Origin of the sequence: Chitinophaga sp. YR627 (assembly GCF_900114995.1) — a bacterium.
Taxonomy (GTDB): Bacteria; Bacteroidota; Bacteroidia; order Chitinophagales; family Chitinophagaceae; genus Chitinophaga.
This window is the reverse complement of sequence record NZ_FOUX01000005.1, coordinates 519043-575606: the sequence shown is the minus strand read 5'-3', so window position 1 is coordinate 575606 and position 56564 is coordinate 519043. Positions and strand designations below refer to the sequence as shown.

Here is a 56564-nt window from a genome sequence, read left to right as displayed (position 1 = left end):
TGTTTTTGGGAAAAACAGGCATCAAAAAGGGAAAATCTGTCATGGTCGTTACGAATGTCTACAGTTATATTTGTTGTAAAATATCCTAAGAGATGATGGTCTTAACAGTGGTTGTTTCAGGTTGGAATATGCCGGCGTCTGTCAGGAGTTATTAAAAAGTTAGCGTCATGTTAAAATTCAGATTAAGCATTCAATTTTTGATCACCAGCGCCTTGTTTCTCGTATTTAATAGTGAGGCATTTGCTCAGGAGATCAACTTCACCAACGGCACCTGGAAGGAGCTGACTGCGCAGGCAGCTAAAAGCGGGAAACTCATTTTTGTAGATGTTAATACCACCTGGTGTGGTCCCTGCAGGTTGCTGAAGTCAACTACATTTAAGGATGAAGGCGTTGCGACCTATTTCAATCAGCATTTTATCAGTTATAGTGTGGATGCGGAGAAAGGGGAGGGTGAGACCCTGGCAGAGCAATGGAAGGTAAGGGCATATCCGACCTTATTGCTGGTCAATGCGGAGGGAAAGATCGTATCCCGGCAGATCGGATATGTGAACGCAGAGCGATTACTGAACTGGGGAAAGGAGAGTGCAGCACAACGACCAGTGGCTGCAAAGTAAAACCGGATGGTCTGGAAATTTTTAGATTTAAAAAGTTAAAAAGATGAAAACATTGATCAGGCAGATGGGTAGTTATTTTTTCCTGTTATTTTTTGCTCCTTTCATGGCATGTGCACAGTCACATACGGATGTCAGCAAAAGCGGGACTTTTAAAGAAATGGAAAAAGCAGGGGCAACAAAGCATACAGGTAGCAAGCTGGATACCGCTACCTTTGCTGCAGGTTGTTTCTGGTGTGTGGAAGAGCAGTTTAAACAGCTGGATGGGGTGGTCAGCGTGGAGTCTGGTTTTACAGGAGGTAAAGTACCTAATCCGAGTTATGAACTGGTATGTACCGGTACGACAGGGCATGCGGAGGCGTGTAATATCGTTTACGATCCATCGAAGATCTCATATGACGAATTACTGGCGGCTTTCTTTGTCGCGCATAATCCGACTACGCTGAACCGTCAGGGAAATGATGAAGGTACACAGTACCGTTCGGCGATCTTCTATCATAATGAGGAACAGCACAAGCTGGCGCAGTACTATATCAAAAGACTGGATGATGAAAAGGCATATGATGATCCGATCGTAACGGAAGTAACACCTTATAAGAAGTTTTATAAGGCAGAGGATTATCACCAGAACTATTACGCATCCAATGCGCAGGCGCCGTATTGTCAGTTCGTGATCAAACCCAAGAGAGACAAGTTCAGAGCGGCTTTCAAGGGGAAGTTAAAACAGGAATGATGTTTGATTAAATCATATAAACATGAAAGCAGGATTTATCATTGTATTCGTTTCCCTGCTGCTATCGGCCTGTCAGGGGAATGCACAAAAGAAGAAAGATATGAACAAGGAAAACAATCCATACTACTCACGTACCGACACAACACATCTGAATGTAAGCAATGCGGAATGGAAGAAGATCTTACCATCTGATCTTTATAACGTATCCCGTGAGCAGGGTACAGAGCGGGCCTTTACCGGTGAATACTGGGACAGCGAAGCGAAGGGTACCTATTACTGTGCAGTATGTGGTAATAAACTGTTCCGGTCTGATGCGAAATTTGCAAGCAGCTGTGGCTGGCCGAGTTTCTTTGAGCCGGTACGGGAGAACAGTGTGATCTATAAGGATGATAATTCGTATGGCATGCATCGTATCGAAGTAGAGTGCGCCAGATGTAACTCTCACCTGGGGCATATCTTTGACGACGGTCCTGCGCCTACTTATAAAAGGTTTTGTATGAACTCTGTGTCACTGGACTTTGATCCGGATGTGAAAAAATAAGGTGACTATTTTTGTAAAAGGCCGGCATGTGAATGCCGGCTTTTTTATTTGCAGGTGATGGCGTTTAACTTTTCAGCTACTGCGGTAGCTGCCAGAACAGCTCCTTCCATATAACCCGGATGTAAGGTGGCCGTTTCCGTACCGCAGAAATAGAATCTGTTGTTCAGGTATGCATCGTGTAAAACCTGATGCCCGTTGTACTGGTGTGGCCGAAGATCAGGTGAATTGCTGTACAGCAGTTCTTCATCAACCCATACTTTATCATGGTAGGCCGTCATACGCAGAATATCATCCCCCAGGAGCTCTTTCAGCTGTTTTACTACATACATTTTTCTCTCTTCCTGGCTGTAGCCGGCAGTAGCACCATTCAGAAAGCCCGTGAATCCAAATTTGCTCTCTTCGGCATTTGTATGATCATACATTTCGGAGATGATGCCGGAATGACTGAACAGCATGCCGGAGAATCCTTTATCCCGCCAGAAAGGAGATTCGAATTCCATCACAAATTTTATAGCGCCTGCCATCCATGTTTGTACGTGATGCAATATCAGCCGAACGTTTTCAGGTAGTGCGGGGGAGAAGCTGACCGATGATACTGCTGTTTTAGGAGGCATACAACTTACGACGATATCAGCTTCCAGTGTAGTCCCATTTGCGGTAGTTATAAGCAGATTTTCCGGCATTTCTTTTATTGATGTGACCATTGTGTTTAACAACAAACGATCTGCCGGTATTTGCGCCTGTAATGCTTTTATAATTTGTTGTGTTCCTCCGGCTATTCTGTAGGAGGGCGCTTCTCCTGCGGGTACAAAGAACTGTTGCGGTGGTTCAAACGATTTGGTTTGAAACAGGGATATGCCTTCGGAGAACTGTGGGAACTTTTGCAGATTCAGTTCTTTTAGTAATGAAATCAGTTTTGGATGCTGATCGGAGAACCAGGTTGCGCCCAGTTCCAGGGGAGTGCCTGCTATACCTGTATGTGTATGTATCCTGCCTCCGGGTCTGTCTGTTGCCTCGAGTATGCTGGCGTTAATTCCTTTCTTCTTTAATGCATAGGCTAAGGTAAGACCGCTTAGTCCTGCTCCGATAATAACAATCCTTTTATCCGTTTTCATCCTGTAAAGATGTGTAATCATAGCTGGCCTGGTATTGTACTTACCGGAGAATTCATGGTAATTACCGGCAAATCATGGTCAGGGTGAGGGATCTTTGTATCTTAGAATTCAATATCTACCATATGGCTAAGGAGAAGGCAAATATTATCAGTGAATATCACCTGCATCAGCATCAACCTCAGAAGCCACAATTTGCCATTCATGACCTGCATGAATATCTTCAGCAGCACCATGGTAATGCCTCCAGGCCACATATCCACAGCTTTTATCAGATCATCTGGTTCCAGTCCGGTAATGGAAAACACTTTGTGGATTTCCAGGAATATGAGGTGTTTGATAATGCCATTTTCTTCATAGCGATGAATCAGGTACATTATTTTGACAGTAATAGTGATTATAAGGGGATACTGATTCATTTCAATGAATCTTTTCTTGTACAGGATAGTAATGAAGTTGCTTATTTTCTGAAGTGTAGTTTGTTCAATAATCCTTATCAGCAGCCTTCCTGTTGTATCGGAAAGGGTATTGAGACCGTGTTGGAAAGCTATATACAGCAAATCCGCCGTGAGCTGGAAGAGGGTGAGGAGTTTGGCCGCGAGGAGTTACTAAAGATCTATCTGAAGGCGTTTCTGGTACAGGTACAGCGCCGGAAGAATGCGTTTGAGCAGACAGAGGGGAAGACACCGTTTATCGTAGATGAGAAAAGAATGCAACTGGTACAGTTTGTGAATTTCATCGATGACAATTACATGAAAGGACTGTCGGTAGCTGAGTATGCTCAGCTCATGTATATATCTTCCAGGACCTTGTCTGATGTTACCAGTCAGCTACTGAATAAAACGCCTTCGTTAATGATCCAGGAGCGGATCATTCTGGAGGCAAAACGTTTGCTGCTCCATTCGAGTCTTAATATCAACCAGATCGGTTACCGGCTGGGTTTTGATGATCCATCCTATTTTGTCAAGTACTTCAAAAAGCATACGACTATTTCTCCGTCAGAGTTCAGGAAGGCTGTTTCCTGAAATTACCATTTGTTTTCCTGTCTGTCCATTTTCAGAAAGTAGTGGAAGTCTGAATTTTGCATTGTAAATATTTACTTTTTACAAGGGCAAAAGCATATTAAACATGAAACAAGCATTAATAGTAGGAGGGACAACAGGTATGGGCAGAGCAACCGCAGAGGTGCTGCTTGAACAAGGTATCAGCGTGGCTATATTGGCGAGAAACAGTCCGCAGCTGGCAACGATTGAAGCCGAGCTTAAAAAGAAAGGAGATGTAAAAGTATATGCCGTGGACCTGCATCTTATGGAGGAGGTACAGCAGTTTGCCGGTTTACTGGCGAAGGAGTTACCTCATCTCAGGTACCTGGTGAATGCGGCAGGCTATTTTAAGCCGAAGTCTTTCCTGGAACATACGGTAGCGGACTATGATGTTTACCATAACTTCAATAAAGCATTTTTCTTTATCACACAGGCGGCTGCTCAGGTGATGTCATCCAATGGCGGCGGATCTATTGTAAATGTGGGTTCCATGTGGGCGAAACAGGCGATCAAGGCTACGCCTTCTTCTGCGTATTCTATGGCTAAAGCGGGGTTGCATAGTTTTACGCAACACCTGGCGATGGAGCTGGCAGATGTAAACATCAGGGTAAACGCGGTATCTCCGGCAGTTGTAGTGACACCTATTTATCAGTCTTTTATTGAGAAGGAGAAAATAGAAGAGACTTTACAGGGCTTTAATGGGTTCCATCCAATTGGCAGAGTGGGTACGGCGACTGATGTTGCGAAGACGATCAGTTTCCTGCTTTCAGATGATGCCGGCTGGATCACCGGGGCTGTATGGGATGTCGATGGCGGCGTAATGGCCGGCAGGAATTAGTAAGACGGAGAAGGAGAGATCTTGTCAGATAGTTGAATCAAAGCGGCTGCTCAACATGTTGAGCAGCCGCTTTGTGTATTATTTGTTGTGTAATCTGAAGAAGGCAAATTGAGCGTTTTCGTTTTTGTTGCCACTGTATTGCAGACCCAGTCGCGGACTTCTGTCCCATTGCGCCAGGGAGCCAGTTGCCAGACCAGTAGCGAGTGGCATCCAGGTAGCCTCGTCTGTCTGATAAAAGAACTCGCAGTTATTACCACCGGACATGGCGATTTTCAGTCCGATAGCGGAGGCAGGTACAGGTGCTGCCTTTATGGTGATACGTTGTTTGTTCTCTGTTTTCCAGACTTTCACACTATCTCCTTCCACACCAATGCCAATGGCTGCGTTTGCATCTCCATATATAACCAGGCCTTTGAGGGCTTTGTTATGATTAGTCACGGTGGTGGACATTTCAAAGTTATCGGCAGTTGGCCGTACTGTCAGTGCGATGCCAGCCGGATTTTCTTTTGTGACTACGCCGGATAAGCGGAGCGTTCCTTTTTGCTGTTGTATAGAAGGAGTGGCGTGGCGGAAGTCCCATTGCCAGTAGTTAGCCGGTTTTTTACCATCAAATGGATCGTAAAGGTCCACAGGTGTTGTAGTGCTGATATCGACTGTTTTCAGTGCGGGCCAGCCAGATGGTGTTTGCCATGATAACTGAGAAAGGAGTGCTTCACGGCCGGTGAACACTGTGCTTTTCTTATTGTAGGCATGGTGGAGGTAGTAAGTCTGATGGTTATCAGCAGCCACGAACGTGCCATGTCCCATACATTTCCAGCTATCGTTCTCACTAAGGATAGGATTGCCTTCAAAGTATTTATAAGGACCTTTGAAGCTGGTGGCACGGGCAACGTTCACGGAGTAGGTGCATCCTCCTCCGCAACAATTGCCGGCGGAGTAAAAGAGATAATAGTAGTTATCTTTTTTCAGGATGCTTTGTCCTTCCATACCTGCACGGTTGTCGTCTTTCAGCAGGGTGAATGGTTCGCCTTCTGTTTTTAGTCCGTCGGCGGACAATTTGTATCCCAATATTTCAATAGGTCTGTTTTCCAGTCCGTATGCCTTAAAGGTGATATACCGTTGACCGTTATCATCGTAGATAAAAGCATCGATGGCTTCTTTTCCATGTTCGATGATCACGCCGTGGTCTGTGAATCCATGGTCGGGGTAGCGGGAGGTGGCAACACCGATAAAGGATTGGTTGTCCGACTTACGTCTCGCGGTATAATAGATGTAGTAAGTGTCGCCTATCTTATAATATTCCGGCGCCCAGAAGGAGCCTACTGTCCACTCCGGTGCCTTGTTGAATACGTAGCCTGTCTGCCGCCAGTCTTTCAGGTTGGAAGACTTATAGACAGGATAATAAGGCGCCCATTCTGAGGAGGTGCCTGTTGCATAGTAGACACTATCTACTTTGATGATGGATGGATCTGCCAGGTCGCCTGCGATTACAGGGCCTGTTGTGGACTGAGCGTGGAGCGTGGCACACATTGACAGACAAACAAACGAAAGTAGTGGAGCAAGATACTTTTTAGTCCGATACATGTGGTTCTGGTTAATGAATATGATATGAAAATAGTGGAATCAGGCTGTTTCCGGCCGATTAAGGGGAATAAAGTTAAAATTTAAAATGAGGAATTTGTGCTGATTTTGCCGGGGATATTGGGGTCAGGGCATCGTGTACCGCATCAGTATCTGCCATACGTCTCCGCTGTCGATAGGATCTCTGTGGCGTTTGAAATATTGTTTTTTGCTTTGTTCCCTGATCTTCAGGTCCACGTTTTTTATATCTCCTGCTTTGGCGTAAACAGGGTTGTTGATCAAGGGGTCATTGGTATTCTGATAGTCAATAACGAAACCACTCCGGTTAATGCTTTTGCTGATCTGAATATCTGCGGCCTGGAAAGAGTTGAAATGAATAACGGCGCCTATGCGGTATCCGTTATCCTGGAGACAGGCGATCATTCCTTCAGCGAAGGCGGCACCCATACTATGTGTGACGAAGGTGAACTGATCGTGCTCTTTTGAAAGGCCGGTGGTCAGTGAGGCGTAATGTTGCCTTGCATACAGGTGTCCTTTTTGAATCCTTTCAGAGACGTTGGATAATACAGGGTGCTGAATATCGGTAAAATGAGGAGAAAGGCCGCATCCGAGGTAATCATGTGCAGCTTTTACAAATGGGCTGCCGGCTCCCTGCCAGTATCCTTCGCCGCCCGGATAGGTGCCGGGGAATAAAAAGCCATTGACAAAGATGATCTTTTGATGCATGGGATGTGATTACGCCGGCAAGATATGCAATAGGCGAGTCTGATGGAGATGAAGGAATTGTAAACAGTGGTGTTGGGCATTTTTTTATTGAAAATCAGATGTTTATATAGGTTGTGCCCTACGTTTTTTTTGTTTATTTTGATACGGTTCTCTATCTTCAGAAAAATCCATTAGAGCGCCTGTGAATATTCACTGTAGCTATGTTATAGCGGTTATATCCGGGAGTAAGTCATTGGGAGCAATATTTTAGTAAGACCTCATTTTAAGCAAAAGATAATTGTACTGGATGACAATGAAGACATCCTTGAAGCCGTGTCATTGGTCTTAAGGAGGAAACAAATGGACGTGATAGCCCTGAGAGATCCCGCGAACTTGAGCAAAATATCCCCTTACATCAGCCAGTTTTACTGCTTATGGATATTTTCCTGGGTGGTTATGATGGCCGTAAAATCTGTCGCCGTTTGAAGGATAGTCATTTATTTGATCAATTATCAGTGGTCTTATTTTCTGCACAGACTTATTCAAAGGAATCGGCAGTGGAGAGTGGTGCGGATGCTGTATTGAATAAGCCGTTTTCCCTAAAAACCTTATACGGCGTCATCGATAATATGTTGAGTAAGCAACATTGAGGTGATAAACCGGACAATAAAAAACCGGAGAGGGACTCTCCGGCTTAAATCACTTTATTGTTCTGTCACCAGGTCTGGTTGTCCGATATTTCTTTTTATGACGTCTGTGGCTATACTGATCAGCAATCTGGCATAATCATAGCCAAAAGGCTGTAAGCCATAGATGAAGCATTTGTTGTCTTTTACTTCCACATTTACGTCTCCTGCAATCAACATGGTGTTAAAGAGGTCCACGCCTATTACCTGTTCTATTGTGCCTGACTCCTCGGATTCCAGTATATATTTGTGATTAAAGGCCGGTACGGTCTTTACTTTAACAGAATTTGGAAAGTACAGGTTAAGGAACTTATCACCCTGTGTATTTGCCCTGATGATAAAATCGGGCATTGGCTGATCGAACTTTATATAGATACCTGCGTATTTCATTGTTGCATCAGCAGGAAACGCCTGATCTGCCAGCATGGGTGTTGTCGTGGTTTTATGTGAATTGCGGTACTTTACAAAGTAAACCCGTTGTAAAAAGCCAGTAAATTTCCAGGCATATGTTACTCTGAAATGTTCACCTCTGTGGAGTGAAGAAAATTGACTTAGATCGATTTCTTTTATAGACTCTTTGGTCAGTGGGAAATCTTTTTTTAATTCAGCTAGTATTTCTTTCTCCTGCTTTGCGTCTTCAGCCATATTAAACCTTATTAACGATATTGATTGTTTTAGATTGTTGCACCTGACAACTGCTGCCTGTAGATGGTTTTTCCTGCATGCATTGTCTTATCCAGGGATACTGGTTATTATTCCTCTGCTGAAAAATGTTGAGCGCCGGTTGCAGATAGCAAGCATTCCGGGTGAGTTGCCCGGGTACCGGTTGGTCGATTTTTAAAGAGTGATGTGTGTTTGATAATTGTAGCTGTTGAGGACAGCCCAGTCATCGCAGCCAGATTACTCATAGTATAGTTCATGGGCATAAATATACTAACTCTTACAGTATTGTTCCAAGAATATGGTACGAATGGGAGATGATTGAGTGAGTAATTGATATGTTTAATTATATGGTTTTTAGTTTATTGTGGCCGTTTTGGATAGTTAGGAGGAGCTTTATTATAAATGTTGGGCAGGGGCTGTTTTCTTCGTACTGGCTTATTTATTTGATTGAATATTAACTTGTTTGTGATGTTTTTTTGTCTGTAGTGGTTTGCTGGGTTTTATGTGGTTTGGGGGTGTAAAGTTGACTGTGTCATGTATGTGAGGTGTATTGATGATGAAAGCCGCTTTAAAGGGTGTATATTTGCGCCCAATTTTACGGGGTTGTATGCATGTGGAGAGATGGTTGAGTGGGTGGATGGAGCGGTTGGTAAAGGGCTGAGGGGCGGGGCGTTGGTTGGGCTTTAGCTTTTTGCAGGGGACGGGCTAAGGTCCGTTTTGCCATCTGAAAGCCTTCGCTTATTCCAGCGTTCAGTGTTAGTAATGGGGTGGTTGAGGTAATGGAGTGTTTAGTGGGGAGTGGATTTGAGCTGGATGGAGTGGGATAGCGTGGAGTAGGATAGAATGGGGTGGAATGGAATGAGGATGAGTAGAGTGGGGGGGCAGGATTGAGGAGGGATGCGGGATTGAGGGTGGCTGCAGGAGATTATTGATAATTATAGTGTTTATTTAATAGTATGATAAGTCCAATTGAGATTACCGCGTCTGTTCAGCAACTGATAGATCGTATCGGGTCAGCATATCTTCATGAGATTATTTCTGTGCAGCCAGATCCGGCTGCAAAAGCGGGGAATAGTTATGTTAATGTGCAGCATAAAGTTGCAAAAGATGGAGGCAACCTGGTGTATGGCTGGGCTGTATGGTTGGGTGATTTTATCTGTGAGGGAGAGCATTATGCGGTGTGGGAAGATGAAGAGGGGAATCTGACAGATGTTACCCCGCATCCGGGAATGCCGGGGCAGCTGTTGTTTATTCCGGATGACAGATATGTCTATGAGGGAAAATATATCAGTAATGTGAGAGTAAGTATAGGTAATAATCCGCTGATCGGGCATTTCATCTTATTATCAGAGATGAAGGATTTTCTGAAGCAGTTTTCTACGCGTGTGGATGATGACAATATTCATTTCAATACCTATACGGGTAATGTGTATAACCATTATAATACTTTGTGTGATAATCTCGAACTTTATATGAGAGAGGGGGGTAAGTCTGGCACACCGTGTTATTGTAAGAGTTCCAAGCCTTATAGTCAGTGTCATGGTAAGAATCTTTTGTCTGCCATGGAAATTGACAGAACGAATGTTACAAAAGTGAATAGCTGATCACATCAATTGTAATCATGAAGCAGACATTTGCCGAACACGTCATTGACTTTAATAGTCATCTGCAGTATACGGGTACGCTGCCGCCGGGTATCCGGATCATGAATCCATTTCGTGAACAGCCGCAGGTGATGGATATTATGCAGCAGTTTTACCGTAAATATTATGGTGATCATCATCGGCGGCGAATGATTATGGGGATTAATCCCGGCAGACTGGGATCTGGTGCGACCGGTATTCCTTTTACTGATACCAAGCGGTTGACAGAAGTACTTGGTATAGGCATTAACGGCATAAAGACACATGAGCCGTCATCTGTGTTTGTGTATGATGTTATCAGTGCTTATGGCGGTCCGGTTGCTTTTTACAAGGATTTTTATTTTGCTTCTGTTTCTCCGCTTGGATTCACTTCAGTGAAAGCGGACGGTTCAGAAATCAATTACAACTATTACGACAGCAAGGCGCTGACAAATGCGGTGTACGACTTTATGGTAAGTAGTATCCGTCAGCAGCTGGAGTTTGGTATCGATACTGATGTGTGTTATTGTTTTGGAACAGGGAAGAATGCGGCCTTTCTGCAACAGCTGAATGCAAAGGAACAGTTTTTCAAAACGATCGTTCCGCTGGAACATCCCCGGTTTATTATGCAGTACAGGCAGAAGCGTAAAGAAGAGTTTATTACCAAATATCTGGAAGCTTTTGCAGCTTACAGCAAATAACGCAATAAATAATACTGTGATATACGGGAAGGGGCCACTGATACATTTGTACCAGTGGCCCCTTCCCCGTATATCTGCATATGATGGTTTGACCATTAAGGTCTTGTGAACAGAATACCCTCACTTTTTCCGGCATCAGAATTAAGGATGATCTGATGTACTTTGGCGCCGTCGTTGATCTGCATGGAAGCGGTGTTGGGTGGAATAGTGCCCAGGTTTTCCGCATGCATGACGAGGTAGTTCTTTTTGTGTATCAGGGGAACGACGATCTTCGCACCCGCTTTTGATACTACCAGGCCTTTCACGATCCATTCACCGTTCAGGTTCAGCGAGATAATGTCGCCATCTTCTGTCTGCGCGTCATTTATAAACACGTCGACGTGATCGCCATTTACCTGTATTGTCTTTGTAAAATCAACTTTTCTGCCCTGGAGTATTGCAGGTTGTGCGTGTTTTTTCCGGAAGCGGATATCGAAGAGGAAGTTATTTTCATCAAAATCGCCTACAAAATGAATCAGGCTGCCCTGCCGTTGCCAGTAACCCTTTTTGTTACAGGTATAAGAGAGGTATTCGTAATCTTCGGGCAGGTACCAGGCATAAGATAAGCGGGTATTGATACTACGGGTGACTTCTTTGTCATCCATAATACGGATGCCGTAAGAACCAGGATATCTGACAGACCTGGCACTATCTGTTTTATAGATGATGGTATCACCTTTAAACGTTAGGTTTTTAGCCAGTTCCTTTTCTTCTATATACGAGAAACCACCAGTAGGGAATTTTATCTGAACTTCTCCATTCTTTGTAATTGTATCAACGGGATCGGGAGAAAAATAAAGGAACTTCCGGGACTTCTCCTGTGGAGTCAGCAACAGGGCTATACTATCAAAACTGGTCACTTTTAACTGACTGAATACGACTGCCTGTTTAAGACCACCGTCTGGTACAAAAATGATACTGTTGAAGTTGCTTTTCGACCATTCGTCCCGCTTCTTTCTTAATATTTTCTCAAAAGTCGCAACGATTGTTTCGTTTGTGGACGGGGTTTGTGCAGACAGTATATCAGGTATAAGCAGGCAAAAAACTAAGAGGCATGCATAGGTAAGGCGCATAATAATTTCAAAGGTTTTAGGGAGTCGCAAAGATAGTTAATGCGCGAAGTTTTTTTGGGGAATCTTATGCGGAAAGCGATCATCCGGTACTATCGATACGGGATGATCGTATTGGTGGCGTTGCTATAAGTTATCTTGTGGATAAAGCAAGCTTATCTACTTTCTCCTGCACATGCTGCACCTGTTTTACTGCCAGCGATTTCTTCCAGTAAGTGACCGCTTTGGCTGAGTCTCCTTTTTCCATATAATAATCGCCCATGCTGTCATAAGTGTTAAAACTTTTTGGGAAGTAGGCTATATTAAGTTCAAAGAACATTTGTGATTTTGCGTAATTCTTTATGGATAGATGGTGATAACCTAACTGATTGAATTCCCACTCGTATGGAAGAACGGGGTATCCCATTTCCTTGCTGAGTGTTTTGTAGTGTGTTGTGATCAGTGTGCGCAGAGAGTCTGTATCACCTGCCTTATCCGAATAGAGGTAAGTAGGAAACCAGTAAGAGCGGAAGAATGTCCGGAGGCCATCATACTGGGCAATTAACGGAATAGAATTGTGATAATCGTTGGGGTAATAGTTATAGGACCAGTTAAGATGATTGTGCGTATGTTGCTTCAGTTTCGCTGCCAGCTGGAGGATGGCACTGGTATGTATGGAGCCCATTGAATTATCTTTTTTTACCTGAATAGTGTCAAGGCTGGCGTTCATTGTATGGGCAATGGCGAGGTAAAGGCGTTTGTTCTTAAAGTCCTGGTGTTCCAGTAAGCTGTCGAGGGACTGAAGCATACGGCTGCTATTCCAGAAAATACTTGGATCGGAGGCGATATAGGCGTTAAACATGTTGGGGTGGTGCAGGAGAGTATTAAGGACCATCAGGCCTCCCAGAGAGTGACCGGAGTAGACTCTAAAAGGAGCAGTGGGGTACTTATTATCAATATAGGGAAAGAGTTCTTTCTCGATGAAGGTGGTAAACTGCTCGCCGCCACCGGAGCAAGGTATATTCGCATCAACAGTAGGTGTCAGGTCATGCATGCGATTGCCGTTCGTACTGGCGATGCCGACGATGATCATCTGTGGCATGGCGGTAACTCCGTTTACACTCATTTGCTGGATCATGGTCTGAAGGTAGCCGAAATGTGAATCCCCATCCAATACATACAATACAGGGTAAGCTGGTTTTACAAAGTAATTGGTGTCGTTATTAGGACAGTAGATCCAAAGCTGTCTTTTTTCTTTGAGAATATCTGAGTAAATACTGTCGGGTTGCCCAAAAGAAACCAGTTGCTGAGGCGTCTGGGCGATTGTTAGTAATGGCAGCAGGAGGATGAGCAGGAGTAGTTTTCTCATGGCGTTTTTTTAAGCGACAATGTCGTCAGATTATCAGATTCCAGGGGGAATATGTGATGTAAGTGCGGATAAATGGGACAGAAGATGACCGTTTAAAAATGACCGTTGGTATAGTATAGTTGGCAGCTCGTCAATCAGGGTTGTCTGGTTGCATGTGAATGAGTAATTTGATGGGCGATAAGTCCTGCTTTTTAAGGTCTGTAAATCACATTTCTGATGACGGAGCATAGACGTCTTTCCCGGAGAACATTCCTGCGCAATACCGGCATGTCCGGCGTTGCTTTAACAATCGGGCTTTGCTGGCCTGTATTGGGAAGAAATGCCAGTAAAATTATTCATGCCCATGAGGTTACCGATGCAGCGACAGAGCTGATGTCCTGGATATCTATTGATAGTGCGGGAATGGTCACCATCTTTAATCACCGTTCGGAGATGGGGCAGGGCACCTGGCAGGCGATACCCCAGATCATTGCGGAGGAACTGGAAGTCAGTATGGATCAGATATCTATCCGGTCAGCGGCTGCTGCTCCAAAGAAATATGGTCCGCAGCCACAGGAGGGTAGTTTTTCCATTCGTGGCTGGTATCAGCAGTTATTACGCGTTGGCGCTTCTGCCAGGGAAATGCTGATCCGGGCGGCTGCACAACAGTGGCAGGTGGATGTAAAGACGTGTTATGCGGAGAATGGACAGGTGATACATCGCGGAACGGGGAGGGTATTGGCGTATGGGAAGCTGGTAAAGGCGGCATCGCAGTTAACACCACCGGCGGATGTTACCTTAAAAGCCCGTAAGGATTATAAAGTCATCGGCAAACCTCTGCACCGGAATGATGCTGTACTAAAAACGAATGGTAGCGCGGTATTCGGTATGGATAAGCAATTGCCGGGGATGCTGTATGCGGTGGTAGAGCGTAATCCGCGTTTCAGGGGAAAAGTAAAAAGTTTTGATGATACAGCTGTAAGGGCAGTACATGGTGTAACGCATGTATTTAAGGTGCAGCGGGATGTGTTCGGGTTATTGTTTGAAGGGGTGGCAGTTGTGGCAAATTCTTCCTGGGCGGCTATGCAGGGTAGGAAAAAGTTGAAGGTGGAGTGGAATGATGAGGGGTTTGAGCATCTTGATTCTGAGCAGCTGTATACAAGGATGCGGGAAGATCTGTATAAGCTGCCGCCATCGGCTGCTTTTGATACCGCATTAAAGGCCACGGATGCCAGTATAGAAGCCATTTATGAAGCACCGTATCAATCGCATAGTTGTATGGAACCTGTGAATTGTACCGCAGATGTAAAGGACAACAGTATAACGATCTGGGGACCGATACAGGAAGCAAACTGGATACAGGGTAATCTGAGTGAGCGGTTGGGTATTCCCATTGAAAATGTTCATGTGCATATGACGTTTTTAGGCGGTGGCTTCGGGCGTAAGGCGTTTACGGATTATCCACTGGAAGCGGCGCTGATTTCAAAGGAGATAAAGGCGCCGGTACAGTTGCTGTGTACGCGGGAAGATGATATGACGATGGGACCTTTTCGTGCCGGTGCGATGTACCGGTGCAGGGGAGGTGTGACGACAGCGAAAAAGATCGGCGCATTACAGATCGTTTCTGCTTCCCAATATATCAGTGTGGGCCAGCTGGAGGATTCGATACCGCAGGCATTGCCCATTAATGGTGGAAATTCTGCTGGTCTGGCGGAAGATTATTATACATCTATCCCACATTATAGTTTTGGCGGTATTTCTACCCGATCTCCGATACCGACCATGTGGTGGCGTGCACCAGGCGCCAATGTAGATCTGTTTGCCAGCGAGAGTTTTATAGATGAGCTGGCGCATCTTGCCAAGGAAGATCCCTTATTATTCAGGAAACGGCATCTAAGTTCTGCACGTTATCAGGCGATGGTCAGTCAACTGGCGGCTTTCAGCAACTGGGATACACGGGAACCGAATACGGGTTGGGGTGTAGCTATTACTGAATGTTTTGGCAGCCGGGTAGGGCAGGTTGTAAAGGTATCCCGGGGCAAAGAGAAAGGCGTTAAGGTCGATAAGGTCTTTGCTGTCATAGATTGTGGCTGGTATGTCAATCCGGATATTATCCGCGCACAGGTAGAAGGAAGTATTATTATGGGCCTGGGGGCGGCCGTGCATCATGCTACTCATTTTAAGGAAGGTAAAGCTGTTGAAGAGAATTTCAATACTTATCCCATGCCGCGCATTCATGAGGTCCCTGAAATAGCTGTGCATATTATGGAGAATAATGAAAGTCCGGGTGGTGTGGGAGAACCGGGCTTACCTGCTTTTGCACCTGCATTGTGTAATGCCATCTTTGATCTTACCGGCAAACGGATACGCAGGTTGCCTTTTGCTCTGGAAGATGTGTAAATGTGTATGTTCTTCATCCATAGCAATTAGTTAACCTGTTGTCAGACGAGAATCAATGCAAATAAATCAACTATGAAGTTTATGACTGCCGGCATTGGCGCACTGCTATGCGCTTTATTGCCTTTTACGAAGAATGGTCCGGATATGCGCATCGAACACGCCTATACAGTGGATTCACTGGGTGCTTGTCAGGGGGTGTCTTACCAGCAAGGTAAATATTTTCTGTATGGAGACCGGGAGGTTGGTATGATCAGAGAATATACGCTGCATGGAGACAGTCTTATTTACGCCAACAAAGAAATGAAACTGACCTTACATGATACGGATGTCATTAATCATCCTACGGGGTTTGCTTATCATGAAGGGTTACCTTTTTTTATCGGGAACAGTATCCGGCTTAATAAAGAAGGCAGCCGCTGGCGTGCAGTGATCTATTCTGTTGACTGGAAGGGTTTACAGCGCACAGGTTCACTGGATGGTAATCTGCTTAATACGATCGAAGACGACGCCTGTATCCAGGGTACAAGGCCGGAGTATGTGCAATACAATAAGAAATGGTATGTTGCTACAGCGGACTATGGTGATAAGGGTAATGAGGTACGGTTATATGATCCTGTTACATTGCGCAACGTAAAAAAGACGTCAGATAAGGGTGTATTGTATAAGAAATTCACCTGTAGCGCGTGGGTGCAGAACCTGCACTGGCTGCCGGAGTATGGCTGGCTGGTATTGATACAGAATCAGGTAGAAGGACGAAAATGGCGGTTTACCTACATTGATCTGGCGGAGAGTATTGCGACCGGTAAACAGAAAGTAGTAAAAGTGGTGGATATTGACGGTCGGGAGGATGAACTGGAAGGATTTACTTTTATACCTGGTGCTGGAAAAGGAAGGGGAATTGCGGTTACTTCTTCAAGGAAAGAGAATGTGAGTATGATGCATATTGACTGGAAGTAATGTAGTAATATGCTTTAATAAAACGGGCTGCGTAAAAGTATTACGCAGCCCGTTTTATTAAAGCATATTAATGGTAAAGCGTTACCTGTTTATTTACGCAGATGTAACAGGAGTTCATCCAGTTTTTCCAGTGTGGCTGCCAGTCCCTGTTCCATGCCCATCTGTATAACGGTTTCCAGGTCTGAGAGCGATTTATAGGTAACGACTGTTTCTACCAGTGCATTTTCTCCTTTGTCAGTGAATGTCACTACCCATTCAGCGCGTGGCAGTGCTTCATTGATTTCACCATCTGCATTACAGAATGCATCCAGAGAGGTGTAATAGTCGATGGGGTGGATCTTCAGGTAGTCAGTATATCCCCAGTATTCTGTGCCATTAGGGTCTATCATGGCGTAGTGCCAGTGACCGCCTTCACGAAAATCAAATGATTTGGTTTTTGTTGATAGCGGTGCAGGGGCAAACCACTGATCAAGCAATTCGCTTTTGGTATAACAATCCCACACCAATTGCCTGTCGGCCAGGAATTCGCGTCTTACTGTCAGGGTATTTTTCTGCTTGTCTGCAATGAAATCGAATTGCAAGTTGTGTTTCATTTATGATTCTTTTATGGATGATGGCGATTGACAGTCTTTTGTTATTCTCTGACCATTGGCAGGTATTTGTGCCAGTTTTCAATAATCACCCAGGTGATAATGGCGATTATCGTCAGCACGATCGGTAAACCAGAAGGGGCCACGGTGATATTGGTCAACAGAATACCAACCAGTACGGGAAGAATAACGATGGCTCCAAGTGCTCTGGTCTTTTTGAAGATTAGCAGTAATCCGCCGATGGCTTCTACAGCACCCACCAGTGGCATGAGCCAGCCGATTTCCATCATTGCCATACCTGATTTTACCATTTTCTCAGGCATGTCCTTAGGGACAGGCATATAGTGGAAGAACTTGTCCAGGCCAGCATTGAGGAACATCAGACCTGTCAGTAAGCATAATACAAAAAGAACTTTCGCTTTCATAGTTATTAGTTTTTTATAGAAACCATTCGGTTGCGAATATACTTGCAACTAATCGGTTTCTCAAAATTATTTTGAATAAAGTTACCGAGTGCTGTTTTTGATACTGTAATATAAGATATAGGGGGCGGAGAAATGTCAGACTGAGCTGAGGATAGGTGTTTAAGGGGCGGTATTACTATTGCTGATGCGGTATCTTTTTCGTCCAAATTCGGTTTCATTTTCTACTTCATGTGGTTCATATTTTCTGATAAGCATTATTTCACCTGCATTTTCCAGGTATTGCAGATCTTCTGTTGATAAATCATTGATGGAGAGTTGAATGGTTTGTGCCGGGGAAACCTCCAGCTGCCAGGGATACCAATTAAGGCCCCATATTTCGAAGTAGTATTCAAACTCATCGCTTTTATATGCCTCACATTGATGTTTTATTTCCTGCAGGATCTGTTTTCTTCTTTCGTCCATTCTTATAGATTGATGCGATTACGCGTATTTATATTATCGTATGAGTGAGACCGCACCCATTTGCTGCATTGCCTGTCCTTTGCTGTCTATATAACGTACTACCCAGCCGTAGGTACCATTATTGACTCCTGCACCGTCCCATCCGAATGCTCCCATCAGGGCGAGTTGAAACCCCAGCTTGTTGTTAATAGGAATAACAGCTACGTCCATTGTCATTAGATAAGTAGTGCCAGGAACCATAGCCGCAGATAACTGCTGGCCAACTGATTCTACCTTTCCTTCATATGTATTGCCTGCAAAAAAAATAGCTTGTACGAGCAACTGGATATACGTCTTTCCGTCTTTTGGCATTAATGGCGGCGGGATAGGTGACACTAAGGGATAAGTATCAGCATCTCCTTCAACAAAAAACCACGGTGCAGGTACCTGTGATATTCCGGGTATTCCTTCGAAAGAAGGGTTCCCCAGCGGACTGCTTTGTGCCTGGCATAAACAGGTAGTAAGTAGTAGAAGGAAATTGATTTTCAGGCAATTGACAATTGCTGTCATAATAACAGGATATAGGAATCCGGCAAAGCTAGTATAAAAAGGATAGATAAAGGTTAACAGGTATGGAAAACTTGCCGGAGGCGGGGAAATCCGGAAGTATACGGACTTGAAATTTAAAGATCGGGTGATGTTTATCAGTTTGGTATTTGACCGGAATCAGTGGTCATGATCAACAGGCGGGATACTTTTGCTCTCCTCATGAAACAGATTGTACGACTCACCAGGATATTCAGATTCGAGATGGCGCATGCGCTTTCAGGACATAAAGGACTTTGTAAACATATTCACGGACATTCCTATCAACTGGAAGTGACTATCAGCGGGCAACCGGATCATACTCCCGGACGAAGCAATGAAGGAATGGTATTGGATTTTGGCGATTTGAAAACCATTGTGCAACGGGAAATTATTGCACCGCTGGATCATGCGCTTATGTTAAAAGAAGGTAGCGTGTTGTCTTTGGGGGACCCGGATAGTGAATTGTTTGCCCGGGTTGTATGGACGCCCTGGCAACCAACCTGTGAGAATATGGTGGTGGATTTTGCGCAGCGTATTATTGCGCAGCTACCGGAAGCAATAAGGCTTTGCAGACTGAAGTTGTACGAGACGCATACTTCGTATGCTGAATGGTATGCCAGTGATAATGCGGAATGATGATAAAAGGACTCTTCAGGGTATAAGAGCTGACTACGGCAATATATTTTGTGGCTGTGTTACTGTATTGGAATAAAGCTGATATTCGCTTCATGGATATTGCGATGCGCAGTTCCTGTTCCTTTCGTACAAGGATATTGAACAGACTACAAAATGAACGAAACAAGTAAACAGCAATTAAGCCTTCTGCGTCAGCGGATCCCTGTTGGTCTGACTGCCGGATTGAAATTGCTTGAAAAGGCAGATGGGGATATCAACGATGCTGTATTATTATTCAGGAAAGAGATTTTACAGACTTTGGTCAGCAAAATTGGTTTACCGGAAGACCTTATTCAGCGGCATCTGATCAACAATAACTATGATATTGATGCTACCATAAAAAGTATTGATGAAGAACGTTTTACTTTGACTGAGCGCATTTTAAAGCGTTATCAAAATAAAGAAGAAGCCCTGGATCAGATAACGTTTGCTGTTCTGGAACGACATAGTATATACAGGGATGGTTGGCTGGATTTTAAACAGCTGGCTGGTTTCCCGACGGAGGTATATTGCCTGGTGGCTATTACTGAATGGCTACTTTATGTGGACTATGAAGCATTAGATGTTGCCTTATCTTTCAGACTGGAGGAAATCAGTGATCAGCTGGAAACAGTATTGCAGCTTTCTTCGTTATCTAACGCGCAGAGACAGGCAGGGGAGCTGGCGGAATTACTGTATACAAAATATGAGGTTCCCGGTAATATTGAAAACTACATAGCTGCCGTTCAGGAGTTGAGAGAAAGTGATATCTACAGGCAGTATGAACATCTTTATAAAGAACAACGGGATCTGGTGATAGAAAAGCTTTACGACCTTGTAAAAGCCAATGTGCAGCTCTTCCCTTAAATATGCCTTTTTATCATTAGCTGAATGGCCGGCCCCGTACATCCAATGTCCTCAAACGGACAGTTTTCCGAAAATTATATCCTTTAATCTGCTGCAAATCAGCTTTTATTGATTTGGCATAGGCATTGACGTGTCCTGGTGTTTCAAGTGTCCTCCTATGTTTAAGAACTATTTCACCATTGCCATCCGTAATCTGGCGCATAATAAAGTGTATTCTTTTATCAATATTGCGGGGTTGACCATTGGTCTGACTTGTGCGATGCTGATCCTGTTGTATGTAAAGGATGAGGTCAGTTTTGACCGGTTCCATGAGAAAAGCGCCAGTATCTACCGGATAACGCTCAGCTCTTTCAATCGGGGAGAAGCGCGCAGGTTTTCAAGTACAGGCCTTTTACAGGGACCCAGGTTCTCACAACAGGTAGCCGGGATCAAGTCATTTGTGCGTGTTCAGGATGGACGGATGGACTTTAAAAAAGACGGAGACATTGAAAGCCGCAATGTATTTTTTGTAGATGCAAATTTCTTCTCACTATTTTCTTTTCCCCTGATCCATGGCGATGCCAGTACCTGTTTAAAACAGCCACATACTGTTGTACTGACAAAGGATGAGGCAGAAAAGCAGTTTGGTACTGCAGATGCTGTCGGTAAAGTGCTGATGCTGGCGGAAGGCAAAACATTTGTGTCTTATGAGGTTACAGCAGTAACGGAGAACTGTCCGCAGAACTCATCTATCCAATATAAGATATTGTTACCTATCCGGCAGACAGACGCTGACATGCGGAACAATGATAACTGGTTTGGTTATTTCCTTAACACCTTTGTTGAACTGGAGGAACATGCCAATCCGCTGGCCGTTTCCGCTCAAATGCAACGCTTTTATGAAAAGGATGCCCGGGAGACGTTTGATGCGATGAACGTGAAATTTGGCGGTGAAAAAGGCGGAGATATGGGGACTTACGCTTTGCAGCCTTTTGCTGATATACATATGAGCACAACGTTTCCGGCGCAGAATGGTCTGGAGAAAGCCAGTAATCCGATCTATGCTTATATTCTTTCAGGAATAGCGCTTTTCGTGCTGCTGATCGCCAGTATCAATTTCGTGAATCTGACGGTGGCCCGTTCTGTAAGAAGAGTGAAGGAAATCGGGATCCGTAAGGCGATTGGCAGTGACAGAGGACAGTTGATCGTACAATTCCTGGGCGAATCATTTATCTTATGTGCCATTGCTTTTGTGCTGGCCATTGCGTTAGCACAGCTGATCCTGCCTGTCTTTAATGAGCTATCCAATAAGAAGCTGGCCATTGGTTATCTGGTGGATACCAAACTGATCACAGGGTATATCATGCTCTTTGTGCTGACTGGTTTACTGGCAGGTTTTTATCCGGCACTGGTATTATCGGGATATAGTCCTGTAGAAACGCTCTATAGCAGGTTCCTTTTAAAAGGCAAAGGATATCTGCAACAATCACTGGTGGTATTACAGTTTACACTTGCTTCGTTCCTGATCATTGCCACCTTTACGATCTATTCCCAGTTTAATTATCTTGTTAAGGCCGATCTGGGTTACAATGATCATGATATCGTTATGCTTGAGAAAGGGAATATGACGCATCAGGAAGCCGGGGTGTTCAAAGAAGAGTTGCTTAAGTATCCGGATATTGTGTCTGTAGCGCCTAAGAATGGTGGTTCCTGGGGAACGATGGCGAAGCTTGACAACGACTCTTCCATCCGGTTTGCATGGGAGACGGTGGATGAATCTTATCTGGAAACCTTAAAGATCCCGCTGGTGAAAGGGCGGAATTTTTCCACTGCACATCCTGGAGATTCGGCGCATGCGGTGCTGGTAAACGAGGCTTTTGTGAAAGAGGCGGGATGGAAGGACCCGATAGGGAAACAGATTGTTTTTAATTTTCACAATAACAAAACTTTTGAAGTTGTCGGTGTGGTAAAGGATTATCACTATGCGGCACTCAACAATAAAATAGCTCCGCAGTTGTTCACAATGAACAATGCGAATCCCTATGGTACTTTCTATATCAGGATCAGACCTGGTTCTGCTACCCGTAGTCTGGCGTATATTCAGCAGCAATTCAGGCAATTCTTTCCTTTCAGTCCTTACGCGCCTGTCTTTAAAAATGAGGTGAATCGGCGGAACTATGAGTCTGAGGCCAGGTGGAAGCAGATTATCTTATTTAGCGCTATACTAACCATTTTTATATCCTGTATCGGTTTGTTTGGTTTGTCTGTATTATCAGCGGAAAAGCGTATTAAGGAAATTGGTATCAGGAAGGTATTGGGAGCATCGGTACAAAGCATTGCGACGATCTTGTCGGTGGAGTTTGTAAAGCTGGTGATGATCGCTTTAGTTATTGCGGTTCCGTTAGCATGGCTGGCAGCCAGTAAGTGGCTGGAAAATTATCCTTACCGTATTTCTCTAAGCTGGTCTCTCTTTGCATGGGGCGGAGGTCTGGTGGTGCTGATCGCGGTATGTACCGTTAGTTATCAGGCGGTTAAAGCTGCACTGGCTAATCCTGTACAGAGCCTTAGAAGAGAATAGCAAGGCGTATTTGTATGGTCAGATCTTCCATTTCACAGCTACCAGCTGCATTTCTTTTTGTTTTCCTCGCAGTTTGATGGAACCTAAAGTCTGCGCAGCAAAATGGCCTGCCAGGCGGAGTGAGTCTGCCAGTTCTCCGGAAACAATGATCTCTTCATTGAACTCTTTACACATATTCTGTATACGGGAAGTCGTATTCAGTACATCGCCGGAGTAGGTGATGTCTCTTTTGATGATACCCACTTCACCAGCCACTACCTTACCACAATGAATACCGGCTTTGAAGGTGGGTGTTAGTCCGTATAGCCGGGTGTACTTGTTGTTTAGCTGTTGCAGGTGATATTTAATATCAAAGAAGCATTTTACGCATTCACTATTTTGTATACCCTCTTCATATTTCCAGGCTACGATCACTTCATCACCTACATACTGATAGATCTCTCCTTTGTTGTCGAGGATAGGGTTGGTAATGTCGGTGAAGATGTCCTTGAGAAATGCGTGGTATTTTTTATCACCCAAAGTTTCTGCAATTGTGGTGGAGGAATTCAGGTCCAGGAACATGAAGATCCTGCGTTCTTCTTTAGGCGTATTGTATTTACCCCGCAGGATATTCCAGAAAACACCCTTTCCGAATTTGTTGTTGATCTGCAGGAATAATTGTGTGATTGCAACAACGACGCCCCATATCATACAGTTCTTCAATATCCGTAGTGGATCAGAAGGAACATCGAAGGCACGCAGTACGATATTTACAATAGCCAGCACAACCAGGAAAGATATCACAACCGTGACGATGGTATAACCATATGATTTGTCCCGGAACTTTACGTTGACGTAAAATACCAGGAGACTACCACCCAGGAGTGCACCGATCAGCGCTGCTCCCATATTAATGATGATGGATGCTGCAATAGTATATTTGGGTATAGGGGCCACTGCGTTGGTGGTAAACAGCGCGACTCGGTCATAGAGCGGAATGAAAAGGCCTATTATCAGCCATATGCCGGTAATGATTCCCAGTTGCTTCAGCTTGTAGGATGTTCTCCTGTTCATGATGTTAAGGGAGATTTTACTTACCTAATATATCCTTTTTTAGGATGAAATGATCGACTTCATTGTCTCAGCGATGATGAGACGGCGTTTATAAAAGGTACACCCGCCACAGGAGCGGGTGTATTGTGTAATTAGTTTTCCGTGGCTATCTTATATTTCCAATAGATTCTCTCCGGCCTTAAGCGGATATTTCTTACTCTTCCATACCAGTGTACCGGTGGTTCGCTCAGGTAAACGGATCTTAATTTTCCACCTGTTCTTATCGAAAGTATATGTAACGGCAAGTTTTCCGTTTGGATGAGGGATCTCTCCGCTGATGTCCTTTAAATCTCCCAGGTGTGGCGTTATTTTTATTTTGCGGAAGCCAGGTCCATCTGTATCAATGCCCAGTACCATCCGGAAGAATTCGATGTTAGGACTGGCGCCCCAGGCGTGACAGTCGGAGCGGCTGTTGGGAAGATCGGATATTTCAGCCCAGGTAGTTAAGCCCATTTTGATATTGTCCCGCCATACATCCAGCCATTTGAGGTAATCATTACCGAGACCTCCTTTAGCCAGCGCCAGGTGCAGGTAATATTTGAAATAGATGGTGCATTGTGTGAGGGACTTGTCTGTCAGGAGTTGCCGGCAGATATCCGGAAGATCCTGTTGATTAACCAGACCCGCTAGTATAGCCAGTGCGTTGGCGTGTTGCGAATAGACATCCTTTTCATCGGTATCTGCAAACAGTTTTCTGGCAGCATTCCAGTATTTATTCCGGATGGTTGTTTTTAGTAAGGCCGCTTTGTTTCTGTACAAATCAGCATATGCCGGCATGCCCATGCCGGCTTCCAGTTCGGCGGCCCATTGGTAAGCCATTAATAGCTGCAGATCAAGGATAGCGGATGCGCCGTCTGTACCTTTAGGCGGCATGGCGAAGTTCCATCCTTTGCCCCCCACCCAGTCTATAAAGTTCCAGTAAGGCAAGCCTCTTAAGGATCCGTCTTTGCCCTGATATCTGCTGAAAAAGTCGAGTACGGCACGTTCTCCGACCAGTTTACTTTGGATGAAATTACTATCGGGTCTGTACATCCAGTAATCGTGCAGCATACCGATATACCATAAGGAGAAGGTGGATATGATCTGTGTGCTGCGGGTAGGCCAGCGGCTTTGTGTGGCGCCTTCAGTGATACGGGAATGGTCCATCAGATCGATGGCATTGCGTGCCAGTCTGTCGTCGCCACTGTTATAGTAGCTGATCAGCGCCTGTATACGTGTATCGCCTATGTACTGTAACTGTTCATAATAAGGGCAGTCGAAATAGGTCTCCATAGCACATAAACGGGCTGTGCGCCATCCGATATCCAGGATCTGTTTCAACTCATTATTCTGTGTATTAAAAGCTGCATTAAATTTAAAAGGGTAGCCGGTAAATACACCAGATATATCATCTATTATCAATGGCTCCTGCTGTGTATGGATGGTTACGAGTATATAACGGAAGGTTCTCCAGTAAAGCGTCGTATAGGATTGTCCTGTATCTCCACAGGAGACCAGGCTATCTTTCCTGCCTTTGAAATCTTTACCATCCACATCATTACGGTTCCCTTTCCGGTCGCCATATTTTGCCGCATCATCGTAGAGGGATTCTGCATAACGCATGGAGATACCGGCATTTTTGCCTTTGCTGAAGTGCAGGTTGATGTAGGCATTGGTCAGGAATGTCTGATCCAGAATAAAAGATACCGTTGTGTCGGCAGGGATGGTAACGGCTGTTTTTGAAGCGGGGAAGGTAGCGGGCAGGTTAATGCCTGTTGTCTTTCTGACAAGCGGCAGTCGTTGCGGGGTCAGTTCCATCTGTGGTAAAGAGGAGGGAACCAGCATCCAGGCCAATCCATCACCATCGCCTTTGAGGTGCCCCTGAAACAGGTGAGCTGCAGCTGGCCAGTTGTTATCATTGAAGTCAAGACGTGTCCAGTCTTTAACAGACTGATTCATGTCTACGAATTCGCCGGTACTCGCAGCAAAGAAGCCGGTAACAGGCTGGTAGCCGTTATCACGTATATATTTCCAGGAGTTATTGGTGTTTAAGATCTCTTCTTCCCGACCACTGCCCTGTAAGATAAACGCTGTTCTTACGGAGATCTGGGCTTCGGGGCGATTTTCGGCCTCATTATAGACCATGGCTGCCACTATATTAGGCCCAGCGGTGAGGTAGGGGGCGAGATCAACGGTTTCATAATTCCAGTAATAGGTATCACCACGGGCCGGGCCCAGAGACACCAGTGTACCGTTTACGTATAACTTATAACGGTTATCAGCTGATACATGGATAATGAAGCTGGAAGGTTTAGCGGGGAGATCAATCCTTTTTCTGAAATAGTAGACCCCATAGTTATTGCCAGACTCATTCTGTGGTGCAATCCAATTGGCATTCCATGGCCTGCTCTGAGAGGCATACACAGCGGATTGTGCATGGCTGGTGTTGGGTAGCAAAAGAAGGCAGAGCGCTACCACACTGAGTAATTTCTTCATCCAATAAACGTGAAATTGATTAAAAGTGTAATATAACTGTTATTGTACATCCTGCATCCTACACTGTCCTGTTTGGGCGTTTGTTGTTTATGCGGGGTTAAAATATTTTCGGCCCCCCAAACTTTTTCTTTACCTGTCGCGTATCTGATATGTCAAAAAATTCCGACATTATGAAAAAATCAACCATCTCTGTAGTGATCGTTGTGTTATTATTGGGGAATGCACGACATATGGAGCGTCCTGCTACTGATCAGTGGCTAAAGATTGATCCCAAAGGACAGCTGTGGCAGAGCAGGGACGGCATCAACTGGACGATGTCCAATGCACAGTCGATCTATCGCCTGGCAGATGGCAGTATGTTGCTGAAACAAAACATTGAACTCTAAACCCTCAAACAGACCGTTATACTGCTTTTGGAATCCGCCTTCACATATACTGAATATGAACTCATACAGGGGCTAAAACACCGTGATACTGTTGTATATGCGTATTTGTATGATAGATATGCAGGAGCGCTTTACAGCATTATACTGGATTTTACAAACGATGAAGGAATGGCGGCAGATGCTTTGCAAGAGACTTTTATCAAGATATGGCGTAATATAGACAGTTATGATACTGCGCGGGGAAGGCTGTTCACCTGGATGCATCGCATTGCGCGGAACACTGTATTAGACAAGCTGCGGAACAGCGAGTATCAACATAGCCGGCTGATGAAACCAGTAGAAGGAGACGTGGCAAATCTGTCAATAGACGATCATAGCTATGTATTCGGATTGCGGGAACTGACCACTAATTTGAAGAAGGAACATCGTGTTTTAATAGATTTATCTTACTTTCAGGGATACACACAAGAAGAAATATCAAAGCAGCTGAATATTCCTCTTGGAACCGTCAAGACAAGATTAAGAGCTGCGTTGGCCGCGTTAAGAAAAATGATTTGAATACAAAATCTCATATAACAGATGGCAGCATAGAGCGCTTTGTGCTTGGGTTCAGTACTCCTGAAGAAGAGGATGAACTGTACCGGATGAAAATTCAGTTCCTGGATGTATGCACTGAAATGGAAGAGGTGGAAAGAAGGATCGAAAGAATTGCATTGAACCGGGCGATCATTCCTCCTATAACAGTAAAATGGGAAATTATTGAAAGTATACGTAGAGAGATAGAAAGAAAGGAAGAAGATGAACCGGTGATATCATCAGATTGGAAAGTTATTGAAAAGGCGCTGAGAGAAGATTTGGAAAAGAAAAATGAACTGTCTTTCTCCCAGACTATAACTATACATAAAGGGTGGCTGGTTTTTTTGATTGGTGAACTGGCAATTGCTGTTTTAGGCTTGCTGGCGATGCTGGTACATCATATCATTCATCGTGGTTAAAAGATAGGTCATAGTCTTTATAAATATACATATGAACAGGATCTGTGGTTTCACTTTATTGGGTTTCATGTTGATGGCAACAGTCAATACAGTTGTTGGTCAGCAGTCACCTGCACTCCGCGTAATTGCGCCAGGCGCCACGTTAAAAAAGGTAGCAGGCACATTTGCTTTTTCTGAAGGTCCGGCTGTTAATAAACGGGGAGATATTTACTTTACTGACCAGCCTAATGACAAGATCTGGAAGTATGATATACGTGGCAAACTGTCTTTATTTATGGATAAGACAGGGCGTTCAAATGGGCTGTATTTTGACCGGAAGGGTAATCTGATCTCCTGTGCGGATGAAAAGGATGAGTTATGGTCTATTGGGCCGGATAAAAAGGTAACGGTATTGCTGAGTCATTTTGAAGGCAAACGTCTGAACGGACCTAATGACCTGTGGATAGACCCTAAAGGGGGGATCTACTTTACTGATCCCTATTACCAACGCGATTATTGGGATCGTAAGCAGCCTGAGATCCCAGGTCAGAAAGTGTATTATCTGCCAAAGGGAAAGACGGAGCCGGTGATCGTTGAAGACAGTGTGGTAAAACCGAATGGTATCGTAGGTACACCAGATGGCAAATATCTGTATGTTGCCGATATTCAGGCAAATAAGACCTATCGTTATGCGATTGAGCAGGATGGTAGTCTGAAGGACCGCCAGGAGTTTGTTCCACAAGGCTCTGATGGTATGACGCTGGATAGCGAAGGCAACCTGTATATTACCGGAAGAGGGGTGACTGTCTACGACAATAAAGGCAGGCAGCTGGGCAATATACCGGTATCTGCTAACTGGACAGGGAATGTATGTTTTGGTGGCAAAGACCGGAAAACCTTGTTTATAACCGCATCAGAGTCTGTATATACGCTGCGGATGCAGGTGAAGGGAGTGGAGTAATCTACATCCCTTTAACTGCGCAGGATCTTTTCCATCTTCCTGCCTTTCGCCAATTCGTCGACTAACTTATCAAGGTATCGGACTTTTTGTGTTAGTGGGTTATCGATCTCCTCTATGCGATATCCGCATATCATTCCGGTGATGAGATGTGCATTGGGGTGGAGTGAAGCGCGTTGGAAGAAGGTCGCAAAAGTTACCTTTTCATCTATCAGTTCCTGCAACTTAGCATTGTCGAAGCCTGTTAACCATGTTATGACCTGGTTTAACTCTTCTTTTGTTCTACCTTTTTTCTCCACCTTGGTAATATACATGGGATAGACGGATGCAAAGGTCATTTTTGCCATACGTTCATTGTGCGTGTTGGATGTTTCCATCATCTATATTTTGGTGGTCTGATTATGTCTACTGCTTTTGTGCTTTGCTATTTCTTCTGCAGCCATTGGAAGGAGACTGTATCTGCTACAAGGACTGCTGGTCCACCCTTTACATCTTTGAAAGACAGTTTCAGCAAACCGGTAGCACGTGGGGATACTTTTTCTTCAGAATGATGTGTATGCAGCACATAGTACATGTTATGCCTGCTGTCAGTGAATACATCTCCATGACCGCTGCCGCTATGTCCGATGTTATGTCTGCTGATGACCGGATTTCCTTCATACTTTTTCCATGGTCCGTAAGGGGATGTGGATGTTGCATATCCTACTGCATAGTCTTTGTTCCGGAAATCATTCGCAGAATAGATCAGATAATAAGTTTTCTTATGTTTTAATACGGTTGGTCCTTCTGTCACCGGCCAGTCTGATCCGGCTGTATTTTCCCATCCTTCGGTACCTGATATACATTCTTTTGCTGTGCCAGCCACTACGTCAGACAGGTCAGGTTTCATCTCTGTTACAAAGATCCGGTTACCATTCTGCAATTTGACATGGTAAAGGTATATTTTTCCATCATCATCAAAGAAAAGGAATGGATCGATCTGCTTGCCTGTCCCGCTGAGCGCTACGGGCTTGTCCTGTTTGAACGGTCCTGCCGGACTGGATGCTTTGGCGATCGCAATGTGTTCGTCGGCTGTGTATGCCATGTAATAAATGCCCTTATAGGTAATGATCTGTGGCGCCCAGAAACCTCCGGTGCCAAATGCATCACCACGCCGCAAGGCCAGGTCATCCGCGACTCCCTTTACTGATTCCCAGGTTTTCAGATCGTCTGATGTATATACAGGAAATCCCTGGTTACTTCCGGTTCCATACAGGTAATATTTTCCTTTATCCTTAAATATCGTGGGATCTGCAAGGAATACGGTGGGTTGTTGTGCCAGGCTTCTGGAAGCTACACCGGCCACAAGTAATGCGATGAAAAAAGATATCTTCAGGTTAGCCATACCTGTTAAAGATAATATTGAGATCGAATATTTTCAGAAAATAATATTGTCGTCCGCCGGTATGATAAGTTCAGTGTGCCTGTGTACGTGTATTCAATAAAATAGCCGCATATATCGTATGATATATGCGGCCTATGCTTTGTAATATATTGGTTACGGAAGATATCATGCATCCGGTATTTCCGGCTCTACTAATTTAGCCAGCTTTTCCAGTGATTCCTGCCAGCCCAGATAACACATCTCTGCGGGGATAGCGGCAGGGATTCCTTCCTGGGTAATCTTTACATCTGTACCTGCGATCGTTTTCTTTAACCAGACAGTCGTAATCATTTCTCCTGGCAGATTAGGATCGTCAAATTTATCCGTGTATTTCAAAAATTCATTGGGTTTGAGTTCTACATATTCTCCACCGAATGAATGACTGTTACCTGTTGTGAAATTCTGAAACGACATTTTAAAAGTGCCGCCGGTTTTTACATTCATTTCATGCACCGTGCAGACAAATCCGTAAGGAGGCAGCCATGAAGCCATTGCAGCGGCTTCTGTGAATGCACGGTATATTTTTTCAGGAGACGTTTTAAGGACTCTGTGTAGTGAAACAGAATTGTTTGACATAAAATGTATTTTTGTTCCTACTCATCTGGCTTTTCGGCTTCGCCCGTTTTTTGAGTGGTCGCTGCTCCACCTGGTTTATTGCTTGACGTTGATAGAACAAAGGTGACAGGAAAATTTGGTTTTGATGGAGGTTGTATGCGACATTATAAGGGGGGATTTTCGACCTGAACAGATGACTTTAACAGACATTTATCTTTTATAAAAACCACAGATATGCCCTGGAATCCTGATGTATATAACCAGTTCAAAGAGAAAAGATCGGCTCCCTTTCATGACCTTATCAGCCATATTCACGCAGCTCCGGGTCTGCGTATGATCGATCTGGGCTGTGGAACCGGCGAATTGACAAAAGTACTTGCTGATAAATTTCCTGAAAGCCAGGTATTAGGTATTGATAGTTCTGCAGAGATGCTGGCGAAGGCGCCACAACAGGATAACATTTCTTTTGCGCAGCGGTCGGTCGAGGCGCAGGTAGCGTTACCTGATAAATGGGATGTGATCGTTGCGAATGCCTCATTGCAGTGGGTGGAAGACCATGCTGTACTTTTTCCGCAAATCATTTCCAAATTATTGCCTGGCGGACAATTAGCGGTACAGATGCCCTCACAGCCGGAAAATGTTCTCAATCAGCTGCTCTATAAACTCGTGCATGAAAGTCCCTATTATGATGTATTGAAGGACGCTATACGTCATTCGCCCGTCCTGTCACTGGATGACTATACGACCTTGTTGTTTGGTAATGGTGCGAGAGAGGTGTTGGTGTATCAGAAGGTATATCCGATCGTTGCTCAGTCTGTTGAGACCTTGTATGAATTTATATCGGGGTCTGCTTTGGTGCCTTATATGGAAAGGCTGGAAGAGCCTTTGCAATCAGATTTTGTGCGTGTGTTTAAGGAACGAATCGCTCAATATTATCCAACATCACCAATGGTATATGCTTTTAAACGAATTATACTGGTAGCCGGTTTTTAATGCTGGTCCTGCAAACAAAGTGAATCAGGGCTTTAAAACAAAGTCGCCTGCTCAGGAGTGCGCTACATTTGTATCAACAAAACAAAAATACAATGATACAGAACAACAATCAGGGCGCACTCCAGCATCCACTCGGTACAGGCTTCAACGCCCAGTCAACCACTTCAGATGTTATCAAAGGTATTGATCTTACAGGTAAGATCGCTATCGTGACAGGCGGTAATGCCGGCATTGGTGTAGAAACCACAAAGACATTGGTTAGTGCAGGTGCTACTGTGATCGTTCCTGCGAGGGATGTTGAAAAGGCAGGAAAGAACCTTGAAGGTATTCCACATGTGGAGATAGAGGCACTGGATTTTATGGAGCCTGCTTCCATTGATGCCTTTGCCGAAAAGTTTCTTCGCTCCGGCAGACCATTACATCTGCTCATTAATAATGCAGGTATTATGTGGGTACCATTACGCAAAGATGCGCGTGGCATAGAATCTCAGTTTGTTACCAATTATATCGGTCAGTTTCATTTGACGGCAAGGCTCTGGCCTGCGCTGAAACAGGCAAATGGCGCACGTGTGGTAAATGTATCTTCTCTTGGGCACCACATGGGGAATATCGATTTTAACGATCCGAATTTTGAGCATCGCGATTATGAGACACTGGTGGCCTATGGTCAATCCAAAACAGCCAGTAATCTGTTTGCGCTGGAGCTGGACAATCGGGGTAAAGACTACCATGTACGGGCATATGCGGTGCATCCCGGTTCTATTGGCGGTACTGAATTAGCGCGTGAGGCGCCTGTGGAACTCTTCCAGCAAATGGGTTTCCTGGATGAAAACGGTCAGTTACGTCCTGAAGTCCTGGCTTCATTAAAAACAATTCCACAGGGGGCTGCAACTACAGTATGGGCAGCTACGAGTCCGCTGCTCAATGATCTTGGCGGTGTATACTGTGAAGATGGCGACGTGGCAGAGTTATTATCTTCTGATCCTGCTGTTACGGGTAATGCTAAATTTCACCAGAGCGGTGTTATGCAGTATTCACTGGATGAGCATAGTGCAAAAAGGCTGTGGGTAATGAGTGAAAAGATGACAGGCATTGCATTTGATGTCAAATAAGTATAACGACGCATGACATCCTAAGGAGGTGAATTGCTCATCCGAAAACATGCAGGACATGGAACATCAGTCGATGTATTTAACGCCGGATATCAAAGTTTCCAGTTACGAGGACAAGTTGTCTAAAACAGAAATAGTGTTTGATCATCATATGCTGGTCTGGTTTATTGCCGGAGAAACAAAGATCATTCAGGCGGATACCTGTTATACATTTAAGCCCGGAGACATTTTTCTGGTTCCCCGTAATCAGCTGGCGACGGTCATCAATTATCCAACCAATAACCAGCCACATAAAGCGGTTGTCATGCATCTTTCAACCGTCAGACTCCGGCAGTTTTATGATGGATTAGATATTGATACTTCCCTTGGCAGAACTGGTAAGATCAGGCGTTTTCGTAATCATCCGCTACTGGAGAGCTGCTTTGCTTCGTTGCTCCCATACTTTGAGCTGAAGGAGCTTCCAGCGGATATTGCTACTATAAAAATTACAGAAGCTATCAGCATATTGCGCCTGATCGATAAGGATATCGATAGTGAGCTGGCCAACTTTGAACAGCCGGGAAGGATTGATCTTGTTGATTTTATGGAGCGAAATTATATGTTCAATATGCCCCTCGAACGCTTTGGTTATCTCACCGGCAGAAGTCTGAGTACCTTTAAGCGTGACTTTAAAAAGGCATTTGATGTATCACCGCAAAGATGGCTCACGCAGAAAAGACTGGAACTCGCGTATGTCCACTTTACGGAGAAAAAACTGCGACCAGCAGAAGTGTACTACCAGGTTGGATTTGAAAACCTATCCCATTTCTCCTACGCTTTTAAAAAGCATTTCGGATATACTCCAAAGGATTTGATTTCCTAGGGCAATAGTGCCGCTATATCATCCGATTTTGTGATTGTATAATGTATTTGAATTGTTACAGTAAAAGGGCGATAATGGCGGTCTGTTATCCGGTATCGTCGTCATTACCAGGAGTAAAAAAGAGGCTGTGGACAAGGCAGCGGCAGCAGTGAGCGTAAATGGCCTGATTGCTGGTCAGGGTAAATAGGGAATGGAGCGCTGCCGCCCTTGTTGTCTTTGTTAAGCGGTTCAGGGAAGTAGCGTTGTGGGATAAAGTAGGGGTTGGGTCAAGGAGAAGGTCTTCCGAACAAAGCAAAGTTGGTCTTATAAACAAAGTTAAATCATGACAGAACCCCTACATTTGTTATGTGCTTCTTCAATATGGAGGGCGGTCAGTATAAACTTTAGCATATGGAATATCAGGCTAAATACATCACGGAAGATATTAAGTTATCCTGCTACCAGGACAAGTTCTTCAAATCGGATATTATATTCGAGCATCACATGCTGATCTGGTTTATATCAGGGGAGACGAAGATCGTACAGGCGGAAGGAACGTATATGTTTCAGAAAGGTGATATTTTTCTGATACCGAGAAACCAGCTGGCTACGATCATCAACTATCCTAAAGATGGTTTGCCGCATCAGACGGTTGTTATGCACCTGACGACAGACTGGCTGCGTAGCTTTTACGATAAGCTTCAGGTAAAACCTAAGACGGTTGCGGCGCAGAAGATCCGTCATTATAACAATCATCCACTGCTGCAAAGTTGTCTGTCCTCGCTCATACCTTACTTTGATATGACGGAGCTGCCTGAAAATATTGCCAATTTAAAGATCATGGAAGCCGTTAGTATATTACGGTCCATTGATCCGGGCCTGGATAATATGCTGGCGAACTTTGAGGAGCCAGGTAAGATCAACCTGACGGATTATATGGAGAAGAACTTTATGTTCAACATGCCGATGGAGCGATTTGGCTATCTTACGGGTAGAAGTCTGACCACCTTTAAACGGGATTTTAAGAAGGCTTTTGATACCACACCACAGAAGTGGCTGACAAGGAAGCGTCTGGAACTGGCCCATTACCATCTGCTGGAGAAAAAAAGGAAACCGATTGATGTTTGTTATGAAGTTGGCTTTGAGAACCTTTCACACTTCTCATTCGCATTTAAAAAACATTTCGGCTATCCGCCAACTGAGCTGCTGGGAGCGAGGAGTTAGCAGGTAAGAGTGTCTGGATAGTGGCATTTAATGCCTGTTATCCAATAAGTGATCTCCCATTATTGCCTGTAGGTATTCGTCAAATCCTTCTTCTTCTTCAACTTCGGAAATATCGATCACAACTTTCTCCAGATCACCTGTTATGCTGGTATCTAAAACGAAAGTTATCTCCTGTTTATCCAGGATGACCTGTTTGCAAACCTTATAGGCGGCATTTTCCTGCCCATTTATTTCAAAATAGTGCCCATCCATAACTGTTTCCTTATCCTGGTCGCTGAAGGTAAATGCTTTCTGCAGCAGGATATAATTTTCGAAGTCGTATTCATCATCTGCCAGGCCTATCATAAAGAACTGGTCTTCTTCATTTTTCTCCGCGGATGCTACAGCTGCCTTAAAACTGATCGTATTCATGGTTTACGTTTGTTGAGATTAGGCGATAGGTCTTCGCCTGCAATAGCCAAAGGTAACTAATTGTAGTTAAGGGGAGGTATGTTTAATGGGGCTGTGTTTGACAGGTGAGATTTGTGGAGGATTGATATTAACAGATAGCCGGGGAGTTGGGCATTTCTATGCATACTCGGCCCGGTAAGAAAATTCCTGAATATGTACCCGGATCATATAGACCAGTTTTTTATGGAACCAGTCAATTGTTGGGAGGTTTCTGTTTATTGCGATATATTCCAGTGCTTTTCCTTCCAGTATCTGCCTGAGCTTATCTGTATATTTTTTTGTCCATAACTGGAAAGTATTCTCGTTTTTTCGTCTATCTACGTCTTTAATGGAGAAGATGAATTCGGTGTAGATGGAGTTTACAAAGAGATTTGCGGCTTCATCAAATTTGTTCAGGAGATTTTCAGCGTGACTAAGCATTAGCGTGTGATTTATTTATAAAATGATAAGTTGTCTTAAATGGTTTAGGATACTTTGTGGGCCGGTGAAGTATCGATATGATTGGGGATTTATTGTTTTAGCGGATAAAAGCTTTACTCAAGTATCCACAATGGATTATCGCTATTGGTGCTGTACAACATGATTTCCTCTTCCGTCATTTCCAGGCGGAACAGGCTTTCGTTTGCAATTTGTTTTGATACCTGCAGATAGAAAACCCCATCTAACATATGGATCGCAATGGGAATAGTGGCGCGGCGGTCCAGCAAAAGTGCGTTGTCTGAAAACCTGAATTTATGTTGTCCGGTCTTTTCGTAATAGGCTCTGCTATATAAACGTGCGTATATATCACTGATGGTCATAGTTAAAACTTTTAATGACAGGAAAAGGAGAAATAATAAGGACGCAGATTAGATATGTGAAATATCGATCTTTAGAAATCTAAACGTTAAGAAACGTTCGATTGAAAAAAGTAGGTAGTAAAAGAAGGTTATAAAGGAAATCTATTACTAATGACGATGAACTCAAACCTTTGATCTTCTTAAAGGTATGGATTATTATTTCGCCTGCCTAATTTAATTCCTGCTGCCTGAGCTGGTACAAAATAACGTTGCAACTTATAAATATCAGGAGTTATGGATATATTGTCATTTGTACATTTCCGGCCTTTAAACAGGTGTTTGTGCTTTTGTATTCGTACCTTTCGGGGCTATGATATTAAGCGAACAGGAAAAAACGGTCATTTTTGATAAATGTGTTGCCTTTCTCAACCATGTAGGTATTCCCACTTTTTTTCGAAGTATTAACCATGACAGTTTTTTACCGGGGTTTCTGATTGAAAATGGTACACTTGTTATAGATAAGGATGCTTTGCAATATCCGGGCGATATTCTGCATGAGGCAGGTCATATAGCGGTTGTACCTGCTGCTGATCGTCCACGTTTGTCAGAGGGAGGTATCATTAAAAGGAGAAACAGGGAAGCAGAAGAGGTTATGGCTATTGCCTGGTCTTATGCTGCCTGTATGCATCTTGAGATAGATCCTGCCTATGTATTCCATGCAGATGGCTACAGAGGTGGCAGTAGTAGTATCATGGAGAGTTGTGATAAGAACGAATATGTGGGCATGTTAATGTTAAAGAGCGTTGGCATGGCGGCGGCTGATAACAGTTTATATCCTCAAATGGCCAAATGGCTACGGGACTGATCCGTAAGAACGGTTTATTTTAATTTCCCCTCTTTCAAGGCATTTTTATAGAAGTCTTCCACCTTCGTTCTTGCCCAGGGTGTTTTCCGCAGAAATTTTAAGCTGGATTGTATAGATGGGTTGCTGATAAAGCAATTGATCCGTATCTGATATCCCAGTTCATCCCATCCGTAGCTGTCTACGAGTTGTGTGATGATTTTTTCGAGTGTTATGCCGTGTAGCGGATCTTTTGATTTATTCCCTGTTTCCATATGCTGTTGTTTCTAGGGCAAAGATACTGTACAGCATACAAAACGGCTGTGAGAAATCTGATAGCCTGTGTTTTTCCGGTTTTGTCTCTCCTGGGGCAGGTCTGGTTTTGCATCAGCTATTGCTTAAAATTGACAGGTTATTCGATGAGAATGATGTATTTATGTTTAATGACATGTACAATTTATTGATAGTTATATTTAAATGAACCTACGGGTATTATTCCCCTGCTGTATACCATTGTCAGATAAAGGAACTGCGCAAGATGCTTTTTTCCCTTCAATTAACGACCTTTGTGCCCGGAAGGCATTGGCCCCCATTTAAAAATAAGAGATCATTGGACCAATCAATCAGTTTAAACAAATTTATTAGTGATACCGGATATTGTTCACGTCGTGAGGCAGACAATCTCATCACCTCCGGGCGGGTATTATTGAATGATCGGCCGGCTGTTTTGGGTAACCGTTACAAACCCGGAGACACGGTAGAAGTGGATGGTAGCCTTATCACAGCTGCCAAAAAAGAGAAACGTGTATACCTGGCACTTAATAAACCGCCTGGTATTACTACGACCACTGAATTGCACATCAAGGATAATATCATCAGTTTTGTAAATTATCCACAGCGAATATTCCCGATCGGCCGTCTTGATAAAGACTCCGAGGGGCTGATTTTCCTCACTAATGATGGGGATATCATCAATAAGATACTAAGGGCTGCTAACAATCACGAGAAAGAATATGTCGTAAGGGTAAACAAGCCCATCGATACTGCTTTTTTGCAACAGATGTCGCAGGGTGTACCGATCCTGGATACCCGTACCCTTCCCTGTAAAGTGCAGATGACGGGCCGTCAGACCTTTCGCATAACGCTTACGCAGGGTCTTAACCGGCAGATCAGGCGGATGTGTGAATATTTAGGTTACACGGTCGTTGGTTTGCAACGTGTGCGTATTATGAATGTGCGGCTCGATAAATTGCCTCTGGGTAAATGGCGCTACCTCAGTGATGCGGAGATCGCATTTATAAAAGAAAGTGTGGCGGATTCCAGTAAGGTCAGTGGTGAAAGCAAGCCATCCAAAGCGCGTAAGAAGGATGCGGGACCTGTCGAAGAGAACGAACATCCACGAACTGGTTTTATTCCGAAAAGCAAGTCATCCGGAGGGCGTAAACAGACTGCATCATCTACTCAACGCAAAGAACAGCAGGAACCTGCTTTTGCGCCTAAAAACAAGCCTTCGGGCGGGCGTAAGCATAAGTCCGCAGACAGGGATAACAAACCTCAAACGGGCAAACCGGCAGAGAAATCGTGGAAGAAAGAAAATCCTGTGCAGAAATCCACTGGTTCCCACAGGGGAAAGCCGGCAGGTGCGGCGAATAACACAGGTAGAGGAAAAGAGAAAAAGGACGGCAGGAGAGGACGGCGGTAAAATCTGTCAAAATGATTTTTTTCCGTAGTTTTGCTCCCCAAAATTTGTAGTATGAGTCAGAGCATAACGTTATACCGTATATCTCAGGAGAGTTTTGAGGTAATGAAGGCAAATCCGGAAGGAACAGTTATCCTGGATATCTCCAAAGAGAATATTGTTTTTCCGCAAACTTTTGAAGGGTTGAAATTTGTTTTATCTAAAGAGCAGGATGACGATACTGTCTCCTTGCTGGAACAGCTATTTTATCCTGAAACTTATGTAGGAAAAGAGATCGATCTGGATGAACTGGAGATGTTGTCAGAGGATATCGATTTTGAAGCTACTGCTATCTATTATAACGATACTGATGATGTTGCAGATATGCATACTGTCTTAAGTAGTATTTCCCTTGAGCAGTTTCACAAGCTGTATGATGCAAATGAGCTCAATGAAAATCAAATTTATCCGAATAACGTCTGGATCGAAGAAGGCGAGGAGGACAGAGCATTTACCCGTGAGCATCTGGCAAGGGAATTTACTGACCTGAAGAGTTTTATGGCAGCAGCGAAGGCAGATAACGATTATGTGCTGTCTTTAGTAAGATAGTTGTCCGGTCAAAGGAGTATTCAGACACTCATCATAAAAGATATATAAGAAGATAAACCCGCACTACGGTGTAACCAGAAGCAGCTGACTTTTGGCCTACTCCATAGGGCGGGTTTCCTGTTTTGTTAAGTGCCTCACTTTCTTCATACTATCTCCATTACTGTTTTAGTGAATATTATAGAATTTTATATTTTATGCATAAGTTGTGTCTACAGTCCAATAGTATTCGATGGAAAAACATAAAAATATTCCTTTAGCTGCCGTCTGGAATGCAGAATGGAAAGAATGGATGCTGGGGGAACAAAACGAACAGGGAGAGAAGATTGGTATATGGCACGCATGGCATATAGATGGGCATCATTGTGCTACAGCAGACTATGGTGATGGTATTCCCCCTTTCTTAAATAAACGTTTTCATCCTGATGGTACGCTTGCGCAGCAGGGGTACTGGCTTGGCGGAAATAAATGGATAGGTTGTTATCGCTGGATTAAAAGTGAGCATGCCACACCTGAATATTTCCCTGGTGGTTATACCAAAGGCAATGCGCTGATATGGGCAATAGAATATGATTATACCGAGGAAGGAACTGCATACAATGCCCGGCGTTATTTTGACAGACAATACCATCCGGTTACAGAAAAAGGTGCTCCTTTGCCTGAGCGTCCTTCAACAGTTCCTACCCGTGCCTGTTTCGTGGATGCAAATAGTTCAAAGCAGCTCCTGTCACATTGGGTAATGAGTGAATTTGATCCCTGGAAGAACAGGTATACCGGTGAATATGCAGAGTGGGATATGGCCGGCAATTTGTTGTTAAAAAGGCATTATAACCGGGATACCGGTATGCCGGAAGAAGCATTCATAGCTGATGTGGTACCTGAAAAGATCAGCTATGATTATTATCAGCATACCGATCCTCCGGTACTCCGACATAGCAGACATTATGCCTACAATGGCAATGATTATAAGCAACTGTACTTTGATGAGGAAGGAAAGCTGCTTTACTTTGTCCGCCAGCAATATATCCCCAACCTGCTGACCCGAAAATATTACAATGACATACTGGTCTATGAAATTGTACACATCCCGGGTGATGCGAAGCAAGTACCAGTGAGCGTAAAGTACTTTTACCCTGATGGCGCTATCCTCATAGACTACCATTCTAACGGTGACGGTACCGGTAACTGGTGCATGTATGATGAAACAGGAGCAGCCTTACTGACGATGCGACTGGATAAAGAAGCATTTGTTAATGAGAAGCACAGATGGGATTATTTTATACCTGGATCGACTTTAGATCCGGTACATACGACTATTGCATCTTATTTAGATGCGATTATCCGAAACTTCGGGAAGGAATATGAGCAGTATCTGATCAGCAACAGTATTAAATCATTGCCTGTACCCGATTACCTTCAAAAAGAGCTGGACAAGATAGACTGGAAGCGTATTGAAACTTCGAATGGAGCAGGAGAGGAGTTGCCGGCGGAAATAAACGGCGTGTTATCCGGAGATGATGAAATTGCGACAGCAGCTGCAAAGTGGATCTGGTGGAAGATCGCATATCAGGGAGATGTTTTTGAAGCGACTTATACGACAGCGACGATACTGGCCCGTATGTTACCTTATTGTATGCATACCCCGGTCGTAGCAGCGCGTTTATTCGGTTTTTTATATGAGATAATGATACAACCGAATATTCGCAGAGATGGATATGAGGAGATGATATCATCCATGGCATTTTTGATCCCACAGCTATTGCAACGGGCCGGAGCTAAAGAACCAATAATCGCCCGTCAGGCCCAATGTATACTGATACATGTCGGTAAGAATCAGCCGGAAACAATGGGTTTCCTGCAAACGGAATGGCAGGATACTAATTATACGATAGCGCGGAGAGCCCATGCGCTGTTTTGTTTAGGAAGGCTGTATGAGTTGACAGACGAAACAGAAAAAATGGAAGCTGATCTGAAGCCTGCATTTGAGGCAGTGACAGATGAGTTGCTACAGCTGATAATAGCCATTATTCTGGTTAGAAACGCAGATAATAATGCAGCTGATAGCTGGGTAATGTGTATAATAAATGCTTTGTCCAGTGGAGGAGAGACCATCACTCAGCTTGCACATATGCAGCCTTTTATAGGGGAAGATGGTGTACCGCAATACCTGATAGATGTATTGTATAACACAAATGGTACTGCATTGGCAAAACATATCAGATCGTTGATGATGGCACTACCTTCATCTGAGTTGTCACATCAGCAGGCATTGATGCAGGCGATCTGTTCAGCCTTATTTTCACCTGGCTATTTTGAAATGAAAGAGGTGCTACCTGAGATCGGGAATGCATTACGTGCATTGACGGAGTTAGCGGAGAAAGTGCCGGCGTTTATTAAAGCGCATAGTGAGGTGTTGAAGTTGTATGATGTGCGCTTAGGTCAAGCCTACTCTTAGAGCAGGCTTGATCGTTTAATATAGTTTAGCCATTCTTGTGCCGGCTATGAACGTTTTTTCGCCCCTGTCGGTATCTGCCCTTGTTTAAAAGCTTTTTGCTGCTCTTTATTAGCCAGGTCCATAGAGAAGTTTTCCCATTTACCATCTGCATTTAATACTGCACAATTCCAGTCGCCGTCAGCGTCATCAGGGAACTGCCATAAAATATGATAGCCTTCTTCATTGGTGAATCCTTCTTCGTCAGCCTGCAGGATCCCCTTCACTTTTTCCCATATGCAGGTCTGCACAGTCGTGATAATATCATAATTATCATCTTCCATGGCTATCGGCAACAACCTGAAGGCATAAATAACCTGTACGCGGTCAAAGAAACTATTCAGCCATTTAGCGGCGCTGGCTGGTTGGAAATCAAGGATGCTTGCCCTGAATTCGTCCAGTTCTTCTTTGCCCATTCCGTCACCTGTAACGGCATCCCGCTCAATTACGGCCAGGAGTTTATTCTTTTCATTCTTTAATTCGATATGCGTCCACTTTTCGGGCTGCTCATTTTTGAGGGCATCCACTTTGGCGCTAAGGCCGTCTTCGTCCAGTGCTTCTAAAATATCATCTAAATGAATATCCGGATTTTCCGTCCCCAGAATGCGTATATAGTAACTCATGTTTGCGAAAGTAGAATGAAAGTTGTTTCCGGCCAAATGTCAGCCAGGTATTGAAGGAGGCCAGATGATAGGTACTGTTAGTCATATTATCTGGTGAGTCTGGCAGATAGTTGATGATCTGTTAATGCAAATACTGTTTATTTTAGTGTAATGGAATCTATTGTTCTTACAAAGCAACAGGCGCGAAAGATCATTCTGGAAGCTGCCGGTCTGGCCCGAAAGGCACAGTTCGGGACTGGCGCTGAGGCTGTTTATCAGGTAATTGATCATTTAGGCTTTGTGCAGCTGGATACGAACTACGTCGTAGAGCGTGCCCATCATCATGTAATGGCGGCACGTATACCTGATTATCAGCTGGAATGGCTGACAGATCTTTGTGAGGATGGCCGTGTCTTTGAATATATGACATCGGACGCCGGCTTTCTGCCCATGCACGACTTCCGTTTCTCATTGCCCGTAAAGGAAGCTTTTAAAGTACATAGCAGACCATTTACCCAGGCGGAACAGAAGCTGATGAGAGAAATTTTGGACCAGGTAGAACGGGATGGGCCGGTTAAGGTAGGCGATTTTGAAAATGATCGTCAGGAGGCCAGTTCTGGCTGGTGGGACTGGCGGCCCGCAAAAGTGGTGCTTGAAAGGTTATATTTCACCGGGAGTCTGATGATCAGCCGGACGAAAGCTTTTCAGAAGATTTATGACCTGCCGATTAATCTGGTGCCGCAGGATACAGATGTAAGTGTACCCACTGACGAAGAATATGCCCGTTTTGTCATCCGGCGTACGTTGGGAGCACTTGGTATTGCATCCGCGAAAGAAATAGCCTGGCGTGCCCGTCGTGTGAAAGGGAACCTGGTTAAAAAGCAACTGGAGATAATGACGTCTTCTAAGGAGTTAAAAAGAGTGACGGTGGACGATCTTAAAGGTCCATTCTATATGCTTCCCGGTCAGAAAACTAACATACAGCTATCCAACGATGTTTTTATCCTGTCTCCATTTGATGTGCTGAATGTGTTCCGTCACCGGTTGAAGGACTTTTTCAATTTTGATTATCAGATCGAATGTTTTGTACCTGCTCCCAAACGCCTGTACGGTTATTTTTCATTACCCATACTTGCAGGTGAGACGTTTATAGCCAGAATGGATGCCAAGGCCGATCGTAAGCAAAAGGAGCTGATCGTGCACAATCTTCATTTTGAAGCGGTTGATCTTGATAAAAGCACGATTGAGAAATTGATCCAGGCCTTAAAAGCATTCGTTCGATTCAATAAATGCCGGACTATCACATTCACTAAGTCTAATAAGAAGACCTATTTGCAGGCCATCCGCAAAGGCTTATCTGAATAGGTGGATAATTGTAATTTTTTGCACATCATGGAAGAAAAAGACCTTAATGTTTTAAGAACGGCTATACAGCGGTTTTTACCAATAACCGATGAAGAATGGGAACTATTAACACCAGATATCCGTTACCGCTCACTGGAAAGAGGGGAGAAATGGATTGATGAAGGGCAACGGGAGCAGGATTTCGGCATCGTGCTTGAAGGAAATATGCGGCATTATTATACCCGTGACGGTGAGGAGAAGACAACCTATTTCTACTTTGAACATCATTTTATCAGTTCTTATTTTAGTGCGATAACAGCTAAACCATCCAGGTTAACTATCGAGGCATTGACAGATTGCAGATTGCTTGCTTTCTCCTATAAACACCTGCAATCTCTTTATGATCAATCCCCGAAATGGGAGCGGTTTGGGCGGCTCGTCGCAGAGTATATTGCTATGGGGTTAGAGGAACGTATGGCAGGACTACTCATGTTGAGTCCGGAAGAGCGCTATCTGGAATTGTTGGAGGGTAATAAACAAAAGATCGTCGAGCGGATTCCCCAACATTATATTGCTAACTATCTGGGCGTCACGCCGGTGAGTCTGAGCCGGATCCGTAGCCGTGTACAAAAAAAATAGCAGCTCCTGTTTTTATTATCTTTTGTTAACGTTTGTAAGGGGACCGGTGTTCGATCTTTGTGTTATCAAAAACATACAACACTATGAAATATCTCTTACAGGCAGAAGCCATCGTTCCTTTTATACTGTCAGTTGTTTTACTGAATCTGCTGCCTGTGCATTTTGCCTGGTGGGCCTGGATATTGCTGTTTTTGGCGCCGGATATGGGGATGATCGGATATGTCATTAATAATAAAGTTGGTGCATTTGTGTATAATCTCTTTCATCATCAGTTGGTGGCTGTTACTGTCTGGGGTATCGGGTTGTTACTTCAGCAGCCATATGTGGAAATGGCGGGGCTTATTTTATTGGGACATAGTAGTCTGGACAGACTATTGGGCTACGGTCTGAAACGCTCAGAAGGATTTAAGTTTACCCATCTCGGCGTCATGGGACAAAAGTAAAAGGTATACCTATTAAAGTATTGTTATCTTCGGTTTGTAATTATCCAATACCTGTACCGGCACAGCATGTGCAGTTTACCGAAGGGACATATGAAAGCATCTACCTACATTCAACACATCCAATTCAACAAGGTCCGGCTGTTTCACAGAAAGTATCAATACCATGAATCATATATCCTTGATAAAGGTGAACGATCTGAATGGGTGAGATCGTCTGATGAAAAGTTGTTGATTAACTCAATACTGGATCATAATGGAGATATTAACCCCTCTTTTGTTGAAATTACAACACCTGTTGATGTACAGCAGATTCAGTCAGTGTTTGACATAGCGTCTGTCAGGTATTTTCCCGGAGGTAAGTATCCCTGTTTTGATGCGGCTATTATTTTCGCGCAGGATAGTCAGGTAGTTGGAGGGATTGATGTAGATTTCCGGAACAGAATAGCCAGAACAACGGAGAATGATATAGTACCTGTTTCACACGAAGAAATGGATGCGCTTCTCAACCTGTACGCATCGCTGGGTGTCAGGAAGTCTGATCACTATTTGCCGCCATCCATCGCAACAAATGGTTATTGGATGCATTATAGGTTCCCTTTTGAATTCTTTTACAATGCGGCATTTAACACATTTGAAGCGGGTATCAATACCACTTTGATGTGTGTTAATTTTAAACTTGCCAGACTGGATGTAGAATCTATAGATAATCGTATCACAAAAGAGCAGATCTCCAGGGTACATGAAATGGAATCGCAAAGTCATAGATTGAATGCTTTGTTAAAAGCGTATTTGTGGGAGCTTTATCAGCTGCATAAACCCGATTATGAGCTTCCTGAGTTAACAGATGCGGAACAGTTATATTTTTTTGTGGAAGTGAGTTCTATTTATGTACCTGATAAAGAAGAAGGTCCTATTAGTATCAGTTTCAGGACCTGGGATGAAGAACACGGTTGTACAGTTCAATACAGGAATGGAGAGCTAAAATTTGAATAATCCGTAATTTCCCAGAATGAGTGTTACCGAATTTTTACCAGGCATCGGCTGGCGTGAGCATATCGCTGCCTATTGGGTGCGAAAGATGGAGCCAGGTACCGGCATTGCCGGCAGGAGGATCTATGCCGATGGTTGCGCCGACCTGATTTGTAATGCGGGAGAAAACACTGTTTATTTTTATCCGCTGGAGGGTGAACAGACAGCAATTCCCTTACACCCCGGACGATTATATCTGGGTGGAACAATGACGGCCTATGGAGTGCTTAAAACTGATGCGCCGTGTTTATTGACAGGTATTCGCTTCTTGCCAGGTGGTTTTTATACGTTATTCTCCCAGGACATGCAACCGGTGGTTGATGCCGTCATGGAATTTCCGGAAGAGGGATTGCGTACATTGATGCAGCATGCAGAACAGCTGGATGTAAGATTAAACCAATGGCTGGGTGACCGGTCAGGTCCTGAGGTGTTGCAAAATGTGGGGAAATATGATTTTCTGTTGTTACGCAGGCGAATGTATGATTCAGGGGGTCAGGTGTCTGTGGATGCATTGGCAGAGGAGATGCATGTAAGTAACAGGACATTGGAACGTATTTTCAAAAAGAATGTGGGTATTCCTCCTAAGGAATTTCTGCGTATTGTTCGCTTTCAGGAGGTATTGAAGCGTTTGCAGCATGAAGCGGAAAAGAATGCGTTAACAAGAGTGCCGGGAGAGAGTCTTCTGCGTATTGCGTTCGAGCTTGGTTACTATGATCACGCACATCTCACCAATGAGTTTAAAAAGTATGCAGGTATTCTTCCTTCTGAATTGTCGCATTTTTACAAAACAGGAATATCCTACGGGCAGTACTTTTGACCTTAAAAAAGATGGTCATTATTATTACAGGGTTGATAGCTGGTAGCCTGGATTTCCTTGCAGCGATATTACTCTTCGTTTCCCGTAGCAAGCAGAAGCCTGCTATATTGCTGAGATATATTACCAGTGCTGCTTTAGGCCCCAGGGCATTCAGCGGCGGTACACAAATGGCGTTGCTCGGACTTTGTTTTCATTATCTTATAGCTTTATGCTGGACAGCATTGTATTTTATTGTTTTCCCGAAATTGTTTCCCTGTGATACGATGGTGCTTACAAATGCGGTCATTTACGGACTCTTTGTATGGGTGATCATGAACCTGGTGATACTTCCGCTTTCGAAAGCCGAACCGCGGCCATTTTCGGCCTTATTTGCACTTGTTAATATTGCTATACTGATCATTGCGATCGGATTGCCTTGTGCCTATGCTGCGAAGCATTATCCTTTGTTCTGATCCGGATGCTAAGTGATTGATGTATGTTCTGCTATATGAGAGATGTTTTTAAATAATAGCAGGGATTATTAATTTTTAACTATAATCGACATTATCCTGGCCTTTTGTTTGTATAGTAGCCAGGCGGAGAATGTACTGTCTATCAGAGCGAACTCAACGAGTGTATTGGAGGTAATTATGTACTCCGTTCGGAAACAAAGATTTAAATTAGTGCGTTCTCCTTATTGTCACTATGTCAAAAAATAAGGTTATGACTACCAGATTACCAGTACAGGCCGTTGCCACCGCTTTGTTCTCTGTATCTCCTGAACGTGTTTTTGATGCATTTCTCAGTACGGAAATGGTGGGAAAGTTTATGTTTGGTCCGCAATTGCGTGATGAAGAGATTGTCAGTCTGAGCAATGAACCGTGGGAGGGAGGTAGTTTCTCTTATCTTGTTCGCCGGGATGGGCAATTGATCAATCATATCGGCAAATATGTGGAGATCGCATATCCGCGGCGCCTGGTATTCACCTGGCAGGTGGAAGAGGAGGGTGCTGACAGCTCAGATGTGATAATAGAAATAGCACCCATCATTGACGGGTGTGAACTTACGCTTACCCATGAGATGTCCCGAAAATGGGGGAGTTTCGTAGAACAATCCAGGATTGCCTGGGGTAAGATGTTGGATAAGCTCACGGAGATACTGTAATAAAGCGGGATTTTACTCATGTGGCGTCTCTTTTTGTCAGGGGCTTGATGTACCTTCGGAGGCGAACATGGCCATCAATGAAGAATTCCCGTAATATTCCTTTGCATACTTTACCGGCATTGCAGTTTCTGGCATCCGATCAAAGTACGGCATTTGGGGAACACTGGCCCAGTCACCGGATCGACTTTTATGCGATTGTCTGGTTTACTGAGGATAGTGGTGTTCATTTTATTGATTTTGAATCTTACCCTATCAGAGAAAATATGGTTTATCTGATAGGAAGAAATCAGGTACATTCCATTCCATCTGAGGTCTTGCCAAAGGCAAAGACGATTGTTTTCTCCACATCGTTCTTTCATCGTATAGAAGAGCCGTTTCTCAGGCAACTATTTTTGCCCTTTGCAAATGATGGGATACTCATTCCCGGTCAAATGAAGGAAGCGTTAACAAATTTGTTTAGTCTGATTGTGCTCGAAAATAAGGGGCAGAATGACCATACGTTGTTGTTGAAGTATACAAGCGCCTTTTTGTGGCAGCTTTACCGTTTTGCTAATCATCAGCGATCCATTACAGCAGGAGAAGATAGCCGCATTATAAAATTGTTTCAGCTGCTGGAAAAACATTATACGGAAGAAAGATCTGCCGGTTTTTATGCACAGCAGATTGGATTAACTCCAAAAAGGATCAATGAAATCCTTCGGGAAAGAACAGGGATGACCATTAGTCAGCTGTTATACCAGCTTTTGCTTATTGAAGCAAAACGTGAATTGTTTCATGGCAGATTACCTATTAAAGAAATTGCCTATCAACTTGGTTTTGGTGACCAGTCTTATTTCGCACGATTCTTTAAAAAGCAAACAGGAATCACCCCCGAGGAATTCAGGGAGAAGGAAAGCCTGTCTTTTCGTGTATAATCACAACAAATCCATCATGTTCAGATTGTGCTAATGCATGTACAGATTGTGCTGCATTTAGAACTGTTTTTCCGGGAACTTAGAGCTACAGGCAGCGGTTCCCCGGGAGCGGGTAATAGCTGATCTGATCAGCCGTATGACGGCTTTGGTTTTCACACATTAAAAACATAGATAGATGGGACGTTTAAAAGATAAGGCGATTGTTATTACAGGAGCGGCTATGGGGCTTGGTTATGCGGCAGCATTAGAGGCAGCAAAGAATGGAGCGAAATTATCTCTTGTGGATTATAATGGGGAATCGCTGGAAAAAGCGAAGGCAGTGATCCAGGAACAGTACCCGGATACAAAAATCATTACGCTGGTGGCAGATGTTTCTGATGAAGCAGCTGTGAAAAAGTATGTAGATGAGACCGTGAAAGCGTTTGGTACGATCGATGGATTTTATAATAATGCGGGTATTGAGGGAAGACAGGCGCCGTTGATTGAGTATGACCTGGAAGTATTCAAAAAAGTCGTGGATATTAACCTGATGGGTGTTTATTATGGCCTGCGGTATGTGATTCCTGTGATGCAGCAACAAGGATATGGGAGGATTGTGAATGTTGCTTCGGTAGGTGGTATCAGAGGTGTGATGAATCAGACACCTTATGTGGCTACTAAACATGCTGTGGCTGGTATTACAAAAAATGCTTCTCTGGAATATGGCAGATACGGGATACTGACGAATGCGATTGCTCCTGGTGCTATTCTAACACCAATGGTAGCAGAGGCCTTTAAGCAGGTAAATCCGGCAGATCCAAAGAAAGCGGAAGCAGAATATGCACAGGCGAATCCAACGAAAAGACTTGGTTTGCCGGAGGAAGTAGGAAAGTTGGTTGTATTCCTGCTGAGTGATGATTGTAGTTATGTTAATGGTCAGACTATCGCAATTGACGGCGGACAGTCCAACAGCTACGGAAATGTTTAGGCAGATAATATTTTTATAGAACAGTGATTTTTTCTGGAGGGAGATGCGATGTGCATCAAAATAAAACCTGCTCATAGAGCAGGTTTTTGTTTTGATACATTTATAAAATCATCCAGGCTGAATGGCTTATTCAACGGTACATTTCACGTTTGTCTTACCGTTGCAGGTTGCACTCATGGTCAGACCGGATACACCAAATTCAAACTGAAACTGGATGTTTGAGTCAGACTGTTCTGCTATCTTTTTATTGATATCGTATATCATTGTTCCAGTACCTGTACCAGCCCCGTTTCCTTTGCTATCGTTCTGTGTGATACTCATGTCCATAGTAATATTCTGTTTCAGATCGAATATTGCTTTATGGTCTTTGATCTCTTTCAGTATATATTTTGTAACGAGCATCATTTTCATTTCCGCCTGTGGAATCGGGAGGTTCATCGGCACTTCCATATCGAAAGAATCGCCGATCTTTAATTCTTCTGCAGGGAACTTAATACTTTGCTGGAGGTTGTTCACCATTTGCCGCATTGATATTTTCAGCGCATCATCCAGTTCTCCTTTGATGGTGTCAATGGAAATTTTTCCATCTCCTATTGTGGTACCTTCAATAACTGCGTTTGCAAAAGGGTTTTCGTTTTGAGCACTTTCCTGACCACTAACAGACTGTGTCATACTCATCTGGTCGAAAGTCATAGTCAATGGTGTTTTTTTATCTGCCCGCTGTTGACCGGTCTTCGTTGTAGTCCCGAAGTGCTGGTCCATATGCATTAAGATAGGGAGCTGCATGCCACTGGCACTTAACTGTTTTATAATAGCTGAATCGCCTTTAACCGTCATTTCCATATCCATGATGGTATTCATATGGGTTTTGTAGGTTTTGCCGGGATCCATTGAAATCTTAAGTAAAACTTTATTCTGAGCGGATGCGAGCTGGGTTATGCTACCAAGGAGTAACAACAAAAGCAATCGATAGTAATTCATTTCTAAATTGGATTTTCCCAAAGATGAAGAATTTTTGAGAAAATCTCTGTTAAGCTATGGATATAGGTGGGAAGCCTTATAAAAAGCTAGTTGTTACAGCTGTTTTTATTATAATGTAGTGTGAAAATTTAATATATTGGCGGCGTTATAACCATCACCTCAAATACAATGGAAAAACCCGTACACATTCCCGAAGGAGCAGTTTACAATGAACAGGACAAAGAATGGCTCCTCGGAGAGACAAATGAAAAAGACCAAAGAATAGGCCTCTGGAGAAGATGGCACCAACAAGGATATCTTTGGGTAACAATTGAATATGGCGATGGCGCTCCGCCATACCACGTACAGCGTTTTCACGCCGACGGTACACTGGCAGAAGAAAGCAACTGGTATGGAGGGGCAAAATTTCTGGGGACCGTTCGTATCATAAAAAGCGATCACCCTACGATTGAACCATTCCCTCCCGGTGGCGCAGATAAAGCCGCAAACGTATGGATAGCAGAGTTTGATTATGTAGATGAAGCTATTTACGAGGCGCAACGATATTTTGACAGACAACGTAATCCCGTTAGTTCTGATGGCGATCCGCTGCCTGAAAGGCCGGCAACTGTGCCAGCACGTGCCCATTTTGTGAGAAATCAATTTGGGGCAGCATATTGGGTAATGGGTACTGTAGATATCCGTAGAGCTGGTTTTATCGGCGAATATTTTGAATGGGACCTGGATGGAAACTATATTACAAAAAGACAGTATAGTACAGCCGGTGCAGTCATTGAAAATCATGAGTATACTGATGGGAAGCTCTATCGTTCTAACGAGTACAATCAACCCGAGCAGCAGGACCTGAATACTACCTATTACTATACAAATGTGGATACGCCGGTAGTGAAAAGCCGTACTGTTTACCGGAAAAATAAGAAAGATGTAGAAGAGATCTTTTTTGATAAGACCGGGCAGCAGCTCTATTCGACACGTAAAGAAGATCTGTCGGAATTTCATAAGCGGAGGTATTACAATGGAGCACTGGTATGTGAAGCGTTTTTATGTGAAGAAGATGACACCTTCCCGGCCAGTGTAAAGTATTATGCAGCAGGAGGTCAGACCCTCATTGACCTTACAGCTATAGACAATGATAATGCTATATGGCGCTTGTATGATGAGACAGGGAAGGAACTGCGGCAGATAACGGTAGCAAAGGACGATGATGAACGCTATAAACTGACAAAGTGGAATGCATTTATGCCTGTATCGGCTGACTACAGCACAAAAACAAACAATACTGACTGGGAGATTATTGTCGCAAAATTCAACCGGTACTATGACCAGTTTAATACCAGTCAGCGGTTACAGGAGCTGGAAGTTCCAGCCTATCTGCAGACTGAACTGGATAAAATAGACTGGGAGACGATCGGTACAGCTATGGGCGGCGGCAGTAAATTACCGCTTGGTATTAAAGGGTTACTCTCCGAAGATGAGGCGATCGTAAAGATGAGTAACAGGATTATCTGGATGGAGATAGAGCATCAGGAAAGTGTATATGAATCTACCTATAAGGTATCGGTTATACTGGCGCGTATGGTGCCGCATTATGACCATTTACCGGAGGTACAGATGCGTTTGTGCAGGCATTTATATGATGTTCTTGATCTGACCTATATCAGTGAGGATGAAGATCTGTATGAAGAGTTGATCCATACCATTAAGCCACTTGAAAGCCGTCTGCTGCAAATGGCAGTTAGCGACGAACAGGATACATCCCGTATGGCCAAGTATATACTGGCTTATACCGGTAGCACAGCAACAGAGGCATTCCTGATGGCTGAATGGCAAAATACTGAACACATCAGTGAGCGAAGAGGATACGCCGTTTATTCATTATCTGATTTTTATGCACTCAGACAGGAAAGTGATAAGTTGATCGATACTTTTGCTACCGCTTTCGCTACTGAACCGAATGCTTTTGTTCGCTTTGTTATGGCGGCGCAACTGACATTGCTGAAAAGAAAGGATGCGCAGGATGTCTGGTTGTCAGAGTTGCTGCAGGCATTGACAAATCATGAAGCTATTGAAGAGGATTATGGTAATATGATTCCTTTCATCGGTGGTATTTATGATATAAAGGAATATATCCTGATCGTATTGCGTAAATCCCGTCCGGAGACCCTGGAAAATAATATAGAACCGATGATTGCTGCCTTGCCTACGTTGAACTGGCAGCAACAGCTCACTTACCTCCGGACAATATTCGCTGTATTGTTTAAGAATGAGGATGCGCTGGAGGACATAACGCCTATAAGAAAGAAAGCCTTGCTGGCAGCAGCAGATGCGGTGGCACAAGATCCTGGTTTTATTAACCGTAAAGAGGTTTTTGACGCTTATGGTGTGCCGCATGATGTGTATAAGCTCAGGCAGCTGGCACAATAGTAGGGTTATTTATTGTTCCTGATAAAGCATTAAAAACAGGCAAACGCCGGAGGTATTATATCTCCGGCGTTTGTATTATGGTTTTCTTAAGATTAATTGGACGCAATAGTGCGGGGGGATTATCTGAAATAGCAGATTGAGGGAAAAACCGAGATATGGAACATAAACTACATGTCTGACAGAAGGATAATTTGGATTCAAATAAAACCTTGTAAATCAATCGGGATGTCTGATTTTACGTTATATTTATAGTATGTCTAAATTCAAAGATGTTGTTGTAACGCTTTCTAAAAAGCACCCCGAAACCGGCGAACCAGCACAAGCCGGACATTCCTTCGTTATTGGAACTTTAGGTAAAAAGACAGGTTTTTACGAGATTGAAACAGCGCAATTGAATAAATTCAAAAACGAGGATCTGCAGCAGGAGCTTTTCAAGTTGTTACACCCGCAGACTCATCACTAACTGATGAAATAAGGTTTTATGGATTACTGCTGCCAATGACCTCATTGGAGTAGGGTTAATGTGCATACGCAGGACTATCTGTGGTGATAATATACTTATGCCGAATGGTTTGCTGTCATGTTAGTTAGTCAAGTATGTGAACATTTTTAAAATTTCTTAGATCTTCCCAATTCCCCTGTACCGTGGTCTTATCTCCCGCCATAATATATACATGGCCATTCATCTTTACCAGTACGCGAGAGGGTGAAATTTCATAGATAACATTGTCGTTCTTAAATGTTATCACTTTGTTTTTGATGGTAAAGTCGCCCTGGTTTCGCGGATAGTACATTTCAATATGCTCATCATTAGTGAGGAAAGCATAATAAAGTGTGGAATCATAGTCAACGAAAACCACCTGTTTTTTATTATTTGCCAATGAGAATGAGTAAAGCTTATCTCCCTGAAAATATCGCTCTTCTGTCTCAGATTTTTTTCCTTTGTTATACTTTGTTGTCGTTACTGTATATAGGAAAGGGGTTTCTATATTGTTATAATAATGCATCACAGATGCCATTTCAACCAGTTTGTTATCTACTATCGCAAATTCCGATTCAAGTGAACAGCAGTTACTTAACAGCTTTGTCTTCAGGCGTTGTCGCTGTGTATCTATTTCAATAGGTTCGCAATGTTGATTAATCAGGTCGGACAGGGCGTCATGATAATTAAATTTGTCCTCTTGCCAGAGATAAATATTGTAGCTGTTGCCTTCGTTACAATTGGAAGGGCCGGTATAAATCGCAAGGTCCTTATGACCATCGAAGTTATAGTCCTGATATATGAACAGGTGATTTGTATCAAAAGACGGAGGTTTTTCTATTGATTCATGTATCAGGGGAGACTGGTCTTTGGAGTAAACAGTAATGTCTATATAATCAGTAAGATCATTACTTTTTTTTATTTCCAGGTGATAGTGATCGCTGATAGGGATTACTTGTCCGGCAACGGAGCAAGAGAGGAATAACAGGATAATAGTTGCTTTTATCATAAAATAGGGGTGAAATCCTGTCTGTAATATAATTGATTTTAAATATTTATTGACCCGGCCATGTAGTAAGAATATACAGATAAGTAGGCCGGGATATTATCTCCGGCCTGCCTATTCTTTGGTGTTTTAGTGATTATCATGTCGTTACGTCGATCATTACTTTTTCATCGCTCACCAAACTCACCACGTCGTTTAAATTGATAAAATTACTTTCATCAGGATGGACTTTTATCTTATAATTTTCACTGGAGAAAAATGTGTTAAAATCTTCCATCGAAGAGAAGTAGATATCTGTAATGCCGTCATATTGAGGCACCGGAAATCCAGCTATTTCAGTCGGATGAGATACCACATATTTTTTGACGTACTTTTGAGATTCTGGAATAGACATAAATAGTGGAGCATGATGCTGCCGATGATAGTTAATGAATGCTTCTTTACTCATTCCATCAGTCCGGCGGATTAAAAATGTGAACTTCAACATATTCTTTATTTTAGATGCAAAGCTATTTGCAAGCTGTTCGACTGACAATACCGGACAATTTTATGCGGGTATTTTTACTAATGCCTCTTTTACCTAATTTTTAATTGCATGTATAAGAAAAAGACACCTATTCAAACAAATTGTGGTTTACATTTCTTCAAGGAATTATTGAATGGTAAATGGAAACTGATGCTTATTTATTATGTGTCTCAGGGATTTCAGCGCCCCAGTGAATTGCAGCAACAAATCCAGCATGGTGATCGCCGTGTTTTGGATAAGCAGTTAGGAGAGTTGGTTAATCATGGATTTTTGGAAAAACAGGTGTATAATACCAAAGTGCCTAAAGTTGAATATAAGTTGACTAAATTGGGTAATGACCTGGTTCCGCTTATAATAGTGATGGAAAAATGGGGAGAGGAGCACAGAGCGGATCTTGAAAAGGGATTGAAGAATGATCCTAAATTCATGGATGTTTTGTAAACGTTGCTTTTTATATTGGCTGGTTTTAGAACTTTTTTATTCAGTGTACTGCTTTTGGTTTTACAAAATGTAAAAGCACAAACATGGGGTGATTTTAGAACGGAAGTTGATCAATACGCTCAATGGCTGAATTTACCTACGCTTGCGGTAGGTATCGCCAGAGGTGATAGTTTGATTTTCTTTCATAGTATTGGTTCGGCGGCAACAGATACCAATGTGCCTATCACCCCTGATCATATGTTTGGTATTGCTTCTCTGACTAAATCCTTTACTTCGGTTGTGATGCAAGAGCTGGAGGAAAAAGGAAGCTTTGCGCTCACTGATCCGGTGGACAAATTTCCTAACAAATACTTTACAAAAGATCGCTGGACCAGGCAAACGACTCTTGCACATATTCTTAGTCAGACCTCGGAAAGCAGACCTGAGGGCACTAACTTTATCTATAATGGCGGCAAATACAATGTTGTGTTTAATGCTTTTGCAGCCCTCAATCCTCCGGCAGATACTGAAAGCATGACGCGTCCTTTTACCAAAGAAGTGGAGCGTGGGATTCTGCAACCCCTGAAGATGACACATACACTTGTGAGGTATGCTGAATCGGAACATGCAGCACTAAAAAAATATCTGGTGCCTTCTTATCGTTTTGATCATATATTTCAGCGATTTATTGTCCAACCCATGGACATAACAAAAATGGAGTGCGGACCAGGATATGGCATGATGAGCAGTATGGCAGACCTGGTTAAATACTCCGGTGGATTGGATGCAGCGATACTCATCTCAAAACAGCGGTATCAGAAAATAACAGGTCCTTTTTATCCTGGTAGTCCATATGGCCTGGGGTGGTTTACGTGTAATTTTGAAGGTATTGATTTGAATTGGGCATATGGTTATGGAAATGCGGATGCTGCATTATTGCTTAAAGTGCCTTCGAAGAACCTGACCTTGATTTTGCTTTCAAGCTGTGACATACCCTCTGCATCGACAAGACTAGGTTATGGTAACCCACTTAATTCACCGCTTGTTTGTTCTTTTATCCGAAATTTTATTTTACCCCGATCCAATTCCGTTCAGTTTGTCAGGAACTTAAAAAGTATAGAGGAGCACATTTTAAGCCAGGTAAAGACAAGCCATTCCAGGATATATATCGAAGCCGCTTTTGCAGGCGCAACTGTAAG

61 protein-coding genes (1 of these 61 running past the window's edge) are annotated in these 56564 nt (G+C 43.6%); 38 read left to right on the top strand and 23 right to left on the bottom strand.

Annotated features, from left to right (window positions below; all coding sequences use genetic code 11):
• Positions 1-167: 167 nt before the first annotated feature.
• From BMZ72_RS27400 to msrB, 3 genes are read left to right on the top strand one after another with little or no spacing between them, the layout of a single operon-like run.
• Entirely contained in the window at positions 168-614 is a 447-nt protein-coding gene (locus BMZ72_RS27400; protein WP_089813088.1) for a thioredoxin family protein, read from the top strand.
• Between the two features lie 43 nt (positions 615-657).
• Positions 658-1344, top strand: a complete 687-nt coding sequence (msrA, locus tag BMZ72_RS27395) for a peptide-methionine (S)-S-oxide reductase MsrA (RefSeq protein ID WP_089813086.1) — start codon at positions 658-660, stop codon at positions 1342-1344.
• A 22-nt stretch (positions 1345-1366) separates the two neighbouring features.
• Entirely contained in the window at positions 1367-1885 is a 519-nt protein-coding gene (gene msrB / locus BMZ72_RS27390) for a peptide-methionine (R)-S-oxide reductase MsrB (protein WP_089813084.1), read from the top strand.
• A gap of 44 nt (positions 1886-1929) precedes the next feature.
• Here msrB and BMZ72_RS27385 read toward each other — a convergent pair whose 3' ends face one another.
• Entirely contained in the window at positions 1930-3021 is a 1092-nt protein-coding gene (locus tag BMZ72_RS27385; RefSeq protein WP_255373304.1) for a flavin monoamine oxidase family protein, read from the bottom strand.
• Positions 3022-3122: 101 nt separating this feature from the next.
• Here BMZ72_RS27385 and BMZ72_RS27380 point away from each other — a divergent pair, with 101 nt between their 5' ends.
• Positions 3123-4022: an AraC family transcriptional regulator gene (locus BMZ72_RS27380; RefSeq protein ID WP_177222946.1), complete on the top strand. Its 900-nt coding sequence runs from the start codon at positions 3123-3125 to the stop codon at positions 4020-4022.
• Positions 4023-4125: 103 nt separating this feature from the next.
• Entirely contained in the window at positions 4126-4878 is a 753-nt protein-coding gene (locus BMZ72_RS27375; RefSeq protein WP_089813080.1) for an SDR family NAD(P)-dependent oxidoreductase, read from the top strand.
• Positions 4879-4956: 78 nt separating this feature from the next.
• Here BMZ72_RS27375 and BMZ72_RS27370 read toward each other — a convergent pair whose 3' ends face one another.
• Entirely contained in the window at positions 4957-6462 is a 1506-nt protein-coding gene (locus BMZ72_RS27370; protein WP_089813078.1) for a family 43 glycosylhydrolase, read from the bottom strand.
• A 123-nt stretch (positions 6463-6585) separates the two neighbouring features.
• Positions 6586-7185 (bottom strand): hypothetical protein, encoded by a 600-nt coding sequence (locus BMZ72_RS27365; protein WP_089813075.1) that lies wholly within the window; start codon positions 7183-7185, stop codon positions 6586-6588.
• A 317-nt stretch (positions 7186-7502) separates the two neighbouring features.
• Here BMZ72_RS27365 and BMZ72_RS27360 point away from each other — a divergent pair, with 317 nt between their 5' ends.
• Complete coding sequence (locus BMZ72_RS27360) at positions 7503-7814, top strand: response regulator (protein WP_089813073.1); 312 nt, start codon at positions 7503-7505, stop codon at positions 7812-7814.
• Between the two features lie 54 nt (positions 7815-7868).
• On the opposite strand, the gene BMZ72_RS27355 is transcribed toward BMZ72_RS27360, so the two are convergent.
• A complete protein-coding gene (locus BMZ72_RS27355; RefSeq protein WP_089813071.1) occupies positions 7869-8495 on the bottom strand; it encodes a hypothetical protein in 627 nt (208 codons plus the stop codon).
• A 974-nt stretch (positions 8496-9469) separates the two neighbouring features.
• Here BMZ72_RS27355 and BMZ72_RS27350 point away from each other — a divergent pair.
• Both BMZ72_RS27350 and BMZ72_RS27345 read left to right on the top strand, forming a co-directional pair.
• Positions 9470-10117 carry a hypothetical protein gene (locus BMZ72_RS27350; protein WP_089813070.1) on the top strand — a complete coding sequence of 216 codons (648 nt, stop codon included), beginning with the start codon at positions 9470-9472 and terminating at the stop codon, positions 10115-10117.
• A 17-nt stretch (positions 10118-10134) separates the two neighbouring features.
• Positions 10135-10836 (top strand): SMUG2 DNA glycosylase family protein, encoded by a 702-nt coding sequence (locus BMZ72_RS27345; RefSeq protein WP_089813068.1) that lies wholly within the window; start codon positions 10135-10137, stop codon positions 10834-10836.
• Positions 10837-10931: 95 nt separating this feature from the next.
• On the opposite strand, the gene BMZ72_RS27340 is transcribed toward BMZ72_RS27345, so the two are convergent.
• Both BMZ72_RS27340 and BMZ72_RS27335 read right to left on the bottom strand, forming a co-directional pair.
• Positions 10932-11948 carry a hypothetical protein gene (locus BMZ72_RS27340; protein ID WP_089813066.1) on the bottom strand — a complete coding sequence of 339 codons (1017 nt, stop codon included), beginning with the start codon at positions 11946-11948 and terminating at the stop codon, positions 10932-10934.
• A 130-nt stretch (positions 11949-12078) separates the two neighbouring features.
• The gene (locus BMZ72_RS27335; RefSeq protein WP_089813064.1) at positions 12079-13293 is read right to left on the bottom strand and encodes an alpha/beta hydrolase-fold protein; all 1215 of its coding nucleotides are present in this window, start codon (positions 13291-13293) and stop codon (positions 12079-12081) included.
• Positions 13294-13509: 216 nt separating this feature from the next.
• Here BMZ72_RS27335 and BMZ72_RS27330 point away from each other — a divergent pair, with 216 nt between their 5' ends.
• Positions 13510-15672, top strand: coding sequence for a xanthine dehydrogenase family protein molybdopterin-binding subunit (locus BMZ72_RS27330; RefSeq protein WP_089813062.1), 2163 nt, complete (start codon positions 13510-13512; stop codon positions 15670-15672).
• 72 nt (positions 15673-15744) lie between these two features.
• The gene (locus BMZ72_RS27325; RefSeq protein ID WP_089813060.1) at positions 15745-16629 is read left to right on the top strand and encodes a hypothetical protein; all 885 of its coding nucleotides are present in this window, start codon (positions 15745-15747) and stop codon (positions 16627-16629) included.
• A gap of 89 nt (positions 16630-16718) precedes the next feature.
• On the opposite strand, the gene BMZ72_RS27320 is transcribed toward BMZ72_RS27325, so the two are convergent.
• The 4 genes from BMZ72_RS27320 to BMZ72_RS27305 all read right to left on the bottom strand — a co-directional run bounded on the left by BMZ72_RS27320 (position 16719) and on the right by BMZ72_RS27305 (position 18655).
• Complete coding sequence (locus tag BMZ72_RS27320) at positions 16719-17222, bottom strand: SRPBCC family protein (RefSeq protein WP_089813058.1); 504 nt, start codon at positions 17220-17222, stop codon at positions 16719-16721.
• Between the two features lie 41 nt (positions 17223-17263).
• The gene (locus BMZ72_RS27315) at positions 17264-17644 is read right to left on the bottom strand and encodes a MauE/DoxX family redox-associated membrane protein (protein ID WP_089813056.1); all 381 of its coding nucleotides are present in this window, start codon (positions 17642-17644) and stop codon (positions 17264-17266) included.
• Between the two features lie 159 nt (positions 17645-17803).
• Positions 17804-18106 (bottom strand): hypothetical protein, encoded by a 303-nt coding sequence (locus tag BMZ72_RS27310; protein WP_089813054.1) that lies wholly within the window; start codon positions 18104-18106, stop codon positions 17804-17806.
• A gap of 33 nt (positions 18107-18139) precedes the next feature.
• Complete coding sequence (locus tag BMZ72_RS27305; RefSeq protein ID WP_089813052.1) at positions 18140-18655, bottom strand: hypothetical protein; 516 nt, start codon at positions 18653-18655, stop codon at positions 18140-18142.
• A 198-nt stretch (positions 18656-18853) separates the two neighbouring features.
• Here BMZ72_RS27305 and BMZ72_RS27300 point away from each other — a divergent pair, with 198 nt between their 5' ends.
• The 3 genes from BMZ72_RS27300 to BMZ72_RS27290 all read left to right on the top strand — a co-directional run bounded on the left by BMZ72_RS27300 (position 18854) and on the right by BMZ72_RS27290 (position 22751).
• The gene (locus tag BMZ72_RS27300; protein ID WP_089813050.1) at positions 18854-19309 is read left to right on the top strand and encodes a 6-pyruvoyl trahydropterin synthase family protein; all 456 of its coding nucleotides are present in this window, start codon (positions 18854-18856) and stop codon (positions 19307-19309) included.
• A gap of 153 nt (positions 19310-19462) precedes the next feature.
• Positions 19463-20194, top strand: coding sequence for a hypothetical protein (locus BMZ72_RS27295; RefSeq protein ID WP_089813048.1), 732 nt, complete (start codon positions 19463-19465; stop codon positions 20192-20194).
• Positions 20195-20351: 157 nt separating this feature from the next.
• The gene (locus BMZ72_RS27290; RefSeq protein WP_089813046.1) at positions 20352-22751 is read left to right on the top strand and encodes an ABC transporter permease; all 2400 of its coding nucleotides are present in this window, start codon (positions 20352-20354) and stop codon (positions 22749-22751) included.
• Between the two features lie 18 nt (positions 22752-22769).
• On the opposite strand, the gene BMZ72_RS27285 is transcribed toward BMZ72_RS27290, so the two are convergent.
• Positions 22770-23804 (bottom strand): adenylate/guanylate cyclase domain-containing protein, encoded by a 1035-nt coding sequence (locus tag BMZ72_RS27285; RefSeq protein WP_089813044.1) that lies wholly within the window; start codon positions 23802-23804, stop codon positions 22770-22772.
• 150 nt (positions 23805-23954) lie between these two features.
• Positions 23955-26318 (bottom strand): alpha-L-rhamnosidase-related protein, encoded by a 2364-nt coding sequence (locus tag BMZ72_RS27280; protein ID WP_089813042.1) that lies wholly within the window; start codon positions 26316-26318, stop codon positions 23955-23957.
• A gap of 170 nt (positions 26319-26488) precedes the next feature.
• Here BMZ72_RS27280 and BMZ72_RS27275 point away from each other — a divergent pair, with 170 nt between their 5' ends.
• Genes BMZ72_RS27275 through BMZ72_RS27260 form a run of 4 tightly spaced genes read left to right on the top strand, consistent with a single transcriptional unit; the run spans position 26489 to position 28639 of the window.
• On the top strand, positions 26489-26704 hold the full coding sequence (locus BMZ72_RS27275) for a hypothetical protein (RefSeq protein WP_089813040.1): 216 nt from the start codon (positions 26489-26491) through the stop codon (positions 26702-26704).
• Positions 26705-26731: 27 nt separating this feature from the next.
• The gene (locus BMZ72_RS27270) at positions 26732-27262 is read left to right on the top strand and encodes an RNA polymerase sigma factor (RefSeq protein ID WP_089813038.1); all 531 of its coding nucleotides are present in this window, start codon (positions 26732-26734) and stop codon (positions 27260-27262) included.
• Positions 27259-27699 carry a hypothetical protein gene (locus BMZ72_RS27265; protein ID WP_089813037.1) on the top strand — a complete coding sequence of 147 codons (441 nt, stop codon included), beginning with the start codon at positions 27259-27261 and terminating at the stop codon, positions 27697-27699. The genes BMZ72_RS27270 and BMZ72_RS27265 overlap by 4 nt, the downstream gene beginning before the upstream one ends.
• 31 nt (positions 27700-27730) lie before the next feature.
• A complete protein-coding gene (locus BMZ72_RS27260) occupies positions 27731-28639 on the top strand; it encodes an SMP-30/gluconolactonase/LRE family protein (RefSeq protein WP_089813035.1) in 909 nt (302 codons plus the stop codon).
• 11 nt (positions 28640-28650) lie between these two features.
• Here BMZ72_RS27260 and BMZ72_RS27255 read toward each other — a convergent pair whose 3' ends face one another.
• The 3 genes from BMZ72_RS27255 to BMZ72_RS27245 form a co-directional block, all read right to left on the bottom strand.
• Positions 28651-29013: a DUF2200 domain-containing protein gene (locus BMZ72_RS27255; RefSeq protein ID WP_089813820.1), complete on the bottom strand. Its 363-nt coding sequence runs from the start codon at positions 29011-29013 to the stop codon at positions 28651-28653.
• A gap of 47 nt (positions 29014-29060) precedes the next feature.
• Complete coding sequence (locus BMZ72_RS27250) at positions 29061-30020, bottom strand: glycoside hydrolase family 43 protein (RefSeq protein WP_089813033.1); 960 nt, start codon at positions 30018-30020, stop codon at positions 29061-29063.
• 165 nt (positions 30021-30185) lie between these two features.
• Positions 30186-30635, bottom strand: a complete 450-nt coding sequence (locus tag BMZ72_RS27245; RefSeq protein WP_089813031.1) for an SRPBCC family protein — start codon at positions 30633-30635, stop codon at positions 30186-30188.
• Positions 30636-30848: 213 nt separating this feature from the next.
• Here BMZ72_RS27245 and BMZ72_RS27240 point away from each other — a divergent pair, with 213 nt between their 5' ends.
• The 4 genes from BMZ72_RS27240 (at position 30849) to BMZ72_RS27225 (ending at position 34784) form a co-directional block, all read left to right on the top strand.
• Positions 30849-31607 carry a methyltransferase domain-containing protein gene (locus BMZ72_RS27240; RefSeq protein ID WP_089813029.1) on the top strand — a complete coding sequence of 253 codons (759 nt, stop codon included), beginning with the start codon at positions 30849-30851 and terminating at the stop codon, positions 31605-31607.
• Positions 31608-31699: 92 nt separating this feature from the next.
• The gene (locus tag BMZ72_RS27235) at positions 31700-32719 is read left to right on the top strand and encodes an SDR family NAD(P)-dependent oxidoreductase (RefSeq protein ID WP_089813028.1); all 1020 of its coding nucleotides are present in this window, start codon (positions 31700-31702) and stop codon (positions 32717-32719) included.
• 58 nt (positions 32720-32777) lie between these two features.
• Positions 32778-33581, top strand: a complete 804-nt coding sequence (locus tag BMZ72_RS27230; protein WP_089813817.1) for a helix-turn-helix domain-containing protein — start codon at positions 32778-32780, stop codon at positions 33579-33581.
• 390 nt (positions 33582-33971) lie between these two features.
• A complete protein-coding gene (locus BMZ72_RS27225; protein ID WP_089813026.1) occupies positions 33972-34784 on the top strand; it encodes a helix-turn-helix domain-containing protein in 813 nt (270 codons plus the stop codon).
• Positions 34785-34811: 27 nt separating this feature from the next.
• Here BMZ72_RS27225 and BMZ72_RS27220 read toward each other — a convergent pair whose 3' ends face one another.
• The 3 genes from BMZ72_RS27220 to BMZ72_RS27210 form a co-directional block, all read right to left on the bottom strand.
• The gene (locus BMZ72_RS27220) at positions 34812-35195 is read right to left on the bottom strand and encodes an Imm10 family immunity protein (protein ID WP_089813024.1); all 384 of its coding nucleotides are present in this window, start codon (positions 35193-35195) and stop codon (positions 34812-34814) included.
• A gap of 156 nt (positions 35196-35351) precedes the next feature.
• Positions 35352-35654, bottom strand: a complete 303-nt coding sequence (locus BMZ72_RS27215; protein ID WP_089813022.1) for a hypothetical protein — start codon at positions 35652-35654, stop codon at positions 35352-35354.
• A 113-nt stretch (positions 35655-35767) separates the two neighbouring features.
• Entirely contained in the window at positions 35768-36034 is a 267-nt protein-coding gene (locus tag BMZ72_RS27210; RefSeq protein WP_089813021.1) for a hypothetical protein, read from the bottom strand.
• Between the two features lie 349 nt (positions 36035-36383).
• Here BMZ72_RS27210 and BMZ72_RS27205 point away from each other — a divergent pair, with 349 nt between their 5' ends.
• Complete coding sequence (locus BMZ72_RS27205) at positions 36384-36878, top strand: hypothetical protein (protein WP_089813018.1); 495 nt, start codon at positions 36384-36386, stop codon at positions 36876-36878.
• Positions 36879-36892: 14 nt separating this feature from the next.
• Here the strand turns inward: BMZ72_RS27205 and BMZ72_RS27200 are convergent, their stop codons facing one another.
• A complete protein-coding gene (locus BMZ72_RS27200; protein WP_089813016.1) occupies positions 36893-37129 on the bottom strand; it encodes a VF530 family protein in 237 nt (78 codons plus the stop codon).
• A gap of 335 nt (positions 37130-37464) precedes the next feature.
• On the opposite strand from BMZ72_RS27200, the gene rluF reads away from it, so the two are divergent.
• The 3 genes from rluF (at position 37465) to BMZ72_RS27185 (ending at position 41593) form a co-directional block, all read left to right on the top strand.
• Positions 37465-38556, top strand: a complete 1092-nt coding sequence (gene rluF, locus BMZ72_RS27195) for a 23S rRNA pseudouridine(2604) synthase RluF (RefSeq protein WP_089813014.1) — start codon at positions 37465-37467, stop codon at positions 38554-38556.
• 51 nt (positions 38557-38607) lie between these two features.
• Positions 38608-39141: a DUF1877 family protein gene (locus BMZ72_RS27190; RefSeq protein ID WP_089813012.1), complete on the top strand. Its 534-nt coding sequence runs from the start codon at positions 38608-38610 to the stop codon at positions 39139-39141.
• 229 nt (positions 39142-39370) lie between these two features.
• Positions 39371-41593 (top strand): hypothetical protein, encoded by a 2223-nt coding sequence (locus BMZ72_RS27185; RefSeq protein ID WP_089813010.1) that lies wholly within the window; start codon positions 39371-39373, stop codon positions 41591-41593.
• A 44-nt stretch (positions 41594-41637) separates the two neighbouring features.
• On the opposite strand, the gene BMZ72_RS27180 is transcribed toward BMZ72_RS27185, so the two are convergent.
• Complete coding sequence (locus tag BMZ72_RS27180; RefSeq protein ID WP_089813008.1) at positions 41638-42252, bottom strand: hypothetical protein; 615 nt, start codon at positions 42250-42252, stop codon at positions 41638-41640.
• A gap of 150 nt (positions 42253-42402) precedes the next feature.
• Here BMZ72_RS27180 and BMZ72_RS27175 point away from each other — a divergent pair, with 150 nt between their 5' ends.
• The 9 genes from BMZ72_RS27175 (at position 42403) to BMZ72_RS27135 (ending at position 49527) form a co-directional block, all read left to right on the top strand.
• Positions 42403-43596 carry a winged helix-turn-helix domain-containing protein gene (locus BMZ72_RS27175; protein WP_089813006.1) on the top strand — a complete coding sequence of 398 codons (1194 nt, stop codon included), beginning with the start codon at positions 42403-42405 and terminating at the stop codon, positions 43594-43596.
• Between the two features lie 27 nt (positions 43597-43623).
• Positions 43624-44214, top strand: a complete 591-nt coding sequence (locus BMZ72_RS27170) for a Crp/Fnr family transcriptional regulator (RefSeq protein WP_089813004.1) — start codon at positions 43624-43626, stop codon at positions 44212-44214.
• Between the two features lie 83 nt (positions 44215-44297).
• Positions 44298-44657, top strand: a complete 360-nt coding sequence (locus BMZ72_RS27165; protein ID WP_089813002.1) for a DUF4260 domain-containing protein — start codon at positions 44298-44300, stop codon at positions 44655-44657.
• A gap of 90 nt (positions 44658-44747) precedes the next feature.
• Positions 44748-45650: a DUF6985 domain-containing protein gene (locus BMZ72_RS27160; RefSeq protein ID WP_089812999.1), complete on the top strand. Its 903-nt coding sequence runs from the start codon at positions 44748-44750 to the stop codon at positions 45648-45650.
• A gap of 16 nt (positions 45651-45666) precedes the next feature.
• Positions 45667-46503, top strand: coding sequence for a helix-turn-helix domain-containing protein (locus BMZ72_RS27155; RefSeq protein ID WP_089812997.1), 837 nt, complete (start codon positions 45667-45669; stop codon positions 46501-46503).
• Between the two features lie 11 nt (positions 46504-46514).
• Entirely contained in the window at positions 46515-46955 is a 441-nt protein-coding gene (locus tag BMZ72_RS27150; RefSeq protein WP_089812995.1) for a hypothetical protein, read from the top strand.
• A 250-nt stretch (positions 46956-47205) separates the two neighbouring features.
• Complete coding sequence (locus tag BMZ72_RS27145; RefSeq protein WP_089812993.1) at positions 47206-47646, top strand: SRPBCC family protein; 441 nt, start codon at positions 47206-47208, stop codon at positions 47644-47646.
• Positions 47647-47765: 119 nt separating this feature from the next.
• Entirely contained in the window at positions 47766-48560 is a 795-nt protein-coding gene (locus tag BMZ72_RS27140) for an AraC family transcriptional regulator (RefSeq protein ID WP_255373303.1), read from the top strand.
• A 175-nt stretch (positions 48561-48735) separates the two neighbouring features.
• On the top strand, positions 48736-49527 hold the full coding sequence (locus BMZ72_RS27135; protein WP_089812989.1) for an SDR family oxidoreductase: 792 nt from the start codon (positions 48736-48738) through the stop codon (positions 49525-49527).
• Positions 49528-49653: 126 nt separating this feature from the next.
• Here the strand turns inward: BMZ72_RS27135 and BMZ72_RS27130 are convergent, their stop codons facing one another.
• Positions 49654-50388: a hypothetical protein gene (locus BMZ72_RS27130; RefSeq protein ID WP_143087799.1), complete on the bottom strand. Its 735-nt coding sequence runs from the start codon at positions 50386-50388 to the stop codon at positions 49654-49656.
• Between the two features lie 288 nt (positions 50389-50676).
• Between BMZ72_RS27130 and BMZ72_RS27125 the strand changes: the two genes are divergently transcribed.
• Positions 50677-52932 (top strand): hypothetical protein, encoded by a 2256-nt coding sequence (locus BMZ72_RS27125; RefSeq protein WP_089812985.1) that lies wholly within the window; start codon positions 50677-50679, stop codon positions 52930-52932.
• A gap of 253 nt (positions 52933-53185) precedes the next feature.
• Entirely contained in the window at positions 53186-53395 is a 210-nt protein-coding gene (locus tag BMZ72_RS27120) for a hypothetical protein (RefSeq protein ID WP_089812984.1), read from the top strand.
• Between the two features lie 124 nt (positions 53396-53519).
• Here the strand turns inward: BMZ72_RS27120 and BMZ72_RS27115 are convergent, their stop codons facing one another.
• Together BMZ72_RS27115 and BMZ72_RS27110 are read right to left on the bottom strand one after the other, a co-directional pair.
• A complete protein-coding gene (locus BMZ72_RS27115; protein ID WP_089812983.1) occupies positions 53520-54422 on the bottom strand; it encodes an XAC2610-related protein in 903 nt (300 codons plus the stop codon).
• A gap of 136 nt (positions 54423-54558) precedes the next feature.
• Positions 54559-54906 (bottom strand): EthD domain-containing protein, encoded by a 348-nt coding sequence (locus tag BMZ72_RS27110; RefSeq protein ID WP_089812981.1) that lies wholly within the window; start codon positions 54904-54906, stop codon positions 54559-54561.
• A 108-nt stretch (positions 54907-55014) separates the two neighbouring features.
• Here BMZ72_RS27110 and BMZ72_RS27105 point away from each other — a divergent pair, with 108 nt between their 5' ends.
• Both BMZ72_RS27105 and BMZ72_RS27100 read left to right on the top strand, forming a co-directional pair.
• Positions 55015-55386, top strand: a complete 372-nt coding sequence (locus BMZ72_RS27105) for a winged helix-turn-helix transcriptional regulator (protein ID WP_089812979.1) — start codon at positions 55015-55017, stop codon at positions 55384-55386.
• A gap of 15 nt (positions 55387-55401) precedes the next feature.
• Positions 55402-56564 carry the 5' portion of a serine hydrolase domain-containing protein gene (locus BMZ72_RS27100; RefSeq protein WP_177222945.1) on the top strand. The gene runs 472 nt beyond the window's last position, so 1163 of the gene's 1635 nt are visible here — the first part of the coding sequence; it begins with the start codon at positions 55402-55404; its stop codon lies off the right edge, out of view.

Coding starts and splice junctions, on each gene's coding strand:
- BMZ72_RS27325 (WP_089813060.1), top strand. CDS start 15,745: ATGAAGTTTATGACTGCCGGCATTGGCGCACTGCTATGCGCTTTATTG.
- BMZ72_RS27160 (WP_089812999.1), top strand. CDS start 44,748: ATGAAAGCATCTACCTACATTCAACACATCCAATTCAACAAGGTCCGG.
- BMZ72_RS27235 (WP_089813028.1), top strand. CDS start 31,700: ATGATACAGAACAACAATCAGGGCGCACTCCAGCATCCACTCGGTACA.
- BMZ72_RS27320 (WP_089813058.1), bottom strand. CDS start 17,222: ATGAAACACAACTTGCAATTCGATTTCATTGCAGACAAGCAGAAAAAT.
- BMZ72_RS27370 (WP_089813078.1), bottom strand. CDS start 6,462: ATGTATCGGACTAAAAAGTATCTTGCTCCACTACTTTCGTTTGTTTGT.
- BMZ72_RS27305 (WP_089813052.1), bottom strand. CDS start 18,655: ATGACAGCAATTGTCAATTGCCTGAAAATCAATTTCCTTCTACTACTT.
- BMZ72_RS27155 (WP_089812997.1), top strand. CDS start 45,667: ATGAGTGTTACCGAATTTTTACCAGGCATCGGCTGGCGTGAGCATATC.
- BMZ72_RS27165 (WP_089813002.1), top strand. CDS start 44,298: ATGAAATATCTCTTACAGGCAGAAGCCATCGTTCCTTTTATACTGTCA.
- BMZ72_RS27150 (WP_089812995.1), top strand. CDS start 46,515: ATGGTCATTATTATTACAGGGTTGATAGCTGGTAGCCTGGATTTCCTT.
- BMZ72_RS27380 (WP_177222946.1), top strand. CDS start 3,123: ATGGCTAAGGAGAAGGCAAATATTATCAGTGAATATCACCTGCATCAG.
- BMZ72_RS27185 (WP_089813010.1), top strand. CDS start 39,371: ATGGAAAAACATAAAAATATTCCTTTAGCTGCCGTCTGGAATGCAGAA.
- BMZ72_RS27385 (WP_255373304.1), bottom strand. CDS start 3,021: ATGATTACACATCTTTACAGGATGAAAACGGATAAAAGGATTGTTATT.
- BMZ72_RS27260 (WP_089813035.1), top strand. CDS start 27,731: ATGAACAGGATCTGTGGTTTCACTTTATTGGGTTTCATGTTGATGGCA.
- BMZ72_RS27255 (WP_089813820.1), bottom strand. CDS start 29,013: ATGGAAACATCCAACACGCACAATGAACGTATGGCAAAAATGACCTTT.
- BMZ72_RS27205 (WP_089813018.1), top strand. CDS start 36,384: ATGATATTAAGCGAACAGGAAAAAACGGTCATTTTTGATAAATGTGTT.
- BMZ72_RS27330 (WP_089813062.1), top strand. CDS start 13,510: ATGACGGAGCATAGACGTCTTTCCCGGAGAACATTCCTGCGCAATACC.
- BMZ72_RS27125 (WP_089812985.1), top strand. CDS start 50,677: ATGGAAAAACCCGTACACATTCCCGAAGGAGCAGTTTACAATGAACAG.
- BMZ72_RS27110 (WP_089812981.1), bottom strand. CDS start 54,906: ATGTTGAAGTTCACATTTTTAATCCGCCGGACTGATGGAATGAGTAAA.
- BMZ72_RS27250 (WP_089813033.1), bottom strand. CDS start 30,020: ATGGCTAACCTGAAGATATCTTTTTTCATCGCATTACTTGTGGCCGGT.
- BMZ72_RS27315 (WP_089813056.1), bottom strand. CDS start 17,644: ATGAAAGCGAAAGTTCTTTTTGTATTATGCTTACTGACAGGTCTGATG.
- BMZ72_RS27175 (WP_089813006.1), top strand. CDS start 42,403: ATGGAATCTATTGTTCTTACAAAGCAACAGGCGCGAAAGATCATTCTG.
- BMZ72_RS27350 (WP_089813070.1), top strand. CDS start 9,470: ATGATAAGTCCAATTGAGATTACCGCGTCTGTTCAGCAACTGATAGAT.
- BMZ72_RS27215 (WP_089813022.1), bottom strand. CDS start 35,654: ATGCTTAGTCACGCTGAAAATCTCCTGAACAAATTTGATGAAGCCGCA.
- BMZ72_RS27115 (WP_089812983.1), bottom strand. CDS start 54,422: ATGATAAAAGCAACTATTATCCTGTTATTCCTCTCTTGCTCCGTTGCC.
- BMZ72_RS27290 (WP_089813046.1), top strand. CDS start 20,352: ATGTTTAAGAACTATTTCACCATTGCCATCCGTAATCTGGCGCATAAT.
- BMZ72_RS27355 (WP_089813071.1), bottom strand. CDS start 8,495: ATGGCTGAAGACGCAAAGCAGGAGAAAGAAATACTAGCTGAATTAAAA.
- BMZ72_RS27135 (WP_089812989.1), top strand. CDS start 48,736: ATGGGACGTTTAAAAGATAAGGCGATTGTTATTACAGGAGCGGCTATG.
- BMZ72_RS27145 (WP_089812993.1), top strand. CDS start 47,206: ATGACTACCAGATTACCAGTACAGGCCGTTGCCACCGCTTTGTTCTCT.
- BMZ72_RS27285 (WP_089813044.1), bottom strand. CDS start 23,804: ATGAACAGGAGAACATCCTACAAGCTGAAGCAACTGGGAATCATTACC.
- BMZ72_RS27295 (WP_089813048.1), top strand. CDS start 19,463: ATGAACGAAACAAGTAAACAGCAATTAAGCCTTCTGCGTCAGCGGATC.
- BMZ72_RS27120 (WP_089812984.1), top strand. CDS start 53,186: ATGTCTAAATTCAAAGATGTTGTTGTAACGCTTTCTAAAAAGCACCCC.
- BMZ72_RS27340 (WP_089813066.1), bottom strand. CDS start 11,948: ATGCGCCTTACCTATGCATGCCTCTTAGTTTTTTGCCTGCTTATACCT.
- BMZ72_RS27105 (WP_089812979.1), top strand. CDS start 55,015: ATGTATAAGAAAAAGACACCTATTCAAACAAATTGTGGTTTACATTTC.
- BMZ72_RS27300 (WP_089813050.1), top strand. CDS start 18,854: ATGAAACAGATTGTACGACTCACCAGGATATTCAGATTCGAGATGGCG.
- BMZ72_RS27225 (WP_089813026.1), top strand. CDS start 33,972: ATGGAATATCAGGCTAAATACATCACGGAAGATATTAAGTTATCCTGC.
- BMZ72_RS27245 (WP_089813031.1), bottom strand. CDS start 30,635: ATGTCAAACAATTCTGTTTCACTACACAGAGTCCTTAAAACGTCTCCT.
- BMZ72_RS27240 (WP_089813029.1), top strand. CDS start 30,849: ATGCCCTGGAATCCTGATGTATATAACCAGTTCAAAGAGAAAAGATCG.
- BMZ72_RS27230 (WP_089813817.1), top strand. CDS start 32,778: ATGGAACATCAGTCGATGTATTTAACGCCGGATATCAAAGTTTCCAGT.
- BMZ72_RS27375 (WP_089813080.1), top strand. CDS start 4,126: ATGAAACAAGCATTAATAGTAGGAGGGACAACAGGTATGGGCAGAGCA.
- BMZ72_RS27335 (WP_089813064.1), bottom strand. CDS start 13,293: ATGAGAAAACTACTCCTGCTCATCCTCCTGCTGCCATTACTAACAATC.
- BMZ72_RS27170 (WP_089813004.1), top strand. CDS start 43,624: ATGGAAGAAAAAGACCTTAATGTTTTAAGAACGGCTATACAGCGGTTT.
- msrB (WP_089813084.1), top strand. CDS start 1,367: ATGAAAGCAGGATTTATCATTGTATTCGTTTCCCTGCTGCTATCGGCC.
- BMZ72_RS27345 (WP_089813068.1), top strand. CDS start 10,135: ATGAAGCAGACATTTGCCGAACACGTCATTGACTTTAATAGTCATCTG.
- BMZ72_RS27210 (WP_089813021.1), bottom strand. CDS start 36,034: ATGACCATCAGTGATATATACGCACGTTTATATAGCAGAGCCTATTAC.
- BMZ72_RS27220 (WP_089813024.1), bottom strand. CDS start 35,195: ATGAATACGATCAGTTTTAAGGCAGCTGTAGCATCCGCGGAGAAAAAT.
- BMZ72_RS27365 (WP_089813075.1), bottom strand. CDS start 7,185: ATGCATCAAAAGATCATCTTTGTCAATGGCTTTTTATTCCCCGGCACC.
- BMZ72_RS27200 (WP_089813016.1), bottom strand. CDS start 37,129: ATGGAAACAGGGAATAAATCAAAAGATCCGCTACACGGCATAACACTC.
- BMZ72_RS27130 (WP_143087799.1), bottom strand. CDS start 50,388: ATGAATACCATCATGGATATGGAAATGACGGTTAAAGGCGATTCAGCT.
- BMZ72_RS27180 (WP_089813008.1), bottom strand. CDS start 42,252: ATGAGTTACTATATACGCATTCTGGGGACGGAAAATCCGGATATTCAT.
- BMZ72_RS27275 (WP_089813040.1), top strand. CDS start 26,489: ATGAAAAAATCAACCATCTCTGTAGTGATCGTTGTGTTATTATTGGGG.
- BMZ72_RS27310 (WP_089813054.1), bottom strand. CDS start 18,106: ATGGACGAAAGAAGAAAACAGATCCTGCAGGAAATAAAACATCAATGT.
- BMZ72_RS27400 (WP_089813088.1), top strand. CDS start 168: ATGTTAAAATTCAGATTAAGCATTCAATTTTTGATCACCAGCGCCTTG.
- BMZ72_RS27190 (WP_089813012.1), top strand. CDS start 38,608: ATGAGTCAGAGCATAACGTTATACCGTATATCTCAGGAGAGTTTTGAG.
- BMZ72_RS27280 (WP_089813042.1), bottom strand. CDS start 26,318: ATGAAGAAATTACTCAGTGTGGTAGCGCTCTGCCTTCTTTTGCTACCC.
- msrA (WP_089813086.1), top strand. CDS start 658: ATGAAAACATTGATCAGGCAGATGGGTAGTTATTTTTTCCTGTTATTT.